The organism is Flavobacterium calami (assembly GCF_038290035.1).
Taxonomy (GTDB): Bacteria; Bacteroidota; Bacteroidia; order Flavobacteriales; family Flavobacteriaceae; genus Flavobacterium; species Flavobacterium calami.
Window position 1 is genome coordinate 115,344 of the sequence record NZ_JBBYHS010000004.1, and the last position, 57,671, is coordinate 173,014.

42 protein-coding genes, 1 tRNA gene and 1 pseudogene (2 of these 44 cut by a window edge) are annotated in these 57,671 nt (G+C 34.5%); 25 read left to right on the forward strand and 19 right to left on the reverse strand.

Annotated features, from left to right (window positions below; genetic code table 11):
- Positions 1-2,164: the 5' portion of a translocation/assembly module TamB domain-containing protein gene (locus tag AAEO57_RS04750; protein ID WP_341690031.1), read on the reverse strand. The gene continues 2,939 nt to the left of window position 1, outside the view; 2,164 of the gene's 5,103 nt are visible here — the first part of the coding sequence; its start codon is at positions 2,162-2,164; its stop codon lies beyond the left edge, outside the window.
- A gap of 160 nt (positions 2,165-2,324) precedes the next feature.
- Positions 2,325-3,284: a GSCFA domain-containing protein gene (locus AAEO57_RS04755; RefSeq protein WP_341690033.1), complete on the reverse strand. Its 960-nt coding sequence runs from the start codon at positions 3,282-3,284 to the stop codon at positions 2,325-2,327.
- A 135-nt stretch (positions 3,285-3,419) separates the two neighbouring features.
- Between AAEO57_RS04755 and AAEO57_RS04760 the strand changes: the two genes are divergently transcribed.
- On the forward strand, positions 3,420-5,165 hold the full coding sequence (locus tag AAEO57_RS04760) for an ABC transporter ATP-binding protein (RefSeq protein ID WP_341690036.1): 1,746 nt from the start codon (positions 3,420-3,422) through the stop codon (positions 5,163-5,165).
- Between the two features lie 340 nt (positions 5,166-5,505).
- On the opposite strand, the gene alaS is transcribed toward AAEO57_RS04760, so the two are convergent.
- On the reverse strand, positions 5,506-8,136 hold the full coding sequence (gene alaS / locus AAEO57_RS04765) for an alanine--tRNA ligase (RefSeq protein ID WP_341690038.1): 2,631 nt from the start codon (positions 8,134-8,136) through the stop codon (positions 5,506-5,508).
- Positions 8,137-8,412: 276 nt separating this feature from the next.
- Here alaS and AAEO57_RS04770 point away from each other — a divergent pair, with 276 nt between their 5' ends.
- From AAEO57_RS04770 to AAEO57_RS04805, 8 genes are all read left to right on the forward strand, one after another.
- Positions 8,413-9,390, forward strand: a complete 978-nt coding sequence (locus AAEO57_RS04770; protein ID WP_341690040.1) for a peptidoglycan DD-metalloendopeptidase family protein — start codon at positions 8,413-8,415, stop codon at positions 9,388-9,390.
- A gap of 45 nt (positions 9,391-9,435) precedes the next feature.
- Positions 9,436-9,768, forward strand: a complete 333-nt coding sequence (locus AAEO57_RS04775; protein ID WP_341690042.1) for a MerR family transcriptional regulator — start codon at positions 9,436-9,438, stop codon at positions 9,766-9,768.
- A gap of 35 nt (positions 9,769-9,803) precedes the next feature.
- On the forward strand, positions 9,804-10,394 hold the full coding sequence (locus tag AAEO57_RS04780) for a LemA family protein (RefSeq protein WP_341690044.1): 591 nt from the start codon (positions 9,804-9,806) through the stop codon (positions 10,392-10,394).
- Between the two features lie 29 nt (positions 10,395-10,423).
- Positions 10,424-10,861 carry a TPM domain-containing protein gene (locus tag AAEO57_RS04785; protein ID WP_341690046.1) on the forward strand — a complete coding sequence of 146 codons (438 nt, stop codon included), beginning with the start codon at positions 10,424-10,426 and terminating at the stop codon, positions 10,859-10,861.
- Between the two features lie 3 nt (positions 10,862-10,864).
- Entirely contained in the window at positions 10,865-11,701 is an 837-nt protein-coding gene (locus AAEO57_RS04790; RefSeq protein ID WP_341690048.1) for a TPM domain-containing protein, read from the forward strand.
- A 56-nt stretch (positions 11,702-11,757) separates the two neighbouring features.
- Positions 11,758-12,174: an RrF2 family transcriptional regulator gene (locus AAEO57_RS04795; RefSeq protein ID WP_341690050.1), complete on the forward strand. Its 417-nt coding sequence runs from the start codon at positions 11,758-11,760 to the stop codon at positions 12,172-12,174.
- Positions 12,175-12,420: 246 nt separating this feature from the next.
- Positions 12,421-14,988, forward strand: a complete 2,568-nt coding sequence (locus tag AAEO57_RS04800) for a TonB-dependent receptor (protein ID WP_341690052.1) — start codon at positions 12,421-12,423, stop codon at positions 14,986-14,988.
- 176 nt (positions 14,989-15,164) lie between these two features.
- On the forward strand, positions 15,165-15,908 hold the full coding sequence (locus AAEO57_RS04805) for a DUF2490 domain-containing protein (protein WP_341690054.1): 744 nt from the start codon (positions 15,165-15,167) through the stop codon (positions 15,906-15,908).
- A gap of 130 nt (positions 15,909-16,038) precedes the next feature.
- On the opposite strand, the gene AAEO57_RS04810 is transcribed toward AAEO57_RS04805, so the two are convergent.
- From AAEO57_RS04810 to era, 5 genes are all read right to left on the reverse strand, one after another.
- A complete protein-coding gene (locus AAEO57_RS04810; protein ID WP_341690056.1) occupies positions 16,039-18,861 on the reverse strand; it encodes an outer membrane beta-barrel protein in 2,823 nt (940 codons plus the stop codon).
- 155 nt (positions 18,862-19,016) lie between these two features.
- Positions 19,017-20,324, reverse strand: coding sequence for a ribosome biogenesis GTPase Der (der, locus tag AAEO57_RS04815; protein ID WP_341690057.1), 1,308 nt, complete (start codon positions 20,322-20,324; stop codon positions 19,017-19,019).
- A gap of 294 nt (positions 20,325-20,618) precedes the next feature.
- On the reverse strand, positions 20,619-21,212 hold the full coding sequence (locus tag AAEO57_RS04820) for a CHAP domain-containing protein (protein WP_341690059.1): 594 nt from the start codon (positions 21,210-21,212) through the stop codon (positions 20,619-20,621).
- Between the two features lie 35 nt (positions 21,213-21,247).
- Positions 21,248-22,069, reverse strand: coding sequence for a hypothetical protein (locus AAEO57_RS04825; RefSeq protein WP_341690061.1), 822 nt, complete (start codon positions 22,067-22,069; stop codon positions 21,248-21,250).
- 32 nt (positions 22,070-22,101) lie between these two features.
- Entirely contained in the window at positions 22,102-22,983 is an 882-nt protein-coding gene (era, locus tag AAEO57_RS04830) for a GTPase Era (RefSeq protein ID WP_341690063.1), read from the reverse strand.
- Between the two features lie 117 nt (positions 22,984-23,100).
- Here era and AAEO57_RS04835 point away from each other — a divergent pair.
- The 7 genes from AAEO57_RS04835 to AAEO57_RS04865 all read left to right on the forward strand — a co-directional run bounded on the left by AAEO57_RS04835 (position 23,101) and on the right by AAEO57_RS04865 (position 27,767).
- Positions 23,101-23,173 (forward strand) — tRNA-Met (locus tag AAEO57_RS04835).
- 393 nt (positions 23,174-23,566) lie between these two features.
- A complete protein-coding gene (locus AAEO57_RS04840) occupies positions 23,567-24,337 on the forward strand; it encodes a DMT family transporter (RefSeq protein ID WP_341690066.1) in 771 nt (256 codons plus the stop codon).
- Between the two features lie 539 nt (positions 24,338-24,876).
- Positions 24,877-25,176: a hypothetical protein gene (locus tag AAEO57_RS04845; protein ID WP_341690069.1), complete on the forward strand. Its 300-nt coding sequence runs from the start codon at positions 24,877-24,879 to the stop codon at positions 25,174-25,176.
- Between the two features lie 176 nt (positions 25,177-25,352).
- The gene (locus AAEO57_RS04850; RefSeq protein WP_341690071.1) at positions 25,353-25,538 is read left to right on the forward strand and encodes a hypothetical protein; all 186 of its coding nucleotides are present in this window, start codon (positions 25,353-25,355) and stop codon (positions 25,536-25,538) included.
- Between the two features lie 340 nt (positions 25,539-25,878).
- Positions 25,879-26,715, forward strand: a complete 837-nt coding sequence (locus tag AAEO57_RS04855) for an alpha/beta fold hydrolase (protein ID WP_341690073.1) — start codon at positions 25,879-25,881, stop codon at positions 26,713-26,715.
- 1 nt (position 26,716) lies between these two features.
- On the forward strand, positions 26,717-27,211 hold the full coding sequence (locus AAEO57_RS04860) for an RNA polymerase sigma factor (RefSeq protein ID WP_341690076.1): 495 nt from the start codon (positions 26,717-26,719) through the stop codon (positions 27,209-27,211).
- Complete coding sequence (locus AAEO57_RS04865) at positions 27,198-27,767, forward strand: hypothetical protein (RefSeq protein ID WP_341690078.1); 570 nt, start codon at positions 27,198-27,200, stop codon at positions 27,765-27,767. The genes AAEO57_RS04860 and AAEO57_RS04865 overlap by 14 nt, the downstream gene beginning before the upstream one ends.
- A gap of 131 nt (positions 27,768-27,898) precedes the next feature.
- Here AAEO57_RS04865 and AAEO57_RS04870 read toward each other — a convergent pair whose 3' ends face one another.
- Together AAEO57_RS04870 and AAEO57_RS04875 are read right to left on the reverse strand one after the other, a co-directional pair.
- Complete coding sequence (locus AAEO57_RS04870; protein ID WP_341690080.1) at positions 27,899-29,911, reverse strand: M13 family metallopeptidase; 2,013 nt, start codon at positions 29,909-29,911, stop codon at positions 27,899-27,901.
- Positions 29,912-30,260: 349 nt separating this feature from the next.
- On the reverse strand, positions 30,261-30,641 hold the full coding sequence (locus AAEO57_RS04875) for a hypothetical protein (protein WP_341690082.1): 381 nt from the start codon (positions 30,639-30,641) through the stop codon (positions 30,261-30,263).
- 54 nt (positions 30,642-30,695) lie between these two features.
- On the opposite strand from AAEO57_RS04875, the gene AAEO57_RS04880 reads away from it, so the two are divergent.
- Positions 30,696-32,192 (forward strand): S41 family peptidase, encoded by a 1,497-nt coding sequence (locus tag AAEO57_RS04880; protein ID WP_341690084.1) that lies wholly within the window; start codon positions 30,696-30,698, stop codon positions 32,190-32,192.
- Positions 32,193-32,442: 250 nt separating this feature from the next.
- On the opposite strand, the gene AAEO57_RS04885 is transcribed toward AAEO57_RS04880, so the two are convergent.
- The 4 genes and pseudogenes from AAEO57_RS04885 to AAEO57_RS04900 all read right to left on the reverse strand — a co-directional run bounded on the left by AAEO57_RS04885 (position 32,443) and on the right by AAEO57_RS04900 (position 34,650).
- Positions 32,443-33,117, reverse strand: a complete 675-nt coding sequence (locus tag AAEO57_RS04885; protein ID WP_341690282.1) for an SGNH/GDSL hydrolase family protein — start codon at positions 33,115-33,117, stop codon at positions 32,443-32,445.
- Positions 33,118-33,411, reverse strand: a pseudogene (locus AAEO57_RS04890) (hypothetical protein); the annotation flags it as partial.
- A gap of 392 nt (positions 33,412-33,803) precedes the next feature.
- On the reverse strand, positions 33,804-34,391 hold the full coding sequence (locus AAEO57_RS04895) for a DUF502 domain-containing protein (RefSeq protein WP_341690086.1): 588 nt from the start codon (positions 34,389-34,391) through the stop codon (positions 33,804-33,806).
- A 64-nt stretch (positions 34,392-34,455) separates the two neighbouring features.
- Positions 34,456-34,650: a hypothetical protein gene (locus tag AAEO57_RS04900; RefSeq protein WP_341690088.1), complete on the reverse strand. Its 195-nt coding sequence runs from the start codon at positions 34,648-34,650 to the stop codon at positions 34,456-34,458.
- Between the two features lie 934 nt (positions 34,651-35,584).
- On the opposite strand from AAEO57_RS04900, the gene AAEO57_RS04905 reads away from it, so the two are divergent.
- Complete coding sequence (locus tag AAEO57_RS04905) at positions 35,585-35,842, forward strand: hypothetical protein (protein ID WP_341690090.1); 258 nt, start codon at positions 35,585-35,587, stop codon at positions 35,840-35,842.
- A 181-nt stretch (positions 35,843-36,023) separates the two neighbouring features.
- On the opposite strand, the gene AAEO57_RS04910 is transcribed toward AAEO57_RS04905, so the two are convergent.
- The gene (locus AAEO57_RS04910; protein WP_341690092.1) at positions 36,024-36,215 is read right to left on the reverse strand and encodes a hypothetical protein; all 192 of its coding nucleotides are present in this window, start codon (positions 36,213-36,215) and stop codon (positions 36,024-36,026) included.
- A gap of 452 nt (positions 36,216-36,667) precedes the next feature.
- Between AAEO57_RS04910 and AAEO57_RS04915 the strand changes: the two genes are divergently transcribed.
- The 7 genes from AAEO57_RS04915 to AAEO57_RS04945 are packed head-to-tail and all read left to right on the forward strand — an operon-like array spanning position 36,668 to position 51,880.
- Positions 36,668-38,896, forward strand: a complete 2,229-nt coding sequence (locus tag AAEO57_RS04915; RefSeq protein WP_341690094.1) for a fasciclin domain-containing protein — start codon at positions 36,668-36,670, stop codon at positions 38,894-38,896.
- Between the two features lie 2 nt (positions 38,897-38,898).
- Positions 38,899-42,180 carry a SusC/RagA family TonB-linked outer membrane protein gene (locus tag AAEO57_RS04920; RefSeq protein ID WP_341690096.1) on the forward strand — a complete coding sequence of 1,094 codons (3,282 nt, stop codon included), beginning with the start codon at positions 38,899-38,901 and terminating at the stop codon, positions 42,178-42,180.
- Positions 42,181-42,192: 12 nt separating this feature from the next.
- The gene (locus tag AAEO57_RS04925) at positions 42,193-43,707 is read left to right on the forward strand and encodes a RagB/SusD family nutrient uptake outer membrane protein (protein ID WP_341690098.1); all 1,515 of its coding nucleotides are present in this window, start codon (positions 42,193-42,195) and stop codon (positions 43,705-43,707) included.
- 7 nt (positions 43,708-43,714) lie between these two features.
- The gene (locus AAEO57_RS04930; protein WP_341690100.1) at positions 43,715-45,424 is read left to right on the forward strand and encodes a fasciclin domain-containing protein; all 1,710 of its coding nucleotides are present in this window, start codon (positions 43,715-43,717) and stop codon (positions 45,422-45,424) included.
- A 34-nt stretch (positions 45,425-45,458) separates the two neighbouring features.
- Complete coding sequence (locus tag AAEO57_RS04935) at positions 45,459-46,898, forward strand: fasciclin domain-containing protein (RefSeq protein WP_341690102.1); 1,440 nt, start codon at positions 45,459-45,461, stop codon at positions 46,896-46,898.
- Positions 46,899-46,916: 18 nt separating this feature from the next.
- The gene (locus AAEO57_RS04940; RefSeq protein ID WP_341690104.1) at positions 46,917-50,105 is read left to right on the forward strand and encodes a SusC/RagA family TonB-linked outer membrane protein; all 3,189 of its coding nucleotides are present in this window, start codon (positions 46,917-46,919) and stop codon (positions 50,103-50,105) included.
- Between the two features lie 29 nt (positions 50,106-50,134).
- Complete coding sequence (locus AAEO57_RS04945) at positions 50,135-51,880, forward strand: RagB/SusD family nutrient uptake outer membrane protein (protein ID WP_341690106.1); 1,746 nt, start codon at positions 50,135-50,137, stop codon at positions 51,878-51,880.
- A gap of 201 nt (positions 51,881-52,081) precedes the next feature.
- Here the strand turns inward: AAEO57_RS04945 and AAEO57_RS04950 are convergent, their stop codons facing one another.
- The 4 genes from AAEO57_RS04950 to AAEO57_RS04965 form a co-directional block, all read right to left on the reverse strand.
- Positions 52,082-52,726, reverse strand: coding sequence for an NrtR DNA-binding winged helix domain-containing protein (locus AAEO57_RS04950; RefSeq protein WP_341690108.1), 645 nt, complete (start codon positions 52,724-52,726; stop codon positions 52,082-52,084).
- A gap of 436 nt (positions 52,727-53,162) precedes the next feature.
- The gene (locus tag AAEO57_RS04955; protein ID WP_341690110.1) at positions 53,163-55,952 is read right to left on the reverse strand and encodes a M16 family metallopeptidase; all 2,790 of its coding nucleotides are present in this window, start codon (positions 55,950-55,952) and stop codon (positions 53,163-53,165) included.
- Positions 55,953-56,140: 188 nt separating this feature from the next.
- A complete protein-coding gene (locus AAEO57_RS04960; protein ID WP_341690112.1) occupies positions 56,141-57,274 on the reverse strand; it encodes a redoxin domain-containing protein in 1,134 nt (377 codons plus the stop codon).
- 31 nt (positions 57,275-57,305) lie between these two features.
- Positions 57,306-57,671, reverse strand: the final stretch of a protein-coding gene (locus AAEO57_RS04965; RefSeq protein WP_341690114.1) for a redoxin domain-containing protein. It continues 834 nt past the right edge of the window; 366 of the gene's 1,200 nt are visible here — the last part of the coding sequence; its start codon lies beyond the right edge, outside the window — the gene reads right to left on this strand; its stop codon occupies positions 57,306-57,308.

Here is a 57,671-nt window from a genome sequence, read left to right on the forward strand (position 1 = left end):
TTCCGCGAAGTTTCATTGGGCCTGCGTGAAGATTCAGTTTTTCTAAATCGGCTATATCAAGGTTTAATTTTAATTTAATTGATGGATATTTTTCTTTTGTATTTCCGCTGGCAACCAAATCGAAATTCAAATTTGGATCTTTCATACCTGATTTTACAGCAAAAGATCCGTTCTCAATATTTCCTTTTAAAGCCAGATCTTTATATGTATATCGATTAAAAACGGCTTTTTGAACTAATCCGTCAATAGCTGCATTAGCTGTTTTTGGGTCTAAACCATTTCCCTTGACTTTCGCTTTAAGCGTAATTTTTCCAATCGAATCATTTTTAATTAATCTGCCTAAATCGAAATCCAGTAAATAAACTGTTGCATCGTACTTTTCTCTTTTTTTGATGCGCTGATCGAACAAAGCATCAACTTTCGCATTTCCGAAACTACTGTTCAACGCCAGCTTCGTTTTGAAATTCTGAACCGAACCTTTGAATTTTCCTTGCAAATTTAGCTGTGAAGGAATTTGAATAGTCGTAGGAATTGTACCCGCCGGCACAAACACATAAATATCTTTTGAAGTGCTCGAAAGTTTCTTTATATTCAAATCATAATACGCTTTTTGAGCATCCGGAAGGCCTTTTATCTTGCCCGAAAGAGAAACTTTTGTGGTTCCGATTCCACTCATTTCAAACTGCGAAATATCCAGATCTTTTACTTTTCCATTCACATGTGCATTGATCGCTAAAATCGCTTTTGGATTACTCTTAAACGGATTTGTTTTTTGCAGATCAGGAACAAATAATAAAATGTCTTTGAAACCAATTTTTGAATTTTTTACATTCGCTTCAACTGAAAGATTGGCAATATCTTTTTGCAGAGAAGCTAACGATTTATATTCTACTTTAATTTTATCCTGAAGAAGGGTTTGTGGCGTTTTTAAATACAAATTGTTCAGATTTGCATTTTTAGGTCCGTAGAAAAAGTCGGTTTTTAAAGCCTGAATCTCCAAACCGCTTTTTTCGTTTACGGTGAGTGATTTTATATTTCCGGAAATAGTATCATTTCCATAATATAATTTTTCTGCTTTAAGATTCAATTTACTCAAGTCTAAATGACTGTAATCAATTCCTTTTGGCATTGGTTTTGACTGCATATCATCAAATTTAAAAGCAACATTTTCTATATCAGTTTCTTTTAATTTGACTCTCCAGCCTGATTGTTTAATGGCAGTTGAATCTAAATTCGGAGTCTGAATTTGTTTGTCTTTGGCCCCTAATCTTAAATTTCCGCTTAAATTTTTAAGTTCGAAAGTTTCGAAATCTAATAGCTGTTTATTTAAATCGATTTTGTTTACCGCTAAATTTAGATTGCCCAAACGAATTCCTGAATTCAGTTTTGAATCTTTATTATCGTATAAAATATCAATTTTCGAAAGACTGATTTTACCGAGATCCAGATTAAAATCTTTTCGCTTCGAAATTGTATCTACCGTTTTCACTGAAACTTCAGCAATTTTCTCTGCAACATCCTGATCTAAAACCAATTTTAATCCGTCCAGATTTATATTTGGAATATTAAAATTCATTTTATCCAAATCAAATTCTTTGAATTTTGTATCAAAATGCGTCAGGTTTACACGAATATCATTTTTCGAAAAATCGTCTTTAAAATTAAATTTGACATTATCCAGATTTACTTTTACAACCGATATTTTGAAAGGCTTGCTGTCTGGATCTTCTGCTTTTGGTTCTTTAGATTCAAACGCTTTTATAATGTAATCAAAATTGAAAACACCCTCTTTGTTTCGTGAAATATTCGCCTTTACATTTTCAAGGGAAACCGAATTGATTTCGAGTTCACTGTTGACCAATTTGAATAAATCAACATCAACTTCCAAACGTTTTCCAGCAAGCAGCGTGTCTTTTTTTTGATCTTCAAAATAAAAACCTTCCAGCACTACATCTTTTGGAAATTTTATCGAAATATGATTTAAAGAAACCTTGGTTTTGATTTTTTTATGAAGGTAGGTTACCGCTTTGTCCTTAACGAAATTCTGAACCGACGGAACCTGAATAAGTATAATAAGAACTAATAAAATTGCAACTACAGAACCCACGCACCATAGCAGAATACGTAGTGTTTTTTTAAAATAATGAATGGTCTTTTTATTCATACGTCAATAAAACACATTAGATTAATTGCAGTTTCTATAAAGCAGAATTATAGATTTTACAAAAATGTAAATTTTTACGCTTTAACAATTTACATAATTACGTGCAATTATTCTAAAATTTTACGTACAAATAGTTAATTACTTCTTTATCGAATAGAAGTTAAAATGTAATATGAGGCAGTTTTTCTTTTAAAAGATTGATTTTTTGCTGAAGTTTTGCAAGGAATTTTTGATGCTGATCTGAGTCTGGATTGAAACTGCGATGACGAAGACTTTTCTGGATTTCATCAACTTCTTTCATTATCAAAAAGCTGCCTTCAGAAACATAATTTTCGCTGAAAAGTTTCCAGATATAATCGATTGCAATTTGGTTGGGATGTAGCATATCTTCGGTATAAAAACGATAATCGCGAAGTTCATCCATCATGATTTCGTAGGAAGGAAAATAGTTATGAGTTATGAGTTGTGAGTTATGAGTTTTTAAAACTTGATGTAGCGCCGTGAATAAATGTGATTTGCTTAATTGATTTTCGACAAAACCATCTTTTATATGACGAACTGGGGAAACTGTGAAAATGAAATTTATGTCTGGGTTTAAAGTCTGAATTAAATCGATTGTGTTTTGAATGCTTTTCTGAATGACTTCAGCTGATAATAATTCTTTTGAGAATTGTTTTTGAGGGACTTTATGGCAATTTGCTACAATTTCTTCTCTTTCAAGATTTTTGTAAATCCAGGAAGTTCCGTATGTGATGATAATATGCGTAGCTTCTTTTAATTTTTTATTGGTTTCTGTAATTGCTTTATTCAAAGTTTCAAGCAATTCTTGTCGGTCGGAATTGCTTAAATCGGAATGCACTTCATAAGAATGCCAACGCTCATTATGAAAAAAAACGTCTTTTTCCTGATAAAAATCCAACTCACAAACTCTTCTAAATAATTTCTCAATTGAAACCGGATTAAAAATTATTCCGAATGGATTTATTACATTCTGAAATTTAAAATAATCGAATTTATCTGCCATGTTTTCTGCAAAACAAGATCCAATTGAAAGCACTTTTGAATTATAATCGATTGGATTATTACTTTTTGAAATTGGAATTTGGGTTCTGAATTGCATAGTTTTGTTTTAAACAAATTTCGCCTATTTCTTATAAACAAAAAAATTAACTTTTAAATACCATAACATCCGCTAAACTAAGCTTGTCAATTTTGTACTTTTGTATTTCTTTCTTTTTTAAAATATAACTCTCCTATGAAATTATTATACTCCTACATAATCAAACATAAAATGCTTTTGTTTTTTGCTTTGATTATGGCTACTATAAACATTTGTTTCAGTTTATCAGACTCTATTATTACAGGTAAATTAATGCAGGATTGTGGTGTGGGTCTTCATAAATACGACGGAAATGCAGCTGGTTTTATCAAATCATTATCGTTTTGGCTTGGGCTTTCGCTTGGTGCAGCGATGATTTCGAGAATCACCAAAAACTTTCAGGATTATTTCACCAATGTAGTAATTCAAAGAACTGGTGCCCAAATGTACACTGATGGAATCAAAAAATCTCTCGATTTGCCTTATGCCGAATTTGAAGACCAGCGAAGCGGTGAAACGTTGAGCAAATTAACCAAAGTACGTTCTGATTCTGAAAAATTGATTACACTTTCGATTTCATTGATTTTTCAGACTATAATCGGATTCATATTCGTAATTGTATATGTAGCCCGAATTGATTTTCGTATTTCCCTCATCTTTTTAGTTACTGCACCAATTATTGCTTTGGTGAGCTCTTACCTCGGTAAAAAAATTAAAATTGTTTCTAAAAAAATTGTCAATCAAACTAATGCTTTGGCGGGTTCAACAACTGAAAGCTTACGAAATATCGAATTAGTAAAAAGTCTTGGTTTGACGTATCAGGAAGAAAAGCGTCTGAACTTAAATACCTTTAAAATCCTTCATCTCGAATTAGAAAAAGTGCGTTACATTCGAAGTTTGAGTTTTATTCAGGGAACAACGGTTCACTTTTTAAGAACCTGTGTGGTTTTTACCTTGTACTATTTTTTATTTGGAGGAAAAATCATTGTAGGCGATTTATTGACCATGGTATTTTTTACCTTCTTTATTTTTGGTCCTTTACAGGAATTAGGAAACTTTATTATTGTAGTCAACGAGACAAAAGTTTCGATGGAAAATTTCAAAACTTTATTGAGTGCTCCAAAAGAATTTAGACCTAAAAATCCAAAACATGTTGGTGCAATTCAGTCATTATTATTTTCGAATGTTAGTTTCAAACATAAAACTGCAAAATTTAAAGCAGTTGAAAACATCAATTTTGAAATCAAACAAGGTCAGACTGTCGCCTTTGTTGGTCCGTCTGGCTCAGGTAAAACAACTTTAGTGAAATTATTAGTCGGATTGTATATTCCCGCAGAAGGACAGGTTTTATATAATGATATTGATTCAGCCGAAATTGATTTATTGGATTTAAGAAAACAATTAGGTTTTGTAACTCAGGATGCCCAGTTATTCTCGGGAACGATTCGTGAAAATTTATTGTTTGTGAAACCTAATGCAACCGATGAAGACTTATATGATGCATTAAAAAGAGCCAGCTGTGATAAACTTTTAAGACGTGCAGAAGACGGATTAAACACCACAATTGGTGAAGGCGGAATCAAAGTATCTGGTGGAGAAAAACAACGTTTATCTATCGCAAGAGCTATATTAAGAAATCCGAATTTATTAATTTTTGATGAAGCAACTTCTGCTTTGGATTCTATTACCGAAGAAGAAATTAATACGACTATCAGAAATATTTCAGACCAAAACAGAATCACGGTTTTAATTGCGCACCGTTTGTCAACTGTAATGCATGCTGACAGAATTTTTGTTCTGGAACAAGGAAAAATAATCGAACAAGGAAAACATGATGATTTAATCGCAGAAAAAGGACTGTATTATGCTATGTGGCGCCAGCAGATTGGGGAGAGAAAATAGTTTTTTGAGGTTCTGAGATGCTAAGGCACTAAGGTTCTAAGTTTTTTTTAACAATCAATAAACGTACAATTTGTCATTTCGACGAAGGAGAAATCTTCGCAAGTAACTCCATAACGAAAATCCAATCTTTGTAGAGCTTCTCATGGAGATTTCTCCTTCGTCGAAATGACATAAAATGAGAAAAATCCATTTCAATCCTTTCATCTGTGGCAAAAAAACATTAGAATTTTAGGAATGCTTTATAAAATTAAACCCGACAAATTTTAAATCTGTCGGGTTTATTTTTTGAATATTCTAAAAAACTTAGTCCCTTAGTATCTTAGAACCTTAGCATCTTTAATTACTTCACGAAATCAACCGCTTTAGCCAAAGCCTCAGCAATTCCGTCAACATTTTTACCTCCTGCAGTTGCGAAGAAAGGCTGACCTCCTCCTCCTCCTTGGATATACTTTCCTAATTCGCGAACTACTTGTCCAGCGTTTAAGTTTTTGGTTGCTACAATTTCTTTAGAAACGTAGCATGTTAACATCGGTTTTCCTTCGTGCGCTGTAGCTAAAACAATAAATAAATCGTTGTAAGCATTCCCTAATTCATAAGCCAAATCTTTTGCCCCTTCCGGATTCAAATCAACTTGTTTAGCTAAGAATCGAACTCCGTTGATTTCTTGTAATTCTTTAGCCAGATCCGATTTCATATTTTTAGCTTTATCTTTCAATAAAGTTTCTAATTGTTTTTTCAACTGAGCATTTTCGTCCTGCAATGCCAAAATTGATTTTACAGGATCCTGAGCATTTTTAAGTGCTTCTTTAATTTCACTCAAAGAAACAGCCTGAGACTCAAAATATTCTTTTGCAGCTTCACTTGTGATTGCCTCAATCCTTCTGATTCCCGCAGCAACTGCTCCTTCAGAAACAATTTTAAAATGCCAGATATCAGATGTATTTGCAACGTGCGTTCCTCCACATAATTCAACAGAATCACCAAATTTAATCGTACGAACTAAATCACCATATTTTTCTCCAAACAAAGCGATTGCTCCGTCTTCAAGCGCCTGCTCTTTTGGGATAGCTCTTTTCTCAATTAAAGGTAAACTCTCGCGAATTCTTGCATTTACAAAGTTTTCAACTTCTGTTAATTCTTCATCTGTAACTTTTGAGAAATGAGAAAAGTCAAAACGCAATGAAGCATTTCTTACCATCGAACCTTTTTGTTCAATATGAGTTCCTAAAATCTTACGCAAACCCTGATGCAATAAATGAGTAGCCGAGTGGTTTGATGAAGTTTTAGCTCTTTGTAATGCATCAACAACCGCATTAAAAGTTCCGGTAATATTTTCAGGTAGCGATTGTGCTAAATGTATTGTTTGATTATTTTCTTTTTTAGTATCAATAATATAAACGATATCACCATTTTGAGCTTCCAAATACCCTTTATCACCTGTCTGACCTCCACTTTCTCCGTAAAAAGGTGTTGCATTGAAAACCAACTGGAAAATCTCACCGTCTTTCACGCTTTCAACTCTTCTGTATTTAGTGATTTTTACCTGGTGTGATAATCTGTCATATCCAACAAATTCCTGAATATCATCTTCAACAATTACATTCCAGTCTCCCGCCGTAACTTTTGATGCAGCACGGGATCTTTCTTTTTGTAATTGTAATTGTTCCTGAAATCCTTTTTCGTCCAGCTTCAAACCTTTTTCAGAAAGAATTAAAGCTGTTAAATCGATCGGGAATCCATAAGTATCATATAATTCGAAAGCTTTTTTACCATCAATTGTATCTCCGTTATTATTCAGAATTACTGCATCCAGCAAAATTAATCCCTGATCTAATGTTCTCAGGAAAGAGCTTTCTTCCTCACGGATTACATTTGAGCAAAGTGCTTTTTGCGATTTAATTTCAGGGAAAGATTCTCCCATCTGCTCGCTTAGCGTCTCTACCAATTTATAAATAAACGGTTCTTTAATTCCTAAGAAAGTAAATCCGTAACGAATGGCACGACGTAAAATTCTACGAATCACATAGCCAGCTCCAGTGTTAGATGGTAATTGTCCATCGGCAATAGCAAAAGCTACCGCACGAACGTGATCTGCAACCACACGAATCGCAATATTTACTTTTTCTTCGGCTTCATTTGAAGCTTTGGCTGTATATTTTGCACCAGTAATTGTTTCTATTTCTCTAATTAAAGGCATGAAAACATCTGTGTCATAATTTGATGTTTTTCCTTGCAATGCCATACACAAACGCTCAAATCCCATTCCGGTATCTACGTGTTGTGCAGGAAGTTTTTCAAGAGAACCGTCAGCTTTACGGTTGAATTCCATGAATACATTATTCCAGATTTCAACTACCTGCGGGTGATCGTTGTTTACCAGACTTTTTCCTGAAGCCAATGCTTTTTCTTCTTCAGAACGTAAATCAACGTGAATTTCAGAACAAGGTCCGCATGGTCCCTGATCTCCCATTTCCCAGAAATTATCTTTTTTATTTCCTAAAATGATTCGGTCTTCATCAATTAATTCCTTCCAAAGATCCCAGGCTTCCTGATCAAACGGAACATTATCTTCTTTACTTCCTTCAAAAACAGAAACATAAAGATTTTCTTTTGGGATTTTATACACTTCTGTCAATAATTCCCAAGCCCAGTTGATGGCTTCTTTTTTGAAATAATCTCCAAAAGACCAGTTTCCAAGCATTTCAAACATAGTGTGGTGGTACGTATCAATACCCACTTCTTCAAGATCGTTATGTTTTCCTGAAACACGAAGACATTTTTGCGTATCGGCTATTCTTGGACTTTTTGGAGTTCCGTTTCCTAAGAAAAATTCTTTAAACTGGGCCATTCCCGAGTTATTGAACATTAAGGTTGGGTCGTCTTTAAGTACAATAGGAGCAGATGGGACAATGGTGTGTCCTTTACTCTCAAAAAAATCTAAAAATTGTTTACGTACGTCTTGTGATTTCATATTTTAATTAGAAAATGTGTCAATTTAATGTGCCAATTTGAAAATTAGATAATTAGAAAATTTAGTTTATTAGATCATGCCTTCATTTAAATTAGAAATTAAAAAACTTATAGTTTAAAACAATAAATTCCTTATTTTGCGCATTATCTAATTATCTAATTACCCCAATTATCTAATTAATTTTGTTCTTAAAAAAAGCCCCGAACAACTGAAACATTTGCTAATTTTGTTCGGCTCACTCATTTTACAAGCTGCAAAAATAGGGTATTTTAAAATATGGCGAAAGTAAAATATTATTACGACTCAGAAAATCTGGCTTATACGAAAATAAAAACCAGAAAAAGAATAAAATTTGGTTATGCCATGCTGTTTTTGCTGGCTTCTGCCCTATTCGGTTTTTTGGTTTTTGTCCTTTTGATTAATACTTCTTATTTTGAAACTCCAAAAGACCGGCTTCAGGCACGTGAAATTGAAAATTTAAAACTGCAATATGCCATTTTGAATAAAAAACTGGATGAAATTGACGTTGTGGCTGATGCACTCGAAGAACGTGACAATAATATTTACCGAATTTATTTTAACAAAGCTGAGATTCCGGATTCTACAAGAAAATCAGGTTTCAGAAATCCTGAAAGATATAAGATTTTAGAAGGGTATAATAATTCACAATTGGTTTTGAATACCACAAAAAGAGTGGACAAACTATCCAAACAGCTGGCTATTCAATCCAAATCGCTGGATGAAATATTAAAACTTGCCAGTGCAAAAGGAAAGCTATTATTGGCTATTCCTGCCATTCAGCCAGTTCGTAATGAAAATTTAAAACATGTCGCATCGGGCTTTGGATACAGAATCGATCCTTTCACAAAAGTGCGAAAAATGCATAACGGTATGGATTTCACTGCCAGTACAGGGACACCGGTTTATGCAACGGGCGATGGCGTTATTGCAAGAGCTGACAATTCGGCGTCAGGCTTTGGTAACCATGTAGTCATCAGGCATGGTTTTGGATACGAAAGTTTATATGCCCATTTAAGCAAATACAACTGCAGACCCGGACAACATGTCAAACGCGGAGATGTTATTGGCTATGTAGGAAGCACAGGAAGATCTGAGGGACCACACTGCCATTATGAAGTACACAAAGACGGGAAAGTGGTGAATCCGCTTAATTTCTATTACGGAAATATTTCTGCAGCAGAATATGTTGTAATTTCACAAATGGCAAACCAGGAAAATCAGTCATTAGATTAATACTATAAAAAGTATTATTTTTGAAATAAATTAGACACAAAAAACATGCACATTGAGCTTTCAAAAGATAAAAGGTATTACAGCATTGGCGAAGTTGCCAAAGCTTTTAATGTCAATGCCTCTTTGATACGATTTTGGGACAGCGAATTTGATATCCTGAAACCTAAAAAGAATGCCAAAGGCAACCGAATGTTTACACCTGAAGATATAACCAACTTACAGTTGATTTATCATTTGGTCAAAGAAAGAGGATTTACGCTAGAAGGCGCCAAAATACACTTAAAAGAGGGGCAGAAGAAAACATTAGATAAATTCGAAATAATACGTAAATTAGAGACCATCAAAACACAATTAACAGATATAAAAAACGAATTGTAATTAAATTTTATAAATAAACTTAAATTAAAATAAACATGAAGAAAGGATTAATAATTCTTGGGGTTGTAGCTGTAATAGTTATTGCATTATATAGCTGGGCAAGTGGCATTTATAACACAGCAGTAACACTTGATCAGGATATAAAAGAAAGCTGGGGAAATGTAAACACTGCTTATCAAAGGAGAAATGACCTTATCCCTAATTTAGTAAATACTGTAAAAGGATATGCACAACACGAAAAAAGTACTTTAACAGCTGTTATCGAAGCTCGTGCTAAAGCTACTTCTGTTACAATTGACCCGTCAAACGTTACTCCGGAGCAATTAGCGGCATTCAATTCGGCACAATCAGGTGTTTCTTCTTCTTTATCCAAATTATTGGTAAGTGTTGAGCAATATCCGAACCTAAAAGCTGATGCAAGTTTTATGAAACTACAGGATGAGTTAGCCAGTACAGAAAATCAAATCTTAACAGCCAGAACACGTTTTAATGAAGCCGTTAAGCCTTACAATAATAACATTAATACTTTTCCAAGAAATATTCTTGCCGGGCTTTATGGCCTTAAAGAAAAACCATATTTTGAAGCTTCTACAGGTGCTGATAAACCAGTTGAAGTAAAATTCTAATAATAAAACGTAACTCTAAAACAATTGAAATGTCAAAAGTAGAAGATTTTTTAACCAAAGAAGAAGAGCAGGAAATTGTTGAAGCTATTCGTATGGCTGAAAAAAACACTTCTGGCGAAATTAGAGTACATATAGAAAAAACAACTTCTAAAGCCCATTTTGACCGGGCTTTAGAAGTTTTTCACGAATTGCGAATGGATGAAACCCAACTTCAAAATGGTGTTTTGTTCTATTTTGCAGTGGATGACAAAAACTTTGTTGTTTGCGGTGACAAAGGCATAAATGACCTTGTAGCCGATGATTTTTGGGATTGCACCAAAGACAAAATGACAGCAAAATTTAAAGCCGGCAAATTTAAACAGGGTATTGTTGATGGAATTTTAAATGCCGGTGAGCAGTTAAAAAAATATTTTCCATGGTCTGAAGGCGATACAAACGAATTATCTAACGAAATTTCAAAAGGATAAATGATGAAAATTTCCAAAAACAAAATATCAAATTCCAAAGGAGTTTTTCAATTTACCTTTTTACTAATTGCTTTTTTAATCTGTACTTCAGGATTTTCACAATTTACAATTCCTGAAAAACCAAGTTTTCAGACTTCTGTGTATGATTATGCAAATATTTTAAGTGCTTCTGAAAAAACACAGTTAGAAGAGAAATTAGTTCGTTATTCAGACTCCACTTCTACACAGATTGTTGTGATTACCATTGAAAGTTTAAAAGGAGAAGATATTGGAATTCTTACTCCAAAATGGGCGCATCAATGGGGTATCGGACAAGCAAAAGAAGATAATGGCGTTTTGATTCTGCTTGCTAAAAACGAAAGAAAGATCTGGATTTCGCCTGGTTATGGGCTTGAAGACAGGCTAACAGCAGGAATCGGAGGCGAAATTACACGAAATATTATCATCCCTGAATTTAAAGCCGGAAGTTATTACAGAGGTCTTGATAAAGGTGCCGATGCGCTTTTTGATGTTTTTAAAGGAAAATATAAAGGGGAAAGAAAACAAAAAGCCAAAGGAAAAAACTTTCCGATACTGCCTTTTATCGTTATTGTCGTAATCATATTAATTTTATTGGCAAGAAACAAAAAAGGGGGCGGAGGCAATTCCGGAAACAATAGTGGTGGAGGCCCAAGCCTGCTTGACGTAATTATTCTGAGTAATCTTGGAAGAAGCGGCGGTGGTGGATTTGGAGGTTTCGGTGGTGGATCATCCGGTGGTGGTTTCGGCGGAGGCGGTGGCTTCGGCGGAGGATTTGGCGGAGGCGGATTTTCCGGGGGAGGTTCAGGCGGAAGCTGGTAAATTAATTTGTTTCAAGTTTAAAAAATCTTACTTTTACAAATCACAATTCTATATAGATGTTATCACATAAAGCAAAATACGCCCTTAAGGCCCTACTTTATCTAGCAGAACAGGACGAAAATCACATTTCTAAAACTATAGAAATTGCTGATGGCGCTAATATCCCTAAAAAATTTTTAGAACAAATATTATTAGACCTGAAACGAGGTCGTTTTGTGAGCAGTAAACAGGGCAAATTTGGTGGTTATTACCTAATAAAATCCAAAAACGACATTACTCTAGCGGAAATCCACCGATTATTTGACGGTGCAATTGCTCTTTTGCCATGTGCATCTTTAAATTTTTACGAACCCTGTTCTGATTGCAAAACCGAGGAAGAATGCAGTCTGCGCCACGGCTTGATGATCATTCGCAACGAAACCTTGAAGGCAATGCAGAACATTACGATCGCATCATTAATAAATAAAAAATAATTTTTTTTTCAAAACCCTACCAAGTAGATAGATTTTATATATATTTGCAAAAAATAATTAACAAATCATTTACAAATTTTGACCAATGAAAGAAAAATTAAGTAAGTCTTATGTATCTAAAAATCTTTTGCAAAAAAGTAACTATAAAAATTTCACAGCAGTGAAAAACAATTCTTCAATGATGTGTATGTGCTGGTAAAAAAATTTCATATTAAATTCTACTAATTACATATATATAATATAAAAATGAAAAATTCTATCAAAAATATATTTACAATACTTTCAATTTTAACTTTCTCAGTTTCATTCGCACAAAACATTGAAGGAACTATTACAGATTCAGAAAAAAATCCTTTAGAAGCTGCCAACGTGGTAGTAAAAGGAACAACTATAAATACTGTTACTGATGCCAGCGGTCACTTTAGTCTGGACACAAAAGGGAGAAAACTTCCTTTAATTGTATTAGTTCAGTACGTTGGCTACAAAACTACCGAAGTAGAAATTACTACTTTACCGGTTCCTCTTTTACAAATTGCTTTAAAAGAAGAAAATGAACTTATTGAAGTTGTCGTTTCATCAAGACGAAGAATAGAAAAAGTTCAGGATATTCCGATTGCAGTATCGGTAATTACAGGAAAACAAGCAGAGCAAACAGGAGCTTTTAATGTGAACCGTATAAAAGAACTCGTACCATCTGTACAATTGTATTCTTCAAATCCAAGAAATACAGGAATAAACATTAGAAGTCTTGGTTCACCATTTGGTCTTACCAATGACGGTATCGATCCAGGAGTAGGTTTTTATGTAGACGGTGTTTATTATGCACGTCCGGCTGCCACCACATTAGACTTTATTGATGTGGAGCAAATTGAGGTATTACGTGGACCACAGGGTTCATTATTTGGAAAAAACACTACTTCAGGAGCTTTTAACATCACTACACGTAAACCAAGCTTTACCTCAGGAGCTGATTTCGAAGTAAGCTACGGAAACTACGCTTTCCTTCAGGCGAAAGCGTCTGTTACAGGAGCTTTAGGCAAAAAAGTAGCGGGTCGTTTGTCTTTTTCAGGAACACAGCGTGATGGTTTAATTGATAATATCGCAACAGGAAGAGCGACAAATACCTTAAACAATCAGGGAATCAGAGGGCAATTACTTTATACTCCATCTGAAAACACTAACATTATATTTGCTGCCGATATTACCACACAGCGCCCAGACGGATATGCTCAGGTGGTAGCTGGTGTTGCACCGACCAAAAGAGCGGCTTATCGTCAATTCGATGCTATTATTGCTGATTTAAATTATGAATTACCAACCAGAAATGCTTTTGACCGAAAAATGGATCAGGATACACCTTGGCGTTCCGGACAAGACATGGGAGGTTTATCTTTAAATATTGACACCAAAATTGGCGGCGGAACTTTGACTTCAACAACTGCATGGCGTTTTTGGAACTGGGATCCTTCAAATGACAGAGATTTTACAGGATTACAGGTTTTGGCAAAATCACAAAACCCAACCAGACAAACACAAATAACACAGGAAGTTCGTTATGCCGGTCAGCTTACATCCAGAATAAGTGGTGTGGCAGGAGTATTCTTTATCGACCAGACATCTCAAACAGACGGAACAGAAGAATCTGGTGATGCTCAATGGAGATTTTCTCAAAGTACTACCAGCCCCTTATGGAAAACACCTGGTCTTTTTGAAGGATACGGAATAACAACTGATGCCAGAATTAGAGCTTCCAGTGCTGCGGTCTTTGGTCAGATTGACTGGGCAATTACAGATCGTTTCCATATTTTACCGGGTTTAAGATATAATTTTGACAAAAAAGATGCACACTATGCCCGTAAAACATACGGAGGCCTTCAAACAACAGATCCTGCATTATTAGCATTAAAAAAATTGGTTTACTCTGATCAGGCGTTTGACTCGAGTACAGATAATACAGACTTTTCCGGAAACATAACACTTACTTATAAAGCTTCTGATAAAATTAATATTTATGGAACTTATGCTAAAAGTTATAAACCTGTTGGAGTTAACGTAGCAGGACTTCCAACAGACTCAAAAACAGGACAGCCAATGACTGAACTTGCAGTAATTAAGCCTGAAAAAGTGAATCATTTTGAGGTTGGAGTAAAAACATCTCCGTTTCAAAACTCGATCTTCAACTTAACGTTCTTTAATACTAATATCAAAGATTATCAAACCAACGTTCAGGCCGCTGAATTAGGTGTAAACCGTGGTTATCTGGCCAATGCTGATGAAGTCCGTGTAAGAGGTGCTGAATTGGATGCCAGTTTTGTTTTCAGCAAGCATTTAACAGTAAATGCAGCAGCCACTTATACAGAAGGTACATATGTTAAATTTACCAATGCACCACTTCCATTAGAAGACACAGGACTTGTTGTTGATGGAGTTCAGGTAGCTTATAAAGATGTTTCCGGGACCGACTTGCCAGGTGTATCAAGATGGGCAGGATCTTTAGGAGGTGAACTTTCAGATAATGCAAGATTTTTTGGAAACGCAGGGAAAATTTTCCTTGGAATAGATTCTTATGCACGTTCAGAATTCTCATCAAGCCCTTCAGCTTCAAAATATTTAGTAGTTCCGGGATATGCAATTTTTAATGCCCGTTTAGGCTTCCGTGCTTCACAGGGACTATCTGTTCACTTTTGGGGACGTAATCTCTTAAACAAAGATTACTATGAGCAATTATTACCAGCTGGTGGAAATGCAGGACATTATGCAGCTGTATTAGGAGACCAGAGAACTTATGGAGTTACATTAAAATATTCGCTATAATAATATAAAGAAAGTTAGTTTGGTTAAACGGGATGTGTTTCTATTAAAGCACATCCCGTTTTTTAGTATGGTTAAAATCACAAAATAGAATTTAAATCAAATTTAAAAAACGTATTCCTTCATTATAAATGATCTTTCATTTGTATATATTCGCAGCCTGAATTTACAGAGTACAAATGAAATTTTTAAAATTCATACTTTTTTTAGCGTTTTTCAATCAGTTTTCTTTAGCGCAAAGCAAAAAAAACATTGAACACCAGACTCTGACATGGATTCGGTATTATAATATTTTTCCCTTGTCTGAGAAATGGTCACTTCATTCTGAACTTGATAATAGAAGCTTTGTAAACCCTGTTCACGAAAATGTATTCGTTTTTAGAACTCAGGGAAGATATCGTGCCGGTCAGCATGTAGATTTAGGCGGCGGATTTGCTTATTTTAGTGTTAATACACAAACCCCCTTATCAGACCCTGAATTTTCAATACCCGAATATCGTATTCAGCAGGATGCTACCCTTATTTATGATCTTGCAAAAATCACTTTTCATAATCGTTTTCAGCTTGAGGAACGATTTATACAAAAAGCGACTAAAACAGAATTATTAAACGATTTCTCTTTTGCTTTTCGTTTCAGATACCGTTTACAATCCACTTTTACACTTTGGGAAAAAGAAAAAAGAAGCTTAAAAGGAACGATTTCTGATGAAATTTTATTCAATCACGGAAAAGACAACAAGAAAAACACTTTTGACCAAAATCGTTTTTATGCTGCCCTGCGTTATCATTTCAATCCTAATATTGGTCTGGAATTAGGGTATTTAAAGAACTTTCAGAGACGGGCAAGCGGTGTTGATTTTTATGATCGTGATATTATACGTTTTACTATTTATCATAGAATTAATCGTAAAATAAAATCGTAGAATTAAAATTCCAATTTTTGAAATTCCAAATTCCAATTTTTAAGTCACTTATGAGCACGTAATAAAAAACTCCAGCCTAGCCGGAGTTTATATTTTTATCGAAGTTTTATCTTTGAGCTAAAATTTAAAATTAATCTTCCCTTTCTCTTCCTCCACGGTCTCCACGGTCTCCTCTGTCGCCACCTTCACCTCGTTCTCCACGCTCTCCTCCTCTTCTTTTTGAACCTTTTTCAGCAGCAAAATTTCCAATTTTATAAGCTACAGAAAACATCACATAACGTTTTAAAACGGTACTTTCTTCATCACGAACTGAGGTTGCAGAAATCGTTCTGCTAGCACTTTGATTTTGATTCAGGACATCATACACTTTTATTTTAGCGTATAATGTTTTGTTTAAAAAACCATAAGATAAACTGGTATTCCATAAGTAAAAATCTTTTTTGAAATCATCCGAAAGATTCGAATTGTAAGTATATCCAAAATCATTTCCAAAAATTAAATTCGACGGCCAATAGGTCGTGGTTTGTAAACCGGCTCTGTGCACAACTGCAGAAGTCGAAGTTGCAGAAGTATTTTCGTAATGCGTTTCATTAAACGACAATCCATAAGATGGAGAAATAGTTAGCAATTCACCATATTCGTAAGTAAAATACAATTTAGGCGAAATTGCGGTTGATTTAGCATTGTACATAATAGCATTTGTAAATCCTTTATCAAAAGTATAACTTCCGTTTACGCCAATTCCATATCGTAAAACGTGTGCGTCTCTTTTAATCGACTGATTCCAGTTTGCTCCGGCAGAAAGAGAATAATTCCCTGAAATATTTACATAGGTCGTTGTTCTTTTACCATTTTCATCAAAGACAGAGGTAGATACAATATCATTATTAAAATAATCTCCTTTTAGCGAAAAAGCATAACCGGAACGAGTACGGAAATCGAAATTCCTGAAATTAAAATTCATCGAATTTTTCTCTACAGGATCTAAATTTGGATTACCAACAATACTATTCAATGGATTATTCAAATTGGCGATTGGCATTAAATAATTTGCGGAAGGTATTGCATTTGAGTAATCGTATTTTAGTGTCAAATTCTTAGACTTACTAAATTTATATCGCAACTGAGCAGATGCAAAAGGCAAGGCATATTTTTTATTTAATTGTGTTTCTTTGCCCATATACAACGAATAGTTATCAAAATTAACGATAGTCGTTTTCGAATCCAGATTTAATGTATAATTACTTTTTCGCAGTGTTATCCCAACTTTTGGGGCTACCGAATTTTGTGCAGATGTTGTATAAGTTGTTAATGAAGAATTCAAATCTAAAATTTCTTCTGTATTCCTGTCAACATCATAGGTCTTCTGGTCATTTGATGAACTTTGCCAATCAAAATCAGAACCAAAGCGTACTCTTAGAGAATCTGTAATTGGCTCTGTATATTCTAAATCTAATGAATAAGAGTCAGAAATACTTCTACCATTTGTTTTTTGGTATCTGTCAACATTTTTATCTGGTTCCTTTGTAAAAAAAGTATTTGAATCATTAAACCCGTCTGAATCATTTTTGGTATTATTATTCGAAAAAACAAAGCTCATATTTCGGGCTTTTTTCTCGAAAGCTTTATTAAAATTGATTGTATTTGCAAAATTAGTTGCAGTTGTTTCCTTGTATGATTTTGCTTCACTGTTATTTAAAAGCTCTCCGTTTTCATCATCCACCGAAGTGCTGCTTGACGAATCAGATTTTCCGTTTGAACGTGTCTGACCTACATTTGGAGTAATAACAAGACGTGTCGATGGGTCGATTTTGTATTCCAATTCAAAGTTGGCAGTATTTCCAGTGCTTTCATTTCTGGTTTTAGAATCAGCAACCGTATAGTTATTTCCTGAAGGTAAAATACTCAGTTCATTAGATTTGCTTTCGTTGTTATTAATCGTATTCGAAAAATTGTAACTCCCTGACGCCATGAGTTTTTCTGTCCAGTCATCAGAATAATTAACCCCCAACAAATTAGACTGAGTAATCCCTTTACCGGACCCACCTGAGCTTTTTCCTCCTCTGGCTGTCCTTCCTCCTCCCATACTGTCAAATACCTCATCCTGAGCAAAACCGGTTGAATTAATATTATTTGATGATCCCAGAATACTGATTTTCTGCTTATTATTGAAGAAATTCATAATAAGACTACTTTCATAACGGTCATCAGAGCCATAACCCCCAAGAATTTTTCCGAAGTAGCCTTTGTTTTTCTTTTCATCAATTGTCAGGTTGATACTCGAATAATCTGATGTGGATTCTTGTTTAGATAATTCTTCTTTTTTGGTTTTAAAATCTGAAACCTGAACTTTTTGAATAATCTCGGCAGGTAAATTTTTCAGCGCTATGGCACCGTCCCTATCAAAAAAAGGTTTTCCGTTCACCAACAGCTGATTTACTTCTCTCCCGTTAACCATAATTTTTCCGGCATCGTCGATATCAAAACCTGGTAATTGTTTTAATAATGCTTCTACGTTTGCATCCGGACGGACTTTATAAGAAGCGGCATTATACTCTAAAGTATCCTGTTTCATACGGATTGGCGGAGCCTCACTTTTTACTACTACCTCGTTTAAGGCATTAACACTTTCCAACAGGTATAATTTCCCAAAATCTTTGCTTTCTAAAAGACCTTTTTGCTCTTCTGAGTAAGTTTGATATCCTAAATAATTTATTTTAAGAAAAACAGGTTTGTCCAGTTTTTTTGTATTTAATCTAAAGAATCCGTTTTTATCTGTTGTAGCATAATCAATAACCGTAGAATCTTTTACAGTGGTAAAATAAACGGTAGCCAATTCAACCGGCAGCTGCGTATTAATATCAAGTACGGTACCTTTAAGAACAATATCATTCTGAGCATTAGCTGAATAAGCAAAAACAAAAAGCAATAAAAAGTAATAAATTCTGGTCATAAAATATTTGGTTAGACCCATTAGACTTTCAAGGAGGCAAATGGTTTAATTGTAAATTCCACATTTAACCAAATATGATGCCATTTCGCAAAAGAGATTTATTTATCAATTAAAAAAAGACATAAAAAAAGTCCCAAACGGGACTTTATCATTTTTTATTTTTCTCTAATATATATATCTATCGGAACTCCTGCAAAGTCCCACTTTTCTCTAATCTTATTTTCCAAATAACGCTTATACGGTTCTTTTACATATTGCGGCATATTGGCAAAAAACACAAACTGCGGTACATCTGTTGGCAACTGCATGCAATACTTAATTTTTACATATTTACCTTTTGTTGCCGGTGGCGGATACGCCTCGATAACTTTCAACATGTATTCGTTGAATTTTGAAGTCGGAATTCTTTGCTTTCTATTTTCGAAAACCTGAACTGTAGCTTCCAATGCTTTCAACAAACGTTGTTTTGTTAAAGCAGAAACAAACAAAATCGGCACATCTGTAAAAGGCATTAGTTCTTTTTTGATTTTCTCTTCGTAATCTCTTGTAGACATGGTATCTTTTTCAACCAAATCCCATTTGTTTACCAGGATCACAATTCCTTTTCGGTTTTTCTCTGCCAGCCAGAAAATACTCTGATCCTGACCTTCAAAGCCGCGGGTTGCATCTATAACCAATATACAAATATCTGCATGTTCAATCGCTCTTACCGAACGCATTACAGAATAAAATTCTAAATCTTCTTTAACCTTAGCTTTACGACGAATTCCTGCAGTATCCACTAAGTTAAATTCGAAGCCAAAACGGTCAAATTTTGTATCAATTGCATCACGGGTAGTTCCTGCAATATCCGTAACAATATAACGGTCTTTACCAATCAAGGCGTTGATAAAACTAGATTTCCCTGCGTTTGGACGCCCAACAACAGCAAAACGAGGCAAATCTTCTTTAACCTCAACTTCTGGTTTCTCAGGAAATGCATCGATTAAAGCATCTAATAAATCTCCCGTTCCGCTTCCTGAAATACTTGCGAAAGTAAAATAATCTCCTAAACCAAGATTATAAAACTCAATCGCATCTTTCTCACGCATTGCATTATCTACTTTGTTTACAGCCAATAAAACCGGTTTTGTTACCTTACGAAGTAATTTTGCAACAGTTTCATCCATTGGTGTAATTCCTTCCTCCACATCAACTACAAAAATGATAACATCGGCTTCGTCTATAGCAAGCTCGACTTGTTTACGGATTTCGCCTTCAAATACGTCATCGCTTCCGCGAACATATCCACCTGTATCAATGACAGAAAACTCTTTTCCGTTCCACTCGCTTTTACCATAGTTTCTATCACGGGTAACCCCAGATACTGAATCTACAATAGCTTCTCTTCTTTGTATCAGCCTATTAAACAGGGTCGATTTCCCCACATTAGGTCTTCCTACTATCGCAACAATGTTATTCATTTTTTTGAATTTTAGATTCCAGACTCACAATTTCAGGTTTTGTTTTTAACTAAATCTCAGTAAATTATAAATCCAAAACACCTTATTTAAATTTTTTGCAAAGGTAGTTAAAAAAAGTTGCTAAGATGCTAAGTTTCTAAGTACCTAAGTTTTTATTGTATTTCTTGTTATTTTTTAAGGAGCTTAATCCAGCTGTCCACTATATCTTTTGTGGCGAACCCCGCCACAAAAGGATGTCGTTCCCATCTGGGCTAGGAGATCATAGTTTTAAGAATGTTTTCCTTAAAAAAAAAATCATTCTTTTCTTAACCAGCCCAGCAATCTGTTATTTTCGATTTTATATTTACCTTCCTTCTTTTTTAAAACAAAAGTCTCTCTTGAACTACTGAATGGCCCGGGATTTTGCTGAATAATCTCTATTTCATTTTCAGAAACTTTAGAAATTATAGCCACATGCCCGAATCTGTTTAAAAGCGATCCTGAAAAAATTACCAAATCTCCAATTTTAGGTTTTGCTTTACTCGAATTTGTATATTGAATTAAATCCCGTTTCGGATTCAATTCGCCATCTTTTATTTTAGGATCAAAAAAATCTTTTGCGTGACCGTACGCATCTGGCATTTTATGATTGTAATGTTCGTAATAATATCGTTTTACGAATTCGACACATTGATATTTTAAGCCTAAATTGTAATTGTCTTTTGTAACATTTCTCTCGGCAACGTTATCAACTCCACCGTTGTAATAAACTATCACTCCGTTTAAACTATCAAGTGGCTGACCTATTTTATAATCAGAGTTTAAATTTATTTTCTTTACAACTTTTATTCCCGCATATGTTAAAACTAAAACTGAAATAACCAGAAGTGTAATTTTTTTAATTTTCATTAATCCTTAGTTCAAATATAATAATCTGAATTGTTTTAATTTAAATAGTTCCTAATTTCGCTTTCCTCATTATCTCCAGCTAATAAATAAACCAACAAAGGCCTTTTATTTTTTTTATACAATATACAATGTGCATGATAATTGTTGATAGGCCCTTTTGTATCGATTGTAATTTTTTTACCCTCTTCAATTTCTAACTTCAGATATCTTTTTTTGGCGTATAAAATTTCTACTTTCATTTTCCTGAAATATTCATTCAATTCATGACTGTAATAATTCCAATCATCCATAGCCGTAAAATAAGCCTCAGCTTCAGGCGAATCTTCATTACTGAATGTTTTTATTTCCGGTCTAAAAATAATCAGCTTTGTTGTATTTATTATTTCTGTGTCATTGGCAATTTCATTTATAGGAGAAATAAAAGACATTACCTGCATTTCATTTTCTACACTTACACCTTTCAAAATTTCCCAATCAGAGGTAATCCTGCCCGATTCATTAAAAAAATAAGTTGTATCACCATGTTGACCAATCACATAGTTATCATGATCTTTGTACTTTCCGTAAGTGTCCATTTGCAATAACTCCCCCACGAAATCTCCATCTGTGTCAAACCGCGCAGCTCCCTTTAAATCTCCATTCTTCATATATAAGATCGAACCACCATTTGCAACAAACAAATGATTTACTTCTTTCTTTTTTTCTTCTATCTCAGCTTCTGAAAATCTATTCTTTTCTAAAGATGGAGCATTAACAGTGTCTTTTTTTACTGTAGTCGTGATTTTTTTTTGAGGTTTCTCTTCTTTACACGAATTTAAAATTAAGATGTAAATGAATAGCAACGATAGTTTTTTCATATTTGAATTTACAGATCTAAAGAAATAACATGTTATTGATTATACCCGAATCGTTTCAGCATATTGGCGTTGCTTCTCCAGTTTTTATTCACTTTTACGTAAAGTTCAATATGGATTTGTTTTCCAAAAAATTTCTCTAAATCAATGCGGGAATCCATTCCTACTTTTTTCAGAGCGGCACCTTTATGTCCTATGATAATTCCTTTCTGCGTATCACGTTCTACCATAATCACAGAACGGATTCTTATAATGTTTTCGTCTTCATGAAATTCTTCTGTTACGATTTCAACCGCATACGGAATTTCTTTGCTGTAGTTCAATAAGATTTTCTCACGGATAGTTTCGTTTACGAAGAAACGCTCCGGTTTGTCTGTTAATTGGTCTTTTGGGTAATAGGCTGGAGATTCCGGCAATAATTCTATTATTCTTCCAAAAACTTCCGGAACATTAAAATTCTGCAAAGCCGAAATTGGAAAAATTTCTGCATTTGGCACTTTTTCTTTCCAAAATGAGACTTGCTCTTCTAATTGTTCCTGGTTTGAATTGTCAATTTTATTCAACAATAATAACACTGGAATTTTAGCGTAAATAATTTTATTAAAGAACGCTTCGTCTTTAAGATCCTGCTCCCCTATTTCAACCATGTAAATTAAAATGTCAGCATCTTCAAAAGCCGATTTTACGAAATTCATCATCGATTCCTGCATTTCATAAGCCGGTTTGATGATTCCGGGAGTATCAGACAAAACCAATTGAAAGTCTTCTCCGTTTACGATTCCTAAAATTCTATGACGTGTAGTTTGTGCTTTTGATGTTATGATTGATAATCGTTCTCCAACGAAGGCATTCATCAAGGTTGATTTACCAACATTTGGATTTCCGATGATGTTTACAAAACCTGCTTTATGTGACATTTGTGTATTATTTTAAGATGCAAAGGTAGTCATATCAAGTCAATACAGAAAATAAAACATTTTTTTAAGTTTTCGTTGGATTTCTCAAAAATCGACGTATCTTTGCACCCGAAACATCGCGGGATAGAGCAGTAGGCAGCTCGTCGGGCTCATAACCCGAAGGTCACAGGTTCGAGTCCTGTTCCCGCTACAAGGCAAAAGACCTATCTTTTTTTGAAGATAGGTCTTTTTTTATGGTCTTTTGCTATATATCGTAAGTTTAACTTGCAAAAATAAAGTGATTCAAAAATCCCGTTAAGTTAACTAGAGGGGGATTCGAATAATAATTAAGTTAGATATATATTGAAAACCTAGTTTGCGGTTTTTATATTTGAATCTAACTTTTGAAATTATACCTAAATCTCATTAGGTATTTTATAATTTAAATTATATTTGCAACTATGAATAGAAAAGGCTGTCTTCCTCCACCTAGATTTTAATAGTATCTCTTGATTTAACAGAGCATACTTTCGGCAGAATGTCCGAATGATTCTTTATGCTTTATTGATAATATTAAAATCTGCCATAACTGGCACAAAAATTCATGAAAAAATCATATTTATTATTGCATCTTGCTGTATTTTTAGCAGGATTCACTGGAGTATTTGGCAAACTTATAACTCTAAACGAAGGTCTCTTGACACTCTATAGAGTTCTTTTCTCTACAGTTATATTATTTATTATTGTGAAATATTTAAAAATTGGGAGGAAAATCAACCACGCAGAAAAATTTTACATTGGCAAAATTGGAATATTAATAACTGTCCATTGGGTATTTTTCTATGCCAGCATTAAATATTCAAATATTTCGATTGGTGTAATCTGTTATTGTCTTACAAGTTTTTTTACGGCAATTTTCAAGCCTCTGATCGACAAAACTAAATTTAAATTCATTGAACTGCTGCTAAGTGCTCTTATGCTAGTAGGTATCAGCCTTATATTTCATTTTGATACCTCTTACCAGTTAGGCATTATTCTGGGAGTAATTTCTTCAGCATTTGCAGCTCTTTATACCATTTATAATGAAAGGTTAGTTCATTTATATGACAGCAAAATCATCAATTATTATCAAATGGCTGCTGGCTCAATTATTTTACTAATTATAATGCCCCTGTATCTTTATTTTTTTCCAGCTGAAACTGTGTTCCCAAATATAACTGATTTTGTTTATCTTAGCTTACTTTCATTATTCTGTACAGTAGGACTGTATGTTTTATTTGCCGAAGTACTAAAAAAGATTCCTGCTTTTACTGTAAATCTTACTTTTAATTTAGAACCGATTTACGCTATTGTGATTGCTTTTGTTTTTTTTTAACGAAAGTAAGTCTGTAAATGCATCTTTTTATATTGGAATATTTTTTATACTAAGTTCTGTTTCTCTGCAGTCATATGCATCATTAAAAAAGAAGTAAAAAATTCCACGATTTTGAATTGACAAGCCTCATATAGGGGCTTGTTATTTAGAATATATACAACTGGTACTTTTAAAGACTTAGATAATTTCTTCTAATTACTAAATTTTTATTCTGCCAATTTAATTATATCATTCATAAAATGGTTCGAAAATTGTCCCTTTAAGGCTATTAAGACAAAAAAAACTTCAGATTGCTCTGAAGTTTTTTTGTCTTATAAATTACAGCAAAGTTTATATACGTTTTAACATGCAGATCACTCACTCTCGTTTCTGAATATCGCATAAGCCTGAAAACTTCTGTTCAGATAAAATTCCATCGCTTTTAAATTATGTAAAACCAGAGCAGAATTCTATAATGAAAAACGTTGTTGCCCCTTGTAGTTTTGAATTAGTAAAATATTTTTAAAAAAATTAACTAATAAAAAATTATGAGATCATTTATGGCTAAACCTTCAAATTCCAACTCAATTAAACATTTCGATATTCAGTCTAATACAAATTTGATAGATGCTGAATTTTATTCTGAACAACAAACTTTAAACCCCTTAGTAGACTTGTACCTTAAGAATCACGACGAACCCGATTTTGATTGCGAATTTCTATGCGGTATTAGCCATTACTACAATGAAAACGAAAATACGATTGATCCGGAAACCGATGAAGATCCTGCAGATCTATATAACGACAATCAATGGGATGCAGATATTTACGACCCATACGTAGAGTCAAGCTATTTTTAATCAAAAATCTTAAATGCTAATTAGCCCAGATTTGCAATCGGACACTATATTTAGCTTCTTAATCTGATTTTGGATCTTTTGAAACTATAAATCTCATCAATCCGGGAAACCATCTTTGCAGCCAAACAGCTAGTTTGCCATGGACAGTGAAAATGTAATTTCGCTTTCGCTTTAAAATGGCTTCTACCATTACTTTCGCTGCTTTTTCAGCAGGCCACATTAAATTTGACGGTCGTGGATCTGGCTCTTCAGGATGCCAGATTCCATCATTGTCAATTCTGGAGATTTCCGAAACCACAAATCCGGGATGCATTGTAGTACAAGTCACACCTGTTCCTCCTCCCGAAGTATTCTTTAAATGACTTAAACACGCAAATGTCTCTGACTTTCAATTCTAAAAGTCTTCAACTTTACTAGAAAATAACATAATATAGATTGTCTCGAAAAGCTCACTTCAAATTAAACGATCAATAATTGAATTATCTCCTTTTTTCTCAATATTTAGTAATCCAGAATCAGTAAAATAATTACTGTTTTTCTTCTTCCCTTTTTGAGTCACCACTTTCTTTTATTTATCCTAATTTGCAGGGTTTGAGAGTTAATTTCTGATGCCAATAAAAAAAAAATAAAAAAAATGCATTTTTTTATGTAACAATTAAACTAGTACTGTATCAAAAGATAAATTTTAAAAAATTAAATCTTATGAAAACGAAATCTATTTTAATTATTGCCTTTATTCTTCTTATGTCAAAATCTGTTTTTTCTCAAACTGCATTCAAGGTAGAAGTAAAAGGAAAAGGAAATCCTGTCTTATTATTCCCTGGTTTTGGCTGCACAGGAGAAGTATGGAATGAAACAGTGGCCGAACTTTCTAAAAATTACGAATGCCACATTTTTACTTTTGCAGGATTTGGCAATGTTCCGCCAATTGAAGCACCTTGGCTATCGACTATAAAAGATCAGGTTATTTCGTATGTAAAAACCAAAAAATTAAAAAATGCAGTATTAATTGGTCATAGTCTGGGAGGAACTTTAAGTTTGTGGCTGGCATCTGAAGAAACTACTTTATTCAAAAAATTAATTCTCGTTGATGCTTTACCGGCAAACGCGGCTTTAATGATTCCTAATTACAAAGGCGAAACTCTTTCTTATGATAATCCTCAGAGCAAAATGATGCTGGCGATGGATCAAAAGGGCTTTGAAGCAATGAATTCACAAATGACTTCTTACATGTGTATGAACAAAGAAAAACAAAAAACAATCAATGAATGGATAAATATTGCCGATAGAAAAACCTATGTTTATGGTTATATTGATATGCTTAATTTAGACTTGAGAAAAGAAATTTCCAAAATTAAAATTCCGGTAGTAATTTTAGCAGCAACAAATCCAGATCTTGCTACCGTTCAAAACACCTATAAAGCTCAGTATGAAAATCTGCCATCCGCTAAAATTCTTTATGCATCAAAATCAGCGCATTTTGTAATGTACGATCAACCGGAATGGTTTATAGAAAATGTAAAATCAGAATTAAAATAAAGTGGCTGAAAAAAGACAATTCAACGAGATTTACTCCAAACATTACAATAAAGTGTTTCGCTTGTGCAAAGGTTATTTTTGTGGAGATACTGCATTGGCCTCTGATGCGACTCAGGAAATCTTTATCAAAGTCTGGGAGAAGTTAGATACCTTCCGAAATGACTCTAGTATCAGCACTTGGATTTATAGGATTGCAGTAAACACTTGCCTTCTTTATTTAAGAAAATCATCTTCCCGAAAAGAAATTAGGATCGATATCCTGCCTCAGACGGTTTCAGAAACTTATTCGGGCGAAAAAGACAAGCAGCTTCAACAAATGTATCAATGCATACAAAAACTTGAAGAAACAAACAAAATGATAATCCTGATGACTTTAGACGGCGTAGAATATCAGGAAATATCAGAAGTAATAGGGATAACCGAAGAAACGCTTCGTGTTAGAATTCACCGAATCAAAAAAAGTTTAACGCAATGTGTACAAAATGAAAACATTTGAAGAATTACAAAATATTTGGGATCACCAGACAGAATCTGATATAAAACCAACAGTCACTGAAATTATTAAAAAAGCAGAGGCACATACCAAGAAAATTAAGCGTAGCCATTTTTGGACCAAGGTAATTTTAAGTCTAACATCATTAATACTAATCTCTTATTTTATTTGGGTAGGCGCTTATAGACAAACACTGTTTGGTTTTGGATTATGCATTATGATTACAATGCTTCTTGTGCGTATAGCCTTAGAATGGAGGAGTGCAAAAAAGCTAGAGAACTTAAAGACTGATGTTAATTTAATTGAATATAGCAAACTGGCTCATCAGTTTTATGAATGGAGAAAAAAAATACATTATATTTTTACACCTGTCATTTACCTGGCTTATGTTGTTGGTTTTACCTTGCTTTTACCTGTTTTTAAAGACAATTTTTCAAGAGGTTTTTATCTTTATATCCTCTCAAGCGGATATGTTTTTTTATTAATATTTGCATTACTTATGATAAGAATAATCAAAAAGGAAATAAAGATTTTAAATTTCTTAAAAAATATCTCTTAAAATAAAAACTGATTTTGTTTTAGCCAAAACATATTTCTAAAATTTACAATTTCTAAGAAACAAAAAAAATGCGCAAAGTTCATAGTGAAATTTGCGCATTTTTCCATTGGAATACCTTGGAGACTCTGATATTACCAAATGGTTATTCTGTCTTTCTTGGGCAAAAACATTTTATCTCCAGGTTGTACATTAAATGCATCGTAAAAAGGAGTAGTATTCATTAGAGGACCATTAACACGCCAGTTTGGTGGAGAATGCGGATTGTTGTTTATCCACAAACGCAGGAACTCGTCTTTCATTTTTACCCTCCATATTTTGGCTATAGAAATAAAGAAGCGCTGGTCTGGGGTAAAACCGTCAATTTTTGTATTCCCTTTTCCTTGATCGGTCATTTTAAAAGCATCGTAGGCAACTGCTATTCCGGCAATATCTGCTGTATTTTCTCCAACAGTCATTTCGCCATTAATATGCAGATCTCCTAAAACGGTATAGGTACTGTACAAATCTATAACCTGCTGTATTTTGGACTTAAACTGCGCATAATCCTCTTTTGTCCACCAGTTTTTCAAGTTTCCATCCTTGTCATATTGAGCTCCCTGATCATCAAAAGTATGGGTTATTTCGTGACATATTACCATTCCGATACCTCCATAATTCATTGCATCATCTGCATTATTATCAAAATATGGAGGCTGTAAAATACCTGCAGGAAAAACAATTTCATTTGCGGTGGGGTTATTATAAGCCGTAACGGTTGGCGTTGTAGTATACCATTCTGATTTATCGACTGGTTTACCCAATTTTGCCAGTTGAAATTGATATGCCGCTGCAGCAGCCGAAACCATATTTTCAAAATACGTATTTCTGGCTACCTTTACATTACTATAATCTCTCCATTTATCCGGATATCCTATTTTCTTAGTCATGGCTGCTAATTTTTCTTTAGCTTTTTGTTTTGTAACAGGGCTCATCCATTCCAATTTATCAATTCTTTTGGCATACGCTTTTTGCAGATTATTCACTAGGATTAACATGCGTTTTTTGGCATCTTCTGGAAAATATTTCTTTACATACAATTCACCCAATGCTTCGCCTAAGTAATTGTCAACTGCATTAGCCATTTTTTCGCCACGTGATTTTTGAACGGCCTGACCAGAAAGCACTTTTGTGTATTCAAATGAAGCATCTGCAAAAGGTTTGCTTAAATCATCTGCATATCTTTCGAGAGAATTTGCTTTCAGGTAAATTTTCCAATTAGCAATGGAGATGTTTTTTAGTAACTTATTAAGGGCATCATAATATGCAGGCTGACCTATATTAATAGAATCGGTTTTAGCGCCTAAATTATTTAAAAAAGTAGTCCAGTCTATGTTTGGATGTTTTTTTACAAGATTTGTTACCGCAGTTTTATTATAATTTGCCTGCACATCACGAAGCTGAACTTTTGTCTTATGCGAAACGGCGAGTTGTTTGTCTATATCGTAAACTATATCAGCATTCTTTTTTGCCTCCTGAGCATTGCTGCCTGTGAGTTGAAATAATGCAGCAAGATATTTTTTGTAAGCTCCCTGGATGGCAACTGTTGACGAATCTGATTTGAAATAATAGTCCCTGTCGGGCAAGCCTATACCGGTTTGATAGAGTTGAGCAATATTCATACTGCTGTTTTTATCATCCGGTCCTACTCCAAAACCTATGATAGAAGAATTGTCAACTTTTTCCTGGGCAACTACAAATTTCATTAAAGAAGGTACATCGCTAATTGCTTCAATTTTGGCAAGCAGAGGTTTGACAGGAGCATAACCACGTTTGTCAATGGTTACTGTATCCATACCCGATGCATAAAAGTCTCCTACCTTTTGTGCTATACTTCCTTCTGGGTTCTTACTTTGCGAAATACTGTCTAATATTCCCTGAAGGCGCATTCGTTGTGGAAAATTTAGAAACATGTAAGCTCCAACTCCTGCCTGTGATGCAGGTATTGACACAGAATCATACCATTTGCCATTTACATATCTAAAAAAATCATTCCCAGGCCGCAATGTGGAATCTATTCCAGTGATTGCAATATTTTTTTCTCCCTGATGTTTTGAGCATGCCGTAAAAGCTAAGCATGTAATGAAGAGTATTAATGAATTTTTCATAATCCGGACTTATTTCTATTAAAATGAACTAAAAAACGTTTGAAGGAAGCTGTTCTAAAATGTATATGCCTTGCCTATTTAATTTTAGCACAACAATATACGAATTCAGTTTTTAATTCTAAAGTTTTTCTGTCCTACTAATCTTTCAATGTTAAAGCTATTTAAATCGTAAAATGGTTTGAAATAACAAGCTTCATTATTTCTAAATTATGTATTGAATTCAGAAATACGTTTTCAATAATTATCTTTAAAAATAATGTAAATTGATTTTATACATTGAGTGAACAGCTTGACACTTGCATCAGCGGATTTACTTGTATTTACAAAAAAGTAATTTAAACTTTTTCAATTAGTCAGTGATTAATTTGAATTTTACAGGTTGAAAAAATATGTTAGAATTTTTCTCAAAATAAATTCCATTTTCTTTTTTATCTAATTTTACCTCGTAATTATGGATTGTGGTAGTTTGTGCAATTACATTGACCTGATAAGTATCTCCAATTTTGTTTGCTTCGGATATATCCTGAACAATACCATTAATCACAACCGATTTTGGAACAACAGCAACGTCATTTAATTTAAAACTAACCACATATCCTCTCTCATTATTTCTGTTATAACTTTTATACGTTTGGTTTTTAATATCTAACAGCGATCCGGAACAGGAAAAAAGAAAAAAAACTCCTAAATAAAACAATAAAAAGACGGTTTTTGGAATACTATTTTTCATACATTTGAGGTTTTATACTCACAAATCTAACTTAATTTTAAACATTAAAAAACAATGAAATTAAAATATATTGGTATAACATTGTTTCTAGGATTGGCTTTTACAGCTTGCAGCAAAGATTCTGATTCTGAAACTAATGTAACCACCCCTACCAAACCAGACGAGATTAACAACTTTGTCTGGAAAGCTATGAATTCCTGGTACTACTGGCAACCCAACGTTCCTGATTTGTCTGACAGCAAAATCACTTCTACCACAACATATAACAATTTTATTAACGGAAAAACTCCCGATGCACTTTTTTATTCACTCCTATATCAAAGAGGGACTGTTGATCGATTCTCATGGATTGAAAACAGCAATGAGATAGTGCGTGTTTCAAAAATTGCAGAAGTCGAAAAACAAGGTGGTTTTAGTTATGCCATTTATCCAAAAGACGCATCCAATACCAACATGGTAGCCTTAATTAACTACATTGTACCTAACTCACCAGCAGCTTTGGCAGGATTGAAAAGAGGCGACGTTATTACAAAAATAAATGGAAGCCAGCTTACTGCAAGTAATTATGACCAACTAGAAAACACGCAATTCACCATTACTTTGGCAGCAAGCGTGGATATTAGAAACGGTAGTTTAGTAACCACAGACAAAGCAGGAACTGTAACTGTAACAAAAGCCGAAATTGACGAAAATCCGATTGCTTATTACGAAAAGAAAGTATATGGAGCAAAGAACATTGGTTATCTGGTTTTTAATGCTTTTAAATCCGATTATAATGACGAACTCAATGGGGCTTTCGCTAAAATGAAATCGGATGGAATTAACGAATTGGTTTTAGATTTAAGATACAATGGAGGCGGTTCATTAGAAACTGCCGTTGCTCTGGCACAAATGATTAACGGAAGCTTTACCAACAAACCCTATATTTACTTAGACTTTAATAATAAACACAATAGTGAAGACGGCTATGAAAATCTTTCTGAAAAAGTAAAAATTTTTAACCTGACTGATAACGAACCTACTTTTCAGAGAGAAGAAAGTATAAACAGCCTTGCTTTGACAAAAATATATGTGCTGGTAAGTTTTCAAACCGCTTCTGCCAGCGAGCTCACCATACAATGTTTAAAAAAATACATTAACGTAATCACAGTAGGCGAAGAAACTGTAGGTAAATTTGTAGGATCCAACACTCTATACGATTCTCCTGCTTATGATTATCTCTCCTATACCAATCGGAGCACTACTCACAAATGGCAATTGCAACCCATTACTTTTTCATATTATAACAAAGACAAAGACGCAAATCCAGCAAAAATTACACCTGATTACGAAATTAATCCATACAGCACTTTCTTCAATCTGGTTGAATTTGGAAACGTAAAAGATCCTTATTTGAAGAAAGCCCTCGAATTAATTACAGGCCAAACCATGCGAACTACAGCAAAAATCACCAATCCTTCTTTGTCCATTGGTAATCTTGCTGCATTCAACCCTACCAATACTGCTAAAGGTTTATATATCCAGGATTTTAAAAGGTTGAAAAAACAATAACCAGCAACGAAATTTATAAATTAAAATCTAAAGGCTGGCATACGAGTGCAATGCTATTAAGTCAAGAGATTTTAGATTGATTATTAACGTTTTTTGATTTCAGATTTGGTTTGACTAAATATTAGATTGTTGATTTTAGGAGTTTTTTACTTCTGAAATCAACAATCATTTTATCATTTAATCTTTAACTTAATGACAATGGGTGCAAGTGTTTCGCTCCTGAACTTACGATTTCCGTTTGTTTAATATTTTACCATTTTATATTACGATCTATAAATTCAATCAGCTGTTTTGACATTGCCTCTTGTTCTTTTCTATTAGGATGATTCCCTCTTTCTTTATAGGGAAAAACCAAGGTATATATTTTTTTATCGTTTAATTGATTCACAGCTTTTTGGATATAGCCAGGCCATTCGGAACCAAATCTGGTAGCATCCATATTGCCCAATGCGCAAATTATACTCGCCGATGGATATTTGCTTCTAACAGAACGAACAAAATCAGCATAGGATTGAATTATAAAAGTTTCTGATGGTTTCTCAGTACCAAATCTTCGCTTAAACTGTTCATGTTCCGGTCTGTTTACAATCCAGGAATCATTCTGGAAGAGATTAATCACTACAATATCCGGCGTGTACTTTGTAAAATCCCATTTACTTAAAGGATCTAACGGTGCTGTACGATCGTATGTTTCGGGCATAATTTCAGGAAACCAGCTTACTGTAATTCCTATTCCGCTGCGGGCAATAATAAACGGCTTAGCATTATAGTGTCTTGCTGTTAGAGCAGCATAGGTATAATAATTATTGAAATCTTCGGGCATTCCCGAGTCTCTTCCTCCTTCCGGAACATCTACACCATGTCCGGCTGTAATGGAATTTCCATAGAATTCGATCTTTCTGGTACGATGATCCGGATTCTTCAATAATTTTGTTTGTCCATAAATTTCAAATCCATAAAACACATTTACGGATGTCGAATTCGATAGTTTATATATTTCTAATGTATGAATACCCGGCCCCAGATCTTTGGCTATATGTATTGTTCTTAGGGTATTATCTGTTTCAAATTTAAAAGGTTTTTTATCGTCTTTGTCGATTATGGCGTAAAAAAATGCTTTCTCTTTAAAAGACTTCATTTTTACTGAAACACCCGATCCTTTAAAAGTTATTCCTGCTGTAGTACCCGGCCAGTATAACATAGTGGAATCTGCTGTAACATCTACCCTGCCCGGTAATTGATTCTGGTGTTATCGGGCTTAACAAACTTCTGGGCATGGCTGTATGAAATAAAAACAAATAAAACTAATAACTGTAGTTTTTTGAAATTGATCATAATTTTATAATTAATTTAGAAAAAAGTAAAGTTATTATTTAATCCTTTGGGTGAAATTAATTTTAATGGTAATTTTTAGTAATTTCGAGTGATTTACAAGAGAGAATTATATCGGAAACAATTATTCTAAAAAACGGTTATAACTACATTTTTTTTCGTTTCTCTATCACAAAAATTCAAACCGCTTTTTTTATAATTAATACCCAATTGCTTATTGCAGCGGTTTTCAGCAGAAGATTATATGATTTATCAAAAATACGTTTAATGGATTCACAATTAGTTAAAATCCAAAATTCCTTTACCAAATGATTTTAATGACGCCTGAAAATCTTCTATTGATGTATGCGGCAGTCTTTTTATAAGATTTGTATTTACTATATAAAGTTGACCGCGATCTGAAAAAGGTACGGCTGGAATAAAAACAAGAGCTTTTTCCTGATCTGACTCTTCTTTCAACAGAGCAGGCTGCCAGTAATCTCCATATTTTAGTAATATTGGAACGTCAGTATTTATTTTTTTTACTTTAGCATTTAATTTCTCTTCCGCTATCTTTTTGTTTTTCTCATAACCTGGCAGAAAAATCATCAATTGATTGTCAATCCAGCTGGTGAATTTTTTCAGAAAAGCCAGTCGCATTAAATAGCCACTGAAATAAATCAGTACGATCAAAAAGAAACCACCAACAACATCTCTTGCTGCAGTACCTAATATATCATCCAGCCTAAGTAAATGAGCCGCTTTCTCGCCATAGTTCTGGAAAAATGACCAGATTTTCTGCATTATCACAAAAAAAACAATTAATGGAAGCAATACCAGCGCTCCGGAGATAAAATTACGCTCAGCTTGTTGAAAGAATTTTTTCATAGTAATTACCACATAACTTATTATTAATCAAAACCAAAACAATATTAACATCAAAGCTCTAAGACTACATATTTTTAATAATGTAAAACAAAATCTCCTCTTCTAATTCCTGTGATAAGTTTTCGTTTTCCAACTGCTGATACAAGTATTTTTCGCTTTTTTGCTTATTTCTTTCTGCCTTTATTTTACTAATACAGTACTGATCACAGATCATTTTAAACCTGTCATCAATTAGATACATTATTTTTATAGACTCCATATACTGCTCAAATTTTGAACTATGTAATTCTTTAGGTAGAGACATATTTAATTGAATTAGGTATGATTATGACTATTACTTTGGCGATTTAATCCTATCACTAAATTAATTATTAAAGCTAAAATTACGATCAGCCAGAAAATTTTAAATATTGATCCAGGTACACATGACAGGGTACACTTTTCAAAAAAACTTTTTGCAGAATAAATTTAACTTTTATAAACAAAGTGAAGAGGTTTTAATCATTTTATTTTGTTCCAGATTATAATTTGCTACATATAATTTTGCCAGCTTATTTACCTCATTAAATGTGGGTTACAATAAATAACTAATCAGCCTGTGTATATAAATTCGTATTATTTTACAACCAGGACTATTCAAATTTGTAAAATCAATTCGTATAGAGGAAAATCAAATTAGAAGAAAAAGTAAACCATAGAAGCACTTCTCCAATCCGTAAAACTTGCTCAATAACTACCACACAATGAATATCTTATTACATATTCTATAAAAAACAAAAGAGTTTCACTTTAAAAAAAAAATGTGCAAAATGACATTTTTAATTCCCTCAAATTTAGAAAAGAGAATCAGACAGTTAAAAAAAACACGTTCCATATTATAAAATGGAACGTGTTTTTTGGAATTTTTCAGCATTATTTTTCGTCCAAGAATCGTCAAATTACATTTTTTATAAATTTTAAACCCGGGCAACTTTAAAATTTCTAATCCGGGGAAGAAAGAATAAAAATATTCTTTTGAGGATAATTTCGGTTTGATTCCACCTTTATCATTTTAAACTTTAAACCCATAAATCATCTAAAAAAAGAATATTGCATGTAATTATGTAATCCCTTATTCGGATTATATAAATGAAATAAGTGTAATACCCGTAATTTTAAAATAAAGAATTAAAGATCACTTAATATATACAATTATGGAAAACTTAATCAACAAGGAAAACCTTGAGGAAATCAGAGAACTTATTGAAAGCAAAATTGCAGATGTACCAGGCAGTTATATCCTTATTGGTGCTCTTGGCTCCTTACTTTTATCAGCTTATCTGGATAAGAAGGGTAAAAAACAAGCTGCTTCTGCTATTGGAAAATTAGCCATTCCCATAATAGGAATAGGACTTGCCAAATATAAAGATGTGATAAAAGAAGAAATAGAAAATCAACTGGAAACTGCGTAAGAAGTCTTTAAAAATACTTCTGCCGAAACCTGTATTTTTTTTTTAACTGCCCTCAAAAAGTCAGACACTACTTGGGGGCTTTTTACTGATGAAATAATGCCGTGTCATACATCTCAGAACTTAAGCATGAACACATCCCAAACTCAAAAGATAGCGTATAGTGCCTAAAATTCAAGAAGTCCTATAACTGAGAACAGCTTCTTACTGTCCTTAATTTTACTACAACAGATTGTTCAAAATCGAAAGTCTGTTGCTTTGCCAATTTTATTTCGGCATTCTGAAAATCAACCCAATTATTGTTTTTTTTATTCAAAAAACTACAGTCATATTTCGCAGGTATTTCTTCTTTATTGCCTGCTATTCCTAATTTCATCAAACAGACTCATTTTTCTGTTTTTACTCAATTTTTGCGATGCTAAACTGCTTCTTTTTACTGTTTTTGCTTCAAATAAACTTATGTTAAATAATTCACAACATCATCCTATCTGAATTTTCTTTATAAAAACCACTCAACGGTTTAAAAAAAAACGTTTTCGCTGTACTTTTTTTCAAAATTCTGACTATGATAAAATCATAAAAAATTATTAAAACTCAAAATCAACAACCTTAGTCAGCCCTTACAAATACTGCATTTATATATTTATCAAATATTAACATATAAATTATATTATATGCATTTTATACAAATATAAAAAACACATACAAAAAAAATGCAGGATAGTGCAGGATAGAATTAGCAACAGAAGATTTTAGGTTTGACTATCCGTATTTACTAAAAAAAAGTTAAAACCAATTTAGACTTTCACTATATTAAATTAACCAAGAATGAAGAAAAAAATACACCAATTACTTGTCTTCTCGTTTTTAGTCCTCCTGTCAAGCTGCAGTAAGGACGCTTATGATGACTACTATGCTCGACCAGATTCCTTAGAGCCACCTATTTATCAGCAACTTCAAGCCCGCGGTAATTTTAAAAATCTTCTGGTTTTAATTGAAAAAGCAGGATACAAAGACATCTTAGGCAAAGCAGGATACTGGACTATGATGGCCCCTAATGATGAGGCTTTTACCAAATTTTTTCAGGAGCAGGGTATTACAGATGTAAACAAAATTGATGCTGAAACCGCTGGAAAAATTGTTCGATATGCACTTATTTATAATGCTTTCCGAACAGAGCAGCTATCAGACTATCAATCTTCAACAGGATGGCTTGTGGACAACGCTTTTAGAAGAAGAACAGCATATTATGACGGGTTTGTAAATAAAACGATTAACGGTAAGCCAATGGTTGTTGTAGGATCTAATCGAAACAATACCGGAGGTACCAGCTACTATATCTCAGGAGACAATAACAATAAGTATATCACTTATTTTGAAAAAGAGTATTTTGCTGCACAAGGATTAAATTCGAATGACTATAAATTCTTTTTTCCAAACTCAACCTACACCGATTTCAATGTTCTTGGAGGATCAATAAAGGAAGCCGACATCATTGCCGAGAATGGTGTAATTCAAGAAGTTAGTCAGGTTTCTCTTCCATTGGTGAATTTAGATCAGTATTTAGAAAACAATAGTCAGTATAGCCTTTTTCGTGAGTTGATACAGAAGAATCTTGTAACTTATGTTTTTAATCAGGGAGCTACAACCACTTATCGTAATTACACAGGCAAAGGGGATGATGTTTACGTAAAAATGTATGATGCCGGTTTGCCATATTCTCTTAATAATGAAAACTTCTTAAAGCAAATGGATAATGATGGGCAAAGTGACGCCTATACTTTAATTGCTCCTGATAATACTTCTTTTCAAAAATTTATTGACGAAGTTTTGCTTAAAAACTTTACAATGGATCAACTGCCTAAATATGTTTTTCAGGATTTACTAAAAGCACATATGGTAACTGGCGCCGTATGGCCATCAAAATTTGGTTCTTATAACAATGCACTGGATGAGAATTTAAGATTTAACATAAGTACTGATGTTAAAGAAGCTAAAGTATTAAGCAATGGATTCTTTTACGGAACTAATAAAGTGCAGGCCTCTAATTTGTTTTATAGCGTTTATACCTCTGCTTATCTGGATCCTAAATTTACTTTGGCAACACGATTATTCAATGACGGTACTTCATACAGAGAAATTATCAGTAATATCAATCAGAAATATACTTTGTTTCTTCCTTCGGATACTGTACTGCGTTCCCTTGGATATGATTATAATACAGCCAGATCAGAATGGATGTATACTCCGCCTAATGGTGGTACACCTGCAAGTGCAGTTGATTCCAGACTGCGCTTAATGCGTGTCTTGTATAACTGTATTGTTCCAACTCCTGAAGGAGAATTAAATAATTTATCAGGCTCCGGGATTATTCGTTCAGGAGATATGGATATCCCGGGAGAATACATCAAATGGAACAACAATAGAGTTTATGCCGCAGGAAATGAAGTTAAAGCAAATATGGCTAATATTCTTGGATACGAAGACCAGCAAAACGGACGTACTTATTATATTGACAACTTACTTGAATTTAGCGAAGAATCTCCAGGTGTAGATCTTAAAAAATTAGCTTCAGATGCAGGTTCTGAATTTTTCAACTTTTATAGTTATCTGAAAAATTCTAGTATTTACAATTCTGTAGCTGATAAAATTACAGGAGTAGATCTTGGAACAGCTTACACTATTATAGTTCCTAATAATGCTGCTATCGTAAAGGCCGTAAAGGCCGGATTACTGCCAGGGAATGTGACTACTGGAGTACCAGATTTCGCACCAACAGAAACATTTAAACAGGATCTGGTTGTCAATTTTATAAAGTATCATATTTTGGCAACTAAAACAGTTTCTGACGATGGTAATGTAACAGGTCAGGTAGAAACTCTACTGAAAGATGACCGAGATGAGAAGCTTTATGTAACGGTTATAAGCGACAAAGGAGCACTCTCTTTTATTGGTAAAAAAAACACTACAGCAACCTTCATCGCAAACAAGAGCAACAACTTAGCTGACAGAACCTTAATCCATTTAGTAGACAACTATCTTTCATATACGGAATAAAAATGAAACAAAATCTAACCAATTTAATTTACCGTTTTTCGTTTGCCTTGATTATTCTGGCAGCATTTCCATCTTTTGCTCAGGACTCTAAGGGTACACTGGTTCGTGGACAAGTTGTCGATTCAGGTGATAATTTACCAATTCCTTCTGCTACTATTGTGGAGCAGGACTCAGAAAACCGTACTGTTGGAGGTGTTTTATCTGATATCGACGGAAATTTTGCGATACACCTTAAAAACCCAAACAATAAACTATTAATTACAAACATCGGATATAAATCTAAAGTAGTTGCTGTTAATGGCAAAACCACAATAAAAATTGCCTTAGTATCTACTATTACCTCTTTAAACAATGTCGTTGTCACAGGACAAAAAAAGGTGGAAACGGGTTTGCTAAATATTGCTGACAGAAATAAAACAACCAGTTCGGTTACTATTAAAGCAGCCGATATAGCCAATTCACAAGCCGCTTCTATTGACGAACAATTGCAGGGACGTATTGCGGGGGTAGATATCATTGCATCTAGTGGAGATCCAGGTGCAGGAATGCAGATCAAGATTAGGGGATCCTCTTCTATTTCTGGTTCTTCCAGCCCATTAATCGTGGTGGACGGAATGCCTTACGAAACCTCAATTCCGGCAGATTTCAACTTTGGAACCGCCGATGATGATGGTTATGCTGCATTACTAAATATTGCTCCTTCTGATATTGATACCATTACAATTGATAAGGATGCTGCCGCAACTGCTTTGTGGGGTTCACGCGCTGCTGGTGGTGTTATTATCATCAATACAAAACGTGGTGGAATCAGTACGCCAAAAATTAATTATTCTTTTGTAGGTACCCGTTCAAAAGTTCCGGATGCGCTGCCAATGTTAAGTGGTGACCAATATTCACAATTGATTCCGGAAGAATTCATGAACCGAAACGGAGTTCCTTTGAATACACAAAATATTAAAGAGTTTCAATACGATCCTCAGGAAGTTTATTACTACAAAAACTACAGCAATAATACAGATTGGACAAAAGCAATTTCTCAGACTGGTTTTATACAAGATCATAACCTGTCTTTGCAAGGAGGTGGGCAAAGAGCAAGATATTATACCTCTGTAGGATATTACAACTCTAAAGGGGTTACTATTGGTACTGGTTTTGAGCGTATCAGTACACGTTTAAATTTAGATTATGTGGTTTCTGACCGTATTCGTTTTAAAACCGACATCGCCTACACTTTCTCCAGTACAGACCGTAACTACGTGAATAATTTCTCAGGAAGTGATAAAGATTTACTTAGAAGTGTTTCTTACGGAAAAATGCCTAATATGGGTATTTTTGAATATGACCAAACAGGTGTGCTTACCCCTAATTTTTTCTCACCGGCACAAAACGTTCAGGGAGGATATCCAGGCACATACAACCCTGTTGCTATGGCAGAATTTGCTACTAACAATCAGGTAAGTAACAGAGTTGTACCTCACTTTAATATAAATGTTGACATTGTACCAAAAAGATTCATCTCGACATTTGATTTACAATTTGATTTTAACAGTACAAAAGCAAAATCTTTTTTACCTCAAAATGCCACAGGAAGACCTATTACAGAAACTGTAGTGAACCGTGCATCAGATGTTGATGTGGATATGGCTAATATTACAACAAAAACCAATTTTGTTTATACTCCTGATTTTGGTGAAAAACAAAATTTATCTGTACTTTTATCTTTGCAGTCGAACGATTCACGCTATGAGTCTCATCAGGTAATAACCTCTAACACAGCATCTTCATTACTTACAGATCCGTCAAATCCGTCCAGAACACAAAATTCAGAATTGAATTTATATACCAGTAACAGCCAAACCAGAACTGTAGGTAGTTTATTAAATGCACAATACGGATTATTAGATCGTTACATTGTAAACGTAGGTTTACGTGCAGATGGAAATTCAAGATTTGGTCAGGAAAACAGATACGGACTATTCCCATCAGCATCTGCCCGTTGGAGAGTTTCAGGAGAATCTTTTATGAAAAACGTGAGCTGGATTGACGATTTGAGTTTGAGATTAAGTTATGGAGAATCAGGAAGAGCACCTAAATATGATTACCGTTATTATAATGTATACGGAAATTATCCATCTGACTATTTAGGGCTTAATGGGGTATATCCACAAAATATTCAATTGAGTAATTTACGTTGGGAAACACTTATCGGAAAAAATTTAGGATTCAATCTTCAAATGTTTAACAAACGTGTTCAACTGGACGTAGAAGTTTACCGAAACACAACAAAAGACATGATTTTCGAAAACGTTGATGTTACCTCGGTTTCAGGATACAGCAAAATGGACCAAAATGTGGGTACCATGGATAATCAGGGATGGGAAATTGGTTTATTTACTACGCCTGTAAAAACAGACAAATGGAAAGTCGAGTTCAACTTTAACATTGCCAGTAATCAAAACATGATTCGCGAAATTTCGGAATATTTTCCAAATGAAAGCGGAAATACGGATCGTAACGGAGAATACAAACGCTTCCTTCAAAAAGACAATCCATTTGGTTCATTCTACGGATATAAATACAAGGGCGTATATGTAGATAAAGATGCTACTCTTGCCAAAGATGCCAATGGAAATCCTATTACAGGACCTAACGGGCAATTGGTATATATGCGTTTTAATTACCCAAATACCGATTACACCTTTCAGCCTGGAGATGCTATTTACGAAGACATCAATAAAGATGGTAATATAGACAGTCGTGATGTGGTTTATTTAGGAAACAGTAACCCTAAACTTAACGGAGGATTTGGCCCAAACATCACCTTCAATAATCAGTTCAAATTATTACTGTTCTTTAACTTCCGTCTGAATTATGACATCGTAAACGGAACAGACATGAGAACAACCAATATGTACGGATGGGATAATCAAAGTACGGCAACATTATCAAGATGGCGTAATCCGGGTGATGTAACCAATATGCCAAGAGCCGTTTACGGAGCAGGATATAACTGGTTAGGATCTGACAGATATGTAGAAGATGCTTCGTTTGTTCGTCTTCGTTCAGTTACTTTTAGCTATTCTTTAGGAAAAAAAGCATTAAAAAAACTTAGAATGGACGAAATAAGAACATATATAACTGCAGATAACTTATATACCTGGACAAAATACAGAGGTCAGGACCCAGAAGTTAGTATGTCTTCAGGTCCTTTCGGAATGGCAATTGATAACTCAAGAACCCCTCCTACCAGCCGTATCTCATTAGGTATTATAACACGTTTCTAAATAAAATTGATCATGCGAACTAAAATAAAATCTATATTAGCAATCCTTCTAATCTTTGTTACCGTAACATCGTGTGACGATTATTTAGATTTACGCCCTGAAGACGGAATTGTACGTGAAGAATTCTGGCAAACCAAAGAAGATATTCAGGCTGCCGTTATTGGTATCTACTCTTCTTTATTAAAAAGACCACCGGCAGGACAAACCCCAACAGACGGAACTGATTACAATATCAGCGAATATTTGTTTATGTACGGCGAAATTAGAGCTGATATGATATCTCCTGCAACCAATACTACTCCCGACCAGAGAGATATTACCACCTCAAACATCCTGTCATCAAATGATTTAACGAGCTGGTCAGCATTTTACAGAACTATAAATTACTGTAATACTGTTATTGAACTGGCTCCAGCAGTAAAAAATAGCGACCCGACCCTGACACAAACCCAGCTGAACAATTATCTTTCTGAAGCTTTGGCTATCAGAGCTTATTTATACTTTACGCTGGCTCGTACTTTTAAGGATGTACCTCTTAAATTGAATGCAACGCTTTCGGATAAAGATAATTTTCAATTGGCCAAAACACCACAGAATGAAATTTTTGAACAAGTAATCAAAGACCTGGCTTTAGCAGAAGAATATGCTGTAACCACGTATGGAAATATACCTTCTGACAAAGGAAGAATTACTGTTTATACTATTAACGCCATGCAGGCTGATGTTTATCTTTGGATGGATAAATATACAGAAGCTCTTGCTGCGGCTGAAAAAGTAGAAAATTCAGGTAAGTTTCAATTAATTTCTGCTTCCAACAGCTGGTTCAACCGAGTATTTGCAGTAGGAAATACTACTGAAAGTATCTTTGAATTTCAATATTCTACACAAAACCTGAATCCTTTTTACGATATGTTTACGCAAAGACCGGAATTCATAGCTTCTTCCGGAGTTTTAGAAGATGTTTTTGGAATTGACTTTGCAGATGCTAACAATTTTGATGTTCGCGGTCAAAGATGCGCATTGGTACCAGGAACAAATCAAATCTATAAGTTTACAGGTCTTAACATGGACTCTTACAAGACTTTGTCTGAATCAGACACACACTGGTTTGTTTACAGATATTCAGATGTTTTACTTTTAAAAGCTGAAGCTTTAATCCAATTAGAAAGAGGAGATGAGGCTGTTGCTATTATCGAAGAAATCCGCACCAAACGCAGGGCCATCAGTCAAACCCATGAGAATGTAAATCCTGTAAACAAAGCAGAGGTAACTGATTATCTATTAGCAGAACGCGCACGCGAATTAGCTTATGAAGGAAAACGCTGGTTTGATGTTTTACGAAATGCCAGAAGAAATAATTATGAACGCTTAGATTTATTGACGAATATGGCATTGATAAGCGCTCCGGCAGATCAATTGCAATCTATCCTGGCTAAACTTCAGGATCCTGATAGTCACTATTTACCAATTAATGAATACGAATTGTATACCAATAAAGCATTAGTTCAAAACCCATTTTATAAATAATTAAGTCATGAAAAGATACACCACACTACCAAAATTGATGAGACTTACTTTAGCGGTTTTTTTAACCCTGGCACTTCTCAACTGTACTCCTGAGAAAATCAATGAGCGTACAGATGTAACAGTAAACATTACTGACTTTTTAAAACAAAATGATGAGTATTCCATGTTTTTGGAAATGTTAGAAATTACGAATTACTCTTCGTTTATGAACACTTATGGTACATATACTTTATTTCTGCCAACAAATACTGCTGTAAAACAGTATTTAACAGATGTTGGTGCAGCTTCTGTTAAAGATGTTCCTCTTAAGGATTTACAGGATTTAGTAAAACTCCATATCCTTGATCAGGAAGTGGCTACAACTTCATTCACAGATGGTAAAATTGCAACTCCAAGCCAACAAGGACAATTCCTTATTACAGGTGCTGCTAATATTGGAGGTTCTTCGAGTATAACGGTTAATAAAACAGCCCGAATTACCTCTTCAAATGTATCAGTAGGAAACGGAATCATACATGTAATAGACAAAGTATTGCGCGTTGCCAATAAAACTTTAGCGCAGACCATAGAAGAAAATGAATCCCTTTCTTTATTTACAGAAGCATTAAAAGCAACAGGATGGTATGATAAATTAAACCAGCCTTTAACAGAAACAACTGTGGAAGGAAAAAAAACACTTACCGGTCACCTGACTGTTTTAAGTGAAACAAATGAGGTATTTAAAGCTGCCGGAATCAACAGTCTTGAAGATTTAAAAACAAAATACAGCCACTTGCACGATCCTTTGAATCCTCAGGACAGTTTAAATCTTTTTGTAAGTTATCGTATTTTACCTAAGCTTCAATATTTAGCTGATTTAGCTATTACTCCATCATTAGAAACCAAAGCACCGCTGGAAGTAATTAGTGTCAAAATGAGTACAGGTACTGTTTTATTAAATGAAGAAACTTTTAACGGAGTCTTAGAAAAAGGAATCCCTGTAAATCGTCCGACAAGTGATGTTACGGCATCAAATGGAGTAGTTCATACTGTTGAACAAAATTTCTTTATTAAAAAAAGAAACCCTGCCCCTGTTTATTTTGACCTGGCTGACCAGCCCGAATTTATGCAATTAAGTGCTATATTTAGAAAACCGGGCAATTGGGTAACTCTTGAGAAATCATTATTTAGTGAGGTGACCTGGGATGGTAATGACAAAATAACTTATGTATGCGCTGTCAAAGGAAGCACCAGCTATCAGGATCGTGCATGGCATGCCGATATAGTCGAAGCTAAACTTAGAAAAGACTATGTGCAAAATATGGCCTTCAAGACTCCTGTAATCATAAAAGGGAAATACAAAGTCTGGGTCGCTTACAGATACAAAGGTACTAAAAACCCTATCGTAAGAGTTTATGTTGATGGTATAGCACTTCCAAGACTTATTAACTTTCAGGAACAAGGGAATGTTACTTTAAACGAAAGAGTTTTAGAATCACAAGGGTACAAAAATCATGTCTTCCCTTTAACAAACCGATTCAACACCAGACTTTGTGGTATTGTTGACATACAAACAACAGGCCGTCATACCATCACTTTTGAATCACTTTCAAGTCCGGGTGATTTTTCGTGGTTGGATGTTGTAGAATTTAGACCTATAGATATGGATCAGCTGTATCCTAGATTAAAATCAGGCGGAGATGGATTTGCCGGCCCGCTTACCGATCCTAATAAATAGAAAAGCATTCTAATCAAAAACTTAATCACTAAAAATGATCACATTCAAAATAAATTATAAAACATTCCTTGTTAGCATGCTGACAGTCACTTTATTTTCGTGCTCTGACCCTTGGTCAGATCGCGAAAGTAATGGAGACGAAAACCTCAATTCAACCCTTACTGAAGCTATTACAAATACTTCACAAACCTCAAAATTTGCAGAGCTATTAACTAAAACAGGATATGACAAAATTTTGTCTGCCTCTAAAACGTATACGGTTTTTGCCCCTTCTAATGAAGCTATTGCCCAACTTGACGCTGCGATTCTTAATAATCCCGAAGCCTTGTCTGCTTTTGTAGCCAACCACATTACATTGACTGCTTATTCTTCTGCAAGAAGTGAAGAAACTGTACAAATAAAAATGCTGAGTGAAAAGTATTTAACTTTTAAAGGAAATAATCTAATCTCTGACGCTACTATAGTTTCTGCAGATCATTATGCAAAAAACGGTGTTTTTCACGTTATCAATCACATTCTTACACCACAAAAGAATATTTGGGAATATATCAAGTCACAGACAGGTTCTTCTTCGATGAGTAATTATCTAGTAAGTCTTGATGATTTTTACATCTATACTTCAGACAGTATTGCAAAAAGAAATAACACAACCCCGGGAGTGATTGCAGATTCTCTAAGCAACTCTTTTTTAAAGAATGTATACAATGTAAAGAACGAAAAGAATTCTTATACAATGTTTTTAATTGAAGATGAAGGATTTAATTCTGAAGTTAATAACCTTAAACCCTATTTAAACAAAACAACAAACAAACCTACTATTGATTCCACTACTATTTATTCAAGATATTTTACGGTTAGGGATATGGTTTTCCCAAAAGCGTATAAGCTAAATGAATTACCAGGCGAGTTAACTACCCGTTTTGGCGTTAAGGTTCCAATAAACAAATCTCAAATTGTAGGAGAACCTATTGTTTTGAGTAATGGAATTGTATACCGTATGAAAAAAATGGAGGTTCCTTTAAAAGATCGTTTGGTTCCAACTATAATTCAGGGAGAAAAAAATGCAGGCTACTTCCCTTCTGATTTACGAAGCAAGATGATGTATCGCGATCTTAAAAATCCGCTTGGTGTTGCATTTAATGATCTCTTCGTAATAAACACCAAAGTTTCAAATGCTCAGATTCGTTATGTAGCTACTGATATGTACAGCATTAAATACAAGGTATCCTGGATGGCAATAAACACTCAGTCAACTGTTTTTCAACAACGTGTGGCTATAGTTAATAACAAAATAGTACAATATCTCCCATACATCCCTGTAGCCGTAAATTTTTATGAAGAAGTACCTATCGGAGAAGTTGAGATAACACAATCCGGTGATTTAACTACTTACCTGTTAGCCAATCCTACAACTGCAGATGGTACCAATTCACTCACGCTTGATTATTTAAAATTTGTTCCTGACGTTAAATAATATTTTATAAAAATAGATATGTTAAAAAATTTACAACTGACCTGTGCGATAACCATCTTCTTTGCCGGAAGCCTTAGTGTATCCTTATACGCTCAAACCGATCAGGATTCAACAGCTACAAAGGTAACCACAGCTCCAAAAATAAAAAATGGAATTATGGTCAAAGGTATTGTCAAAGATGCTAAAACCAAAGGAGGTCTATCAGGAATAAATGTAGTAGTGAAAGACTTCTCGGCAGCAATTACCAATGATGATGGTAGTTTTGAAATAAACGTGCCTCATTTAGAAGCGCTACTTACTATAAGCGGACAGGAATTTCAAAGCAAAGTTTTTCCAATTAAAAACAGAAATAGAGATTTAGAAATCTTCTTGTATGAAGCCTATTACTCCCCTACTTATCAGGTAGCCAATATGCCTACGGGAGAAGAACTTCAATACGGAAGTACTAAGGCTGTAGAGGTAGTAAATTTCAAGACCAATCAATGGTCAAGCCCTATTAAAGAATCTGTTGGAGACTTTCTTCAGGGGAGAACGGCAGGATTAAACAGTATCAGAAGATCTGGAGTTCCTGGATCAGGTGCTTATCTTACCTTGCGTGGTTTTACTTCTTTATATGGATCAAACAAACCTTTGATTATCGTTGACGGAATGATTTATGATGATGAAGATTATGGCTCCGGAATTATTCAAAACAACAATTCTTCTCCACTAGACAATATAGATGTTAAGGATATCGAAAACATCACTGTCCTTAAAGACGATAGTGCCCTGTACGGAACTAAAGGCGCCAATGGTGTTTTGATTATCAACACCACACGCCCAACCGAATTGACTACAAAAATTGACTTTACCATGTACGGAAGCGCCAACCAGACTCCTGACCAATTACCGGTTATGGGTTCAGATGCTTACCGTACACATATTTCACAATTAGAAGCTACACGCGGGCTTTCACAAGATCAGATTTCTGCTCTTCCATATCTGAACGACAATCCTGCGATTCCGGGATATTACAGATACCATAACCAGACTAACTGGCAGGATAGAGTTTTCAAATCAAGTGTAAGCCAGAACTATTTCCTTAAAGTTCGCGGTGGTGATGATATTGCAAAATATGGCTTGTCTGTAGGATACCTTAACAATCAGGGTATTGTAGAAAATACAGAATCAAAACGTTATAGTACCCGTTTAAATGCTTCATTGCGTCTAACCGAAAAACTATATGTAGATGCAAACATGTCTTTCATCAACAACCTTCAGGATCAGAGAGATCAGGGATTTGCTTATAAAACAAGCCCGATTTATCTGGCATTGACAAAATCACCATTCTTATCTCCAAATGCTGTAGATGATAATGGAAATTTTTCTCCTAACCTTGCTGATACCGACGACTTTAATGTAAGTAACCCAAGAGCCATCATTAATGACGGAATTGGAATCAACAAAAATTACCGCTTCTTTGGTAACCTGAACTTTAAATATAACATCAATAATGCATGGAATGTAAATGCTCTTTTTGGACTTACGTATAACAAAGAGCGTGAATCTTTCTTTATTCCGGATAAAGGAGTAGCCGATGTTATCCTTCCGACTGCAATAGCCAAAAACCGTTCAGGTAGCGAAGTGCAAATTTACAATAGCATTTATACCGACATTTATGCTAATTACCTTAAGAGATTTAAAGAAAACCATAAAGTAGATGTTCGTTTTGGTTTTAGGACTCAAAGTAATGATTCTGAAAGTGACTTAGGTTTAGGATACAACTCTGCAACAGATGACTTTACCAGTGTAGGTGCAGGATCTAACTTACTGCGTCAGGTAGGCGGAGCCTTGGGAGAGTGGAACTGGCTAAACATGTATGCTAGTGCCAATTACAATTATCTTGATAAATATTTCCTGACTACAAGTTATGCTGTTGATGGTTCAAGCCGTTTTGGAGACAAAGAGAACGGAAATAACAAGTTATCTCTTATGACCGCCATAACAGGAGCATGGATGGTTTCTGCTGAAAATTTCATGAAAAATTCAAAAACTATTAATTATTTTAAATTAAGAGGAACCATTAGCGAAAGCGGAAATGATGACATCGGAAACTTTACAGCTCAAAAATATTATGTTTCTCAAAATTTATTAGGCGTACAAGGTTTAGTAAGCGGCAACATTGGAAACCCAAACCTGCAATGGGAAACTGTTAAAAAAATCAATTTTGGTGCTGACTTTGGTTTATTCAACGAACGTATCAATCTTTCTATGGATTTTTACGGAAAGAAAACCGACAATATGATTGTTTACGAATCTGTTAGCGGATTGAGCGGTTTTGATTACGTGGTATCTAATAGTGGTCAAATGAAAACTTTGGGTACTGAGATGTCTTTGAATGCCCGTGTTGTTAGTTCTCCTGATTTCACTTTTGATTTTGGTGTAAATTTAGCTACTTATAAAAATAAAGTACTAAGTCTTCCAAACGGAGATATCCTTACGCAATTTGGCGGAGCTACCTACATTACATCTGTAGGACATGATGCCAACTTATTTTATGGTTTAAAAACAAATGGAGTTTACTCCACTACTGGCGAAGCTCAGGCTGATGGATTATCCAGACGTTTGACAAATGGTGAGCTTGTTTCTTTTTCAGGTGGTGATATGAGATTTACAGATACTAATGGAGATAAGGTTATTGATGATAAAGACCGTATGGTAATTGGTAATCCAAACCCGGATTTAACAGGGAGCTTTACGACTAATTTTACCTACAAACGCTTCAGTCTTCAGGGATTGTTTACTTTCTCAGTAGGAAACGACCTTTACAATGGCGTACGTTACAATCTGGAAAAAATGAGCGGCTACGAAAATCAAAGCGTTGCTGTAGCTAACCGCTGGAGAGCCGAAGGACAACAAACAGATATGCCAAAAGCAACATGGGGAGACCCAATGGGTAATGCTGATTTTTCTGATAGATGGATTGAAGATGGATCTTATCTAAGACTGAAAACTTTGGTATTAGGATATGATTTTAATGTAGAAAAAATGAACTATATCAAGGCGATAAAAATTTATGCTACAGCCAATAACTTGTTTACCCTTACAGATTATCTTGGATATGACCCTGAATTTAGCCCTACCTCCTCTATATTTGGACAGGGAGCAGATACAGGATTAGCACCTCAGTTTAAAAGCTTCCAGTTAGGATTGCGTTTAGGCCTTTAATTATTTACACTTATAGAAAGAACATACAGATGACAACAACAATTAGTACAAAAACAAAAAAAAGCACCGTATTATGGGTGATGGCTCTCGTATTTGGCCTGAGCTCCTGTTCAGACTATTTAGATGTACAGCCTGAAGACAAACTTGTTGAAGAGCAAATGTACCGTAATATATATGATGCCGATGCTGCTGTAATAGGCGTATATGGAAAATTTATGGCACTTGCAGAAAAAAACGTTATTCTAAATGAAATGCGTGCAGACTTGATGGCGACAACCCGAAATTCAAGTCCTTACCTGAAAGAAATTTCAGAACACAATGTTTCAGCAAATAACCCTTATGCAAATCCTAAAGATTTTTATGTAGTGATTCAAAACTGTAATAATGTGCTTAAAAATTTCGACATGATGCTCGAAAAAAAGCGCTTTACACAAGAACAGTACGCACAACGCTACTCTGATATTGGAGCGATTCGCAGTTGGGTGTACCTACAATTAGGAATTCACTACGGAAGCGTACCTTACATTACTGATCCTATAGAAACTATAGATGATGTAAAAAATATTGGCAAATATCCAAAAATACCTTTCAATCAATTATTGGATGAACTTATTACATTTACAGAAAACCTGCCTTACAAGAAAGTGTACGAAACAACCAGTTCATTAATGATTAACATTGACGGTTACTACACCCAAAAATTCTTTATCAACAAAGAATGTCTTCTGGGTGATTTATATCTTTGGAAAGGAAACTATAACAAAGCTGCCATTTATTACAAAAATGTGATGGAAACATCCTCTAATAGTGCCAGTGATACCGAACGTTTTAATATATATCGTATAAAGTTTTCAGAAGTTGAGAGTCACGACGATTTAGCAGTTGGCTATAGAAGAAACTTTGAAGCTGATGCCACATCCTTAGTCAATAATAATACGCAGGGCTGGAGATCTATTTTTGCCAGAGACAGAGATGTACTATGGAACACCGAATGGATTTGGTCTCTACCTTTTGAAAACAATTTTGCACCAAAAAATCCTTTTATTGCTTTGTTTTCTAATAAAAATGGCGATTATTTGGTGAAACCTTCACAAAGCGCTATTCAATTGTGGAAAAACCAAACACAAGCTAACAATTTCCCTTATGATGCCCGTGGAGAAAAATTTACTTACAACATCGTAAATGGCGATCCCGTTATTATGAAATATTTGTATAGCAGCGAAGCAGTAGCTTCAACCGGAATTGCCAATACAAAAGGACAATGGTTTTTATACCGTGCTGCAAAATTACACCTTCGCTATGCAGAAGCAGCCAACAGAGACAACCAGCAAAAAGTAGCTTTTGCAATTTTGAATAACGGTATAAGAACAACATATACTCCAAATCCTGCACCTACTGACTTAACAAATGTTCAACAAACCTTTTTACCATTTCCTTATGATTTTAATGCCCGTATGGGAGATTTTCCGTTTTATAGAGACAACTGGCATCGTAATACCGGGATTCGTGGTCGTGCTTACCTAAAATCTGCTGGAGCTGTCGGGGACGATGTAATTACCACCGAAAATAACATTATTCAGGAAGATGCTTTAGAATTGGCATACGAAGGAAACCGCTGGGAAGATTTAGTTCGTGTAGCTTTACGCCGAAATGACCCTGCCTTTTTAGCTGACAAGGTTTATCAAAAATTACTTAGTGAAGGAAATGGCAAAGCAGACGAAGTACGCTCTAAATTAATGAATGTTAACAATTGGTACTTACCGTTTAACTGGTAAACCTTTATTTTAAAAGAGAATAGCTTTTAAAAAAATAAAAAACCTTAGTACTAAAACTAATTACTGCTAAGGTTTTTGTTTTTCATGAGCTCTTGCAGTCTCCTCTATATCTTCATGAGCTTAAAGAAAGTAACCAAAAGAATACTTTTTCTATCAGGGATGGCGAAGCATTAAAAAGGTTATTTAAATTTTTTGGGTTATTTAAAATTCCCAAACTAAATCACTGAAGGCACTTTTTCCAATAAATGCTGTATTAAATTTATAAAGTTTATCGGCTTTATCAGAAACATTTTCTTTTTTTCCTTTCAAAGGAACTAAGACTTTTTCTTTTAAAAATTTTCTGCTAAAACTCTCTTTGTCCGTTTCTATACCCAGAACCCCTTTATAAAGATTCATCAGTTCTGATATGGTAAATTTCTCCGGCAAAAGATTAAAACCAACCGGTGACTGGCGCATACAAACCTCTAACTGATACAAACTATAATCTAAAATTAAATTATGATCGTGAATTAAATCCGGTATGTCTGTAGTCAGGAACCATCTTTGATACAAATCTACTACACCAAATTTCACCCTGTAATCTTCTATGTTTATAACGGTATAATAGCGTAATGCCTGAGAGTTAACTTCTACTCCTTCTCTTAGCTGTTTTAATGACACATTTTTAAAACTGCCAAATTCATTCAGTAATTCTAAGGCAGCCTCATCTGTATTTTTTTCATCTTTTGCAATTCCTGATATAAGTCCCCATTTTGTGCCTACTCCTTTATTCTCTTTGGACAAAAGCACTTTTAAGCTTCCGTTTTCGTAGCCGAAAACAACACAATCAATTGTGACCTCATTCATAATCAATCGTTTTTTTAGTAATAAATTCTGACAATATTTGAGCTGTAAATAATTATCATTCACAAACTTATCCCATTACACCAACAAAACTGTCCTGAACCGTACTGCTCCTGAAACATTTTACTAAAAAACAAAAAAACACTCCTAAAAAAGAATGCCTTAACTATATAACTGTTATGCTGAGGGAGTCGAAACCTTTTTAGAACTTTAAAGCGTTCTACTAAGTTTATCCTGAGCGAAACCGAATGAACTCAGAAGGAACATCAATTTCTTAAATTACTGATTTTTTTACACAGATTGGCAGATATAGCAGATTTTCACTAACCTTTTTCTAGTGCTTTTAAAAAAAAGAGCTGTCAGGAAACAGCTCTTTTATGCCTTTCAACAAAATAATTAACTAACCCTGATTTTGTAAAAATGAAACACTAAGTATACATTATTTTAAAGGATTACCGTCCTTATCAAGCGAACCAGATTTGATGATGATCATTTTGTCTAACTGAATGTACTTTTTAATAGCATCATTCACCTGTTGCAAAGTAACTTTTTCAATATCTTTTGGATATTGGTCGATGTAATTTGGCTCCAAACCTCTTTCGATAAAACTCAAAATCGTTCTTGCCATTCCGCTTGTGGTAGACATTCCAACTTTAAAACTTCCTATTAAATTTGTCTTTTTATTTTCTAATTCTGTTGCAGTAATGCCATCCTTTACCCATTTATTTACCTGAACCATTGTCGCATCCAGTCCTTTTTGAAATAATGACGGATTGAAAGAAGCATTCACCATCCAGTAACCGCCAGTTTGGATATTTCCTCCTAAACCAGATGAAATACTGTATGTTAGTCCATCATTATCACGAACGGTCTGCATCAAACGTCCTGCGAAACCTGCTCCTAAAGTATAATTGGCAATATAAAACGGAATATAATCAGCATCCGCTCTTTTGAGACCTGTGTATTGCCCGATGTACAATTCGGCACTTGGTTTTTCAGGAATTGTAACGACTTCTGTTTTTGGGGATGCTTTTTGGGCTTCTTCAAATTTTAAAGTTTCTGAAATACCTCCATTCCAGTTTTTGAATGATTTTTTCAAAGAAGCATTCAAATTAGCTCCATCGGTATCTCCCACAATGACCAAATGCATCGAGGCAGGACCGAAATATTTTTTATGAAATGCTTTTACCTCATCAAGGGTTGCATTTTTGATGTTGGCTAAATCTTCTTCGACACTTAGACTGTAATTCGGGTTTCCTTTTGGATAAATTGCCTGAGACAAAGCGATATCTCCTCTTTCACCCGGGTCATTCAGATTTTGCTGAACGTTTCCTGTAAACTGCTGTTGCAATTTTTCGAATTCTTTCTGGTCAAATAAAGGAGTACGAATTTCTTCTGCCAATAAAGCAACAACCTGATCTAAATCTTTTTTAAGACATTTAAATCCAATATTTATTTTGGTTGTTGAAGCACTTACATTTAAATTAACACCTAACTTTTGAAGTTTTTCTGAGAATTTAAATTTATCATTCAGCGTAGTTCCTTTTGAAAGCATCGAAGCTGTTAGAGAAGAAATCATCGGATTTTTAGTCTCATTAACAAAATTCCCTAACGAAATACTCGCTGCAACGGTTACGAAATCTTTAGCAGATGTTTTTACCGAAACCACATCAATTCCGGCTACTTTTTCTCTTTTGAAAGCCGATGCTGTTTTTTCGATTATACTTTTGTCTAAAACAATTTCTGCAGTAGTATTATTTTGTACTGAAATTTCAGAAGAAGTTTCTTCGTGTGAATGTCCGTCTTCCGGATGTCTGTAGTAAAAAGGACCATTTTCAGGCATAAAATTATTAGCCTGAGCCGCATCCTGATTTTGAGTACCGGATTGTTTCGGAATAAAATAGCCTGTTGTACTTTGATCTTCAACCAAATATTTCTGAGCTACACGTAAAACATCTGCAGGGGTTACTTTTTTCAATCGGTCAACTCCAGTTACAAAGTCTGTCCAGTCGCCGGACGCAATAGCTTCGTTTAATTCTGATGCGATAACACCCGATCCGTCACGGGCTAAAATAGTCTGTGCACTAATTTTGGCAACCACACGGTTTACCTCCTCCTGCGTTACACCATCTTTCTGAATTTTGGCTATTACTTCACTTATTTTAGCGTCGATATCTTCGTGTTTTGATGTGGTTGGAAAACCAACTCCGATCGTAAAAAGACCTACTTCTTTAAAATTTGTAGCACTGGCATAAGCGTAAATTCCCATACGTGTATCTACAAAAGTTTTATTTAAAATTGCTGAAGGCCCTGACCCGATAATTTCACCTAAAATATTCAAAGCAGGCAAATCTTCATGCAGAGCACCCGGAATTTTATACGCTTTATTTACAACACCTAATTCACCCGGTTTTCTAACCACAATTTTACGGGCACCATACTGCTCAGGTTCCTCGGTATAAGGCTGAGGCAATACGTGAGGTGCTTTGGTAATTCCTCCAAAATATTTTTCGATCAATTCAAAAACATTCTCTTTTTTAAAATCGCCAATAATGGTTAAAGTAGCATTATCAGGCCAATAATAGGTATTGTAGAAATTACGCAAAACCTCTATTGGTGCTTTTTCAATATCCGATTTCCATCCGATTGTCGAATGATGATACGGATGCGCAATATAAGCCGAAGCCCATATTTCTTTATCCAGTAAACTGTTCGGGTCGTTTTCGCCACGTTCAAATTCATTGCGGACAACCGTCATTTCAGCATCTTTGTCTTCTTTGGTTAACAAAGAATTTCGCATTCTGTCGGCTTCAATCTGCAAAGCCAGTCCAATTTTATCACTTGGCAGTGTTTCGAAATAATTGGTTCGGTCGTACCAGGTTGTCGCATTTAATTGTGCTCCGGTATTTTGAAGCACATCTGTAATTGTCGTACCGCTTTTTTTGTTGAAAGTTGGCGTTCCTTTAAACATTAAATGCTCTAAAAGATGCGTCGATCCTGTATTTCCTAAAACTTCATGTTTAGAACCTACACGATACACAATTTGTACGGTTGCAACAGGTGAGGCATTGTCCTGCAAAAGCAAAACATTCATTCCGTTCGGCTGGTACAAATATTCTTCAATTCCGCCCAGTTCTTTTATTTTCTTAAAATTATCCGATTTGCCCTGTGCTGAAACCAGCGTACAAAAAGCAAGTGAGCAATAACCCAGAAAGATGTGTTTTTTCATTGTGTTTGATATTTTTATGAAGAAATTTATAATTCGTTATTTAGATTAAACACATAGAATCATAGTTTTGTAACCGTGAAAAGACGTTTCACTTATTCAAAAAAATATCCATGTGTTGAAATATGTTTCTCTTTTGTATCCTTTTTATGTTCCTATGTGTTTAATTTTTTTCTGAATTATAAGGCAATTTATGATTTACTGAAAATTTCTTTCAGTTTTGACTGAAGTTCAGCTTCTCTAAGGTTTTTAGCTACAATTTTTCCGTCAGGACCAATCAGATAGTTTGTTGGGACTAATTTTACACCGTACAAAACAGCCGCTTCATTTTTCCAGCCTTTAAGATCTGAAACATGTGTCCAGGTTAAACCGTCTTTTTCAATTGCTTTTTCCCAAAGTTTCTTTTTATCATCTAATGAAACTCCTAATACATCAAATCCTTTATCATGGTATGTTTTATAAGCCAAAACCACATTTGGATTTTCTTTTCGGCATGGTCCACACCAGCTTGCCCAAAAATCCACCAATACATATTTCCCTTTATAATCAGATAATTTTACCACTTTTCCGTTCACGTCGGTTTGAGAAAATTGTGGAGCCACAACGCCAACCGCCGTTTTATTATTCAATTCAATTCCTTCTTTTATTTTTTTACCAAAATACGATTTTTGTATTTCCGGAGTTAAAACAGCAAAATATTCATTTACCTGCTCCGGTGTTCCGTAAGTTACCAAACGGTCATCTAAAACTAATGCTCCTGCAACCTGATCTTTATGTGATTTGATAAATTTGAAAGTCAGGTCATCTGCCTGAGTCTGCAAATCTTTCCATTTTTTATCCATCATAGCCTGCTGCTCTGCGGTAAGTTTTACTTTTCCGTTTTGACTTAGAGAATCTGATAATTTATAAATTGGTCCTGCCACATTCTGAATCTGTTTAAATTCATTTTTGTAATACGAAGCATAAATTGAATCCTGAGTTGCTCCGGACAATTTCGCCATGTAAACTGAATCCTTATGTGCTGTAAATCCAATAGTTTCGTTAGATAAAATAAAGGCTTTTCCGTATTCCTGACCTTTTAGTTTGATACTGTATCGCAAAGGCTCTTCTACTTTTCCTGCAAAACTAAATTTACCATCCACAATTTTGGCTGAATCCTTAACTACAGTTTGATCACCATCCTGAAACTCTAAATAAACGATTCCGTCTTTTTGTCCCGGAATATTTCCGTTGATAGTAAACCCTTCCTCTTTTTTAGAGCAGGAAATGATTACCGTTACCAGCGCCAATGCTAATATACCTGATTTTAAGATTGTGTTTTTCATTATTTGATCTTTTTTATTTGTTAAAACCGTATTATGATTTTAGTAATTCTTTTAATTTCGCATCCAAAGCTTCTCCTCTCAAATCGGTAGCGATGATTGTTCCGTTTTTATCCATTAAAAAAGTAGCCGGAATGGTTTTTACGTTAAACGATTTACTAACAACATCGTTGTCCAACAAATTTGGCCAAAGCATATTTTCTTTAGTCATAGCAGTATTCCAGGCTTTTTGATTGTCATCGGTAGAAATACTCACGATTTCAAAACCTTTAGTCGCAAATTCTTCATAGGCTTTTTTCAAATTGGGAATTTCTTTGCGGCAAGGCGCACACCAGGAAGCCCAAAAATCGATTAAAATGTATTCTTTTCCTTTAGCAATATCTTTAATTGAAACCGATTT

Bases quoted from the DNA above. Each gene is read 5' to 3' on its own strand.
- AAEO57_RS04935 (WP_341690102.1), top strand. From the start codon at position 45,459: ATGATCACATTCAAAATAAATTATAAAACATTCCTTGTTAGCATGCTG.
- AAEO57_RS04760 (WP_341690036.1), top strand. From the start codon at position 3,420: ATGAAATTATTATACTCCTACATAATCAAACATAAAATGCTTTTGTTT.
- AAEO57_RS04770 (WP_341690040.1), top strand. From the start codon at position 8,413: ATGGCGAAAGTAAAATATTATTACGACTCAGAAAATCTGGCTTATACG.
- AAEO57_RS04805 (WP_341690054.1), top strand. From the start codon at position 15,165: ATGAAATTTTTAAAATTCATACTTTTTTTAGCGTTTTTCAATCAGTTT.
- AAEO57_RS04900 (WP_341690088.1), bottom strand. From the start codon at position 34,650: ATGGAGTCTATAAAAATAATGTATCTAATTGATGACAGGTTTAAAATG.
- era (WP_341690063.1), bottom strand. From the start codon at position 22,983: ATGTCACATAAAGCAGGTTTTGTAAACATCATCGGAAATCCAAATGTT.
- AAEO57_RS04960 (WP_341690112.1), bottom strand. From the start codon at position 57,274: ATGAAAAACACAATCTTAAAATCAGGTATATTAGCATTGGCGCTGGTA.
- AAEO57_RS04920 (WP_341690096.1), top strand. From the start codon at position 38,899: ATGAAACAAAATCTAACCAATTTAATTTACCGTTTTTCGTTTGCCTTG.
- AAEO57_RS04810 (WP_341690056.1), bottom strand. From the start codon at position 18,861: ATGACCAGAATTTATTACTTTTTATTGCTTTTTGTTTTTGCTTATTCA.
- AAEO57_RS04880 (WP_341690084.1), top strand. From the start codon at position 30,696: ATGAAATTAAAATATATTGGTATAACATTGTTTCTAGGATTGGCTTTT.
- AAEO57_RS04855 (WP_341690073.1), top strand. From the start codon at position 25,879: ATGAAAACGAAATCTATTTTAATTATTGCCTTTATTCTTCTTATGTCA.
- AAEO57_RS04775 (WP_341690042.1), top strand. From the start codon at position 9,436: ATGCACATTGAGCTTTCAAAAGATAAAAGGTATTACAGCATTGGCGAA.
- AAEO57_RS04950 (WP_341690108.1), bottom strand. From the start codon at position 52,726: ATGAATGAGGTCACAATTGATTGTGTTGTTTTCGGCTACGAAAACGGA.
- AAEO57_RS04930 (WP_341690100.1), top strand. From the start codon at position 43,715: ATGAAAAGATACACCACACTACCAAAATTGATGAGACTTACTTTAGCG.
- AAEO57_RS04800 (WP_341690052.1), top strand. From the start codon at position 12,421: ATGAAAAATTCTATCAAAAATATATTTACAATACTTTCAATTTTAACT.
- AAEO57_RS04845 (WP_341690069.1), top strand. From the start codon at position 24,877: ATGGCTAAACCTTCAAATTCCAACTCAATTAAACATTTCGATATTCAG.
- AAEO57_RS04820 (WP_341690059.1), bottom strand. From the start codon at position 21,212: ATGAAAATTAAAAAAATTACACTTCTGGTTATTTCAGTTTTAGTTTTA.
- AAEO57_RS04875 (WP_341690082.1), bottom strand. From the start codon at position 30,641: ATGAAAAATAGTATTCCAAAAACCGTCTTTTTATTGTTTTATTTAGGA.
- AAEO57_RS04940 (WP_341690104.1), top strand. From the start codon at position 46,917: ATGTTAAAAAATTTACAACTGACCTGTGCGATAACCATCTTCTTTGCC.
- AAEO57_RS04895 (WP_341690086.1), bottom strand. From the start codon at position 34,391: ATGAAAAAATTCTTTCAACAAGCTGAGCGTAATTTTATCTCCGGAGCG.
- AAEO57_RS04910 (WP_341690092.1), bottom strand. From the start codon at position 36,215: ATGAAATTAGGAATAGCAGGCAATAAAGAAGAAATACCTGCGAAATAT.
- AAEO57_RS04785 (WP_341690046.1), top strand. From the start codon at position 10,424: ATGTCAAAAGTAGAAGATTTTTTAACCAAAGAAGAAGAGCAGGAAATT.
- AAEO57_RS04955 (WP_341690110.1), bottom strand. From the start codon at position 55,952: ATGAAAAAACACATCTTTCTGGGTTATTGCTCACTTGCTTTTTGTACG.
- AAEO57_RS04945 (WP_341690106.1), top strand. From the start codon at position 50,135: ATGACAACAACAATTAGTACAAAAACAAAAAAAAGCACCGTATTATGG.
- der (WP_341690057.1), bottom strand. From the start codon at position 20,324: ATGAATAACATTGTTGCGATAGTAGGAAGACCTAATGTGGGGAAATCG.
- AAEO57_RS04790 (WP_341690048.1), top strand. From the start codon at position 10,865: ATGAAAATTTCCAAAAACAAAATATCAAATTCCAAAGGAGTTTTTCAA.
- AAEO57_RS04905 (WP_341690090.1), top strand. From the start codon at position 35,585: ATGGAAAACTTAATCAACAAGGAAAACCTTGAGGAAATCAGAGAACTT.
- AAEO57_RS04915 (WP_341690094.1), top strand. From the start codon at position 36,668: ATGAAGAAAAAAATACACCAATTACTTGTCTTCTCGTTTTTAGTCCTC.
- AAEO57_RS04870 (WP_341690080.1), bottom strand. From the start codon at position 29,911: ATGAAAAATTCATTAATACTCTTCATTACATGCTTAGCTTTTACGGCA.
- AAEO57_RS04850 (WP_341690071.1), top strand. From the start codon at position 25,353: ATGGCTTCTACCATTACTTTCGCTGCTTTTTCAGCAGGCCACATTAAA.
- AAEO57_RS04780 (WP_341690044.1), top strand. From the start codon at position 9,804: ATGAAGAAAGGATTAATAATTCTTGGGGTTGTAGCTGTAATAGTTATT.
- AAEO57_RS04865 (WP_341690078.1), top strand. From the start codon at position 27,198: ATGAAAACATTTGAAGAATTACAAAATATTTGGGATCACCAGACAGAA.
- AAEO57_RS04840 (WP_341690066.1), top strand. From the start codon at position 23,567: ATGAAAAAATCATATTTATTATTGCATCTTGCTGTATTTTTAGCAGGA.
- AAEO57_RS04755 (WP_341690033.1), bottom strand. From the start codon at position 3,284: ATGCAATTCAGAACCCAAATTCCAATTTCAAAAAGTAATAATCCAATC.
- alaS (WP_341690038.1), bottom strand. From the start codon at position 8,136: ATGAAATCACAAGACGTACGTAAACAATTTTTAGATTTTTTTGAGAGT.
- AAEO57_RS04825 (WP_341690061.1), bottom strand. From the start codon at position 22,069: ATGAAAAAACTATCGTTGCTATTCATTTACATCTTAATTTTAAATTCG.
- AAEO57_RS04795 (WP_341690050.1), top strand. From the start codon at position 11,758: ATGTTATCACATAAAGCAAAATACGCCCTTAAGGCCCTACTTTATCTA.
- AAEO57_RS04925 (WP_341690098.1), top strand. From the start codon at position 42,193: ATGCGAACTAAAATAAAATCTATATTAGCAATCCTTCTAATCTTTGTT.